Origin of the sequence: Pseudomonas sp. GW531-T4 (assembly GCF_017349615.1) — a bacterium.
Taxonomy (GTDB): domain Bacteria; phylum Pseudomonadota; class Gammaproteobacteria; order Pseudomonadales; family Pseudomonadaceae; genus Aquipseudomonas; species Aquipseudomonas chlororaphis_I.
Genome location: NZ_JACMZT010000049.1, coordinates 1 through 40,493 on the forward strand (window position 1 = coordinate 1; position 40,493 = coordinate 40,493).

33 protein-coding genes and 2 pseudogenes are annotated in these 40,493 nt (G+C 64.1%); 13 read left to right on the top strand and 22 right to left on the bottom strand.

Translation table 11 applies throughout. From position 1 onward, the window contains the following. Positions 1-31: 31 nt before the first annotated feature. The gene (locus J4D28_RS26655; protein ID WP_041984152.1) at positions 32-646 is read right to left on the bottom strand and encodes a flavin reductase family protein; all 615 of its coding nucleotides are present in this window, start codon (positions 644-646) and stop codon (positions 32-34) included. 168 nt (positions 647-814) lie between these two features. On the opposite strand from J4D28_RS26655, the gene J4D28_RS26660 reads away from it, so the two are divergent. After that, on the top strand, positions 815-1,588 hold the full coding sequence (locus J4D28_RS26660; protein WP_041984150.1) for an SDR family oxidoreductase: 774 nt from the start codon (positions 815-817) through the stop codon (positions 1,586-1,588). A gap of 214 nt (positions 1,589-1,802) precedes the next feature. Continuing rightward, complete coding sequence (locus J4D28_RS26665) at positions 1,803-2,720, top strand: LysR family transcriptional regulator (protein ID WP_016703628.1); 918 nt, start codon at positions 1,803-1,805, stop codon at positions 2,718-2,720. Positions 2,721-2,771: 51 nt separating this feature from the next. On the opposite strand, the gene J4D28_RS30765 is transcribed toward J4D28_RS26665, so the two are convergent. The 4 genes and pseudogenes from J4D28_RS30765 to J4D28_RS30780 form a co-directional block, all read right to left on the bottom strand. Next, positions 2,772-3,332: a methyl-accepting chemotaxis protein gene (locus J4D28_RS30765; protein WP_258258180.1), complete on the bottom strand. Its 561-nt coding sequence runs from the start codon at positions 3,330-3,332 to the stop codon at positions 2,772-2,774. After that, positions 3,315-4,088 (bottom strand): annotated as a pseudogene (locus J4D28_RS30770) (PAS domain-containing protein); the annotation flags it as partial. The pseudogene J4D28_RS30770 and the gene J4D28_RS30765, both read right to left, overlap by 18 nt. Before the next feature lie 240 nt (positions 4,089-4,328). Next, positions 4,329-4,760, bottom strand: coding sequence for a methyl-accepting chemotaxis protein (locus tag J4D28_RS30775; RefSeq protein WP_232788636.1), 432 nt, complete (start codon positions 4,758-4,760; stop codon positions 4,329-4,331). Positions 4,761-4,868: 108 nt separating this feature from the next. Then, positions 4,869-5,693 (bottom strand): annotated as a pseudogene (locus J4D28_RS30780) (PAS domain-containing protein); the annotation flags it as partial. Positions 5,694-5,859: 166 nt separating this feature from the next. Here J4D28_RS30780 and J4D28_RS26680 point away from each other — a divergent pair. Beyond that, positions 5,860-6,369, top strand: coding sequence for a RidA family protein (locus J4D28_RS26680; RefSeq protein ID WP_016703631.1), 510 nt, complete (start codon positions 5,860-5,862; stop codon positions 6,367-6,369). On the opposite strand, the gene J4D28_RS26685 is transcribed toward J4D28_RS26680, so the two are convergent. Continuing rightward, the gene (locus tag J4D28_RS26685) at positions 6,366-6,698 is read right to left on the bottom strand and encodes a DUF2790 domain-containing protein (RefSeq protein ID WP_007928829.1); all 333 of its coding nucleotides are present in this window, start codon (positions 6,696-6,698) and stop codon (positions 6,366-6,368) included. The genes J4D28_RS26680 and J4D28_RS26685 overlap by 4 nt on opposite strands. A gap of 333 nt (positions 6,699-7,031) precedes the next feature. On the opposite strand from J4D28_RS26685, the gene J4D28_RS26690 reads away from it, so the two are divergent. After that, positions 7,032-8,360 carry an OprD family porin gene (locus tag J4D28_RS26690; protein ID WP_016703633.1) on the top strand — a complete coding sequence of 443 codons (1,329 nt, stop codon included), beginning with the start codon at positions 7,032-7,034 and terminating at the stop codon, positions 8,358-8,360. 931 nt (positions 8,361-9,291) lie between these two features. Here the strand turns inward: J4D28_RS26690 and J4D28_RS26695 are convergent. From J4D28_RS26695 to J4D28_RS26710, 4 genes are all read right to left on the bottom strand, one after another. Beyond that, positions 9,292-9,750: an REP-associated tyrosine transposase gene (locus J4D28_RS26695; protein WP_103331738.1), complete on the bottom strand. Its 459-nt coding sequence runs from the start codon at positions 9,748-9,750 to the stop codon at positions 9,292-9,294. Between the two features lie 697 nt (positions 9,751-10,447). Then, positions 10,448-13,612 (bottom strand): efflux RND transporter permease subunit, encoded by a 3,165-nt coding sequence (locus J4D28_RS26700; protein ID WP_101283555.1) that lies wholly within the window; start codon positions 13,610-13,612, stop codon positions 10,448-10,450. A 38-nt stretch (positions 13,613-13,650) separates the two neighbouring features. Next, the gene (locus tag J4D28_RS26705; protein ID WP_009050853.1) at positions 13,651-14,883 is read right to left on the bottom strand and encodes an efflux RND transporter periplasmic adaptor subunit; all 1,233 of its coding nucleotides are present in this window, start codon (positions 14,881-14,883) and stop codon (positions 13,651-13,653) included. A gap of 205 nt (positions 14,884-15,088) precedes the next feature. Continuing rightward, a complete protein-coding gene (locus tag J4D28_RS26710; protein ID WP_009050854.1) occupies positions 15,089-16,354 on the bottom strand; it encodes a TolC family protein in 1,266 nt (421 codons plus the stop codon). A 402-nt stretch (positions 16,355-16,756) separates the two neighbouring features. On the opposite strand from J4D28_RS26710, the gene J4D28_RS26715 reads away from it, so the two are divergent. After that, positions 16,757-17,431 carry a heavy metal response regulator transcription factor gene (locus tag J4D28_RS26715; RefSeq protein WP_009050855.1) on the top strand — a complete coding sequence of 225 codons (675 nt, stop codon included), beginning with the start codon at positions 16,757-16,759 and terminating at the stop codon, positions 17,429-17,431. A gap of 467 nt (positions 17,432-17,898) precedes the next feature. Here J4D28_RS26715 and J4D28_RS26720 read toward each other — a convergent pair whose 3' ends face one another. From J4D28_RS26720 to J4D28_RS26735, 4 genes are all read right to left on the bottom strand, one after another. After that, entirely contained in the window at positions 17,899-18,804 is a 906-nt protein-coding gene (locus tag J4D28_RS26720) for a cation diffusion facilitator family transporter (RefSeq protein WP_028684166.1), read from the bottom strand. Between the two features lie 117 nt (positions 18,805-18,921). Then, positions 18,922-19,470 carry a UDP-4-amino-4,6-dideoxy-N-acetyl-beta-L-altrosamine N-acetyltransferase gene (gene pseH / locus J4D28_RS26725; RefSeq protein ID WP_009050857.1) on the bottom strand — a complete coding sequence of 183 codons (549 nt, stop codon included), beginning with the start codon at positions 19,468-19,470 and terminating at the stop codon, positions 18,922-18,924. Positions 19,471-19,532: 62 nt separating this feature from the next. Then, positions 19,533-19,985 carry a hypothetical protein gene (locus J4D28_RS26730; protein WP_103331737.1) on the bottom strand — a complete coding sequence of 151 codons (453 nt, stop codon included), beginning with the start codon at positions 19,983-19,985 and terminating at the stop codon, positions 19,533-19,535. Positions 19,986-20,269: 284 nt separating this feature from the next. Then, on the bottom strand, positions 20,270-21,592 hold the full coding sequence (locus J4D28_RS26735) for an MFS transporter (protein WP_009050859.1): 1,323 nt from the start codon (positions 21,590-21,592) through the stop codon (positions 20,270-20,272). Between the two features lie 170 nt (positions 21,593-21,762). Here J4D28_RS26735 and panB point away from each other — a divergent pair, with 170 nt between their 5' ends. Continuing rightward, the gene (panB, locus tag J4D28_RS26740; RefSeq protein WP_103331736.1) at positions 21,763-22,578 is read left to right on the top strand and encodes a 3-methyl-2-oxobutanoate hydroxymethyltransferase; all 816 of its coding nucleotides are present in this window, start codon (positions 21,763-21,765) and stop codon (positions 22,576-22,578) included. Here the strand turns inward: panB and J4D28_RS26745 are convergent. Together J4D28_RS26745 and J4D28_RS26750 are read right to left on the bottom strand one after the other, a co-directional pair. After that, positions 22,566-23,948 (bottom strand): PLP-dependent aminotransferase family protein, encoded by a 1,383-nt coding sequence (locus tag J4D28_RS26745; RefSeq protein WP_103331735.1) that lies wholly within the window; start codon positions 23,946-23,948, stop codon positions 22,566-22,568. The two genes, panB and J4D28_RS26745, sit on opposite strands and share 13 nt — an antisense overlap. A gap of 4 nt (positions 23,949-23,952) precedes the next feature. Further along, the gene (locus J4D28_RS26750; protein WP_009050862.1) at positions 23,953-24,186 is read right to left on the bottom strand and encodes a hypothetical protein; all 234 of its coding nucleotides are present in this window, start codon (positions 24,184-24,186) and stop codon (positions 23,953-23,955) included. A 114-nt stretch (positions 24,187-24,300) separates the two neighbouring features. Here J4D28_RS26750 and J4D28_RS26755 point away from each other — a divergent pair, with 114 nt between their 5' ends. The 3 genes from J4D28_RS26755 to J4D28_RS26765 all read left to right on the top strand — a co-directional run bounded on the left by J4D28_RS26755 (position 24,301) and on the right by J4D28_RS26765 (position 29,058). Beyond that, positions 24,301-25,719, top strand: coding sequence for a short-chain fatty acid transporter (locus tag J4D28_RS26755; protein ID WP_053269933.1), 1,419 nt, complete (start codon positions 24,301-24,303; stop codon positions 25,717-25,719). A 294-nt stretch (positions 25,720-26,013) separates the two neighbouring features. Beyond that, entirely contained in the window at positions 26,014-27,714 is a 1,701-nt protein-coding gene (locus J4D28_RS26760) for an acid phosphatase (RefSeq protein ID WP_028684163.1), read from the top strand. Between the two features lie 141 nt (positions 27,715-27,855). Beyond that, positions 27,856-29,058: a hypothetical protein gene (locus tag J4D28_RS26765; protein ID WP_103331734.1), complete on the top strand. Its 1,203-nt coding sequence runs from the start codon at positions 27,856-27,858 to the stop codon at positions 29,056-29,058. A 104-nt stretch (positions 29,059-29,162) separates the two neighbouring features. Here J4D28_RS26765 and can read toward each other — a convergent pair whose 3' ends face one another. Further along, entirely contained in the window at positions 29,163-29,807 is a 645-nt protein-coding gene (can, locus tag J4D28_RS26770) for a carbonate dehydratase (RefSeq protein ID WP_009050866.1), read from the bottom strand. A gap of 150 nt (positions 29,808-29,957) precedes the next feature. On the opposite strand from can, the gene J4D28_RS26775 reads away from it, so the two are divergent. Further along, positions 29,958-30,353 (top strand): hypothetical protein, encoded by a 396-nt coding sequence (locus tag J4D28_RS26775; protein WP_016703647.1) that lies wholly within the window; start codon positions 29,958-29,960, stop codon positions 30,351-30,353. A 33-nt stretch (positions 30,354-30,386) separates the two neighbouring features. On the opposite strand, the gene rimI is transcribed toward J4D28_RS26775, so the two are convergent. Both rimI and J4D28_RS26785 read right to left on the bottom strand, forming a co-directional pair. Next, on the bottom strand, positions 30,387-30,839 hold the full coding sequence (rimI, locus tag J4D28_RS26780; RefSeq protein ID WP_007930137.1) for a ribosomal protein S18-alanine N-acetyltransferase: 453 nt from the start codon (positions 30,837-30,839) through the stop codon (positions 30,387-30,389). Beyond that, complete coding sequence (locus J4D28_RS26785; protein ID WP_028684162.1) at positions 30,832-31,617, bottom strand: hypothetical protein; 786 nt, start codon at positions 31,615-31,617, stop codon at positions 30,832-30,834. The genes rimI and J4D28_RS26785 overlap by 8 nt, the downstream gene beginning before the upstream one ends. 181 nt (positions 31,618-31,798) lie before the next feature. Between J4D28_RS26785 and mksB the strand changes: the two genes are divergently transcribed. From mksB to mksF, 3 genes are read left to right on the top strand one after another with little or no spacing between them, the layout of a single operon-like run. Continuing rightward, positions 31,799-33,079 (top strand): Mks condensin complex protein MksB, encoded by a 1,281-nt coding sequence (gene mksB / locus J4D28_RS26790; protein ID WP_036985445.1) that lies wholly within the window; start codon positions 31,799-31,801, stop codon positions 33,077-33,079. Next, positions 33,069-33,776, top strand: coding sequence for an Mks condensin complex protein MksE (mksE, locus tag J4D28_RS26795; protein WP_016703649.1), 708 nt, complete (start codon positions 33,069-33,071; stop codon positions 33,774-33,776). Before mksB ends, mksE begins: the two co-directional genes overlap by 11 nt. Then, positions 33,773-36,616 carry an Mks condensin complex protein MksF gene (gene mksF / locus J4D28_RS26800; RefSeq protein WP_038575767.1) on the top strand — a complete coding sequence of 948 codons (2,844 nt, stop codon included), beginning with the start codon at positions 33,773-33,775 and terminating at the stop codon, positions 36,614-36,616. The genes mksE and mksF overlap by 4 nt, the downstream gene beginning before the upstream one ends. Before the next feature lie 150 nt (positions 36,617-36,766). Here the strand turns inward: mksF and J4D28_RS26805 are convergent, their stop codons facing one another. Genes J4D28_RS26805 through J4D28_RS26815 form a run of 3 tightly spaced genes read right to left on the bottom strand, consistent with a single transcriptional unit; the run spans position 36,767 to position 40,332 of the window. Further along, positions 36,767-39,070: a PqiB family protein gene (locus tag J4D28_RS26805; protein WP_103331733.1), complete on the bottom strand. Its 2,304-nt coding sequence runs from the start codon at positions 39,068-39,070 to the stop codon at positions 36,767-36,769. Further along, positions 39,063-39,686 carry a paraquat-inducible protein A gene (locus J4D28_RS26810; protein WP_007930128.1) on the bottom strand — a complete coding sequence of 208 codons (624 nt, stop codon included), beginning with the start codon at positions 39,684-39,686 and terminating at the stop codon, positions 39,063-39,065. The genes J4D28_RS26805 and J4D28_RS26810 overlap by 8 nt, the downstream gene beginning before the upstream one ends. Continuing rightward, positions 39,673-40,332, bottom strand: a complete 660-nt coding sequence (locus J4D28_RS26815) for a paraquat-inducible protein A (protein ID WP_038635160.1) — start codon at positions 40,330-40,332, stop codon at positions 39,673-39,675. The genes J4D28_RS26810 and J4D28_RS26815 overlap by 14 nt, the downstream gene beginning before the upstream one ends. Positions 40,333-40,493: the final 161 nt, after the last annotated feature.

The window sequence follows — 40,493 nt, forward strand, 5'->3', positions numbered from 1 at the left end:
CCTGTCGCAGCCTGCGGCAGCGGCTACAGGGTTACGACATTCCTTGAGGGGATGGCAGGGTCTTGCCATCCAGCGAGTCGCCAATCGTCAGGAAATGCCCGCCCGCCACATGGTGCAAGGTGCGCAAGGCATCGTGCCCGGTGAAATGCCAGCGGCCCTCGCTGAACACCCGGTCATCGGCCTGGGCGGCGATGACTTCGGCGAGGAACAGGTCGTAGCGTTCATGGTTGTCCGGCTCCGGCAGCAGCCGGCATTCGAGCCAGGCCACGCAGCCATCGAGCAACGGCGCGTCGACCCGCTCGCCGGCGAAGGTCGGCAGGCCATACAGCGCGAACTTGTCGCGGCCCTGGTCGCGGGTCAGCTCCAGGCCCGAGGTGGAACCCACGGTCTGCACGATATCGACCTGGTCGGCGCACGGCACGTTGAGCACAAAGGTGCCGGCGGCCTCCAGCAGCTGGCGGGTCCAGGTGGACTTGTCGAGCACCACCGCGACTTTCGGCGGATCGAAATCCAGCGGCATGGCCCAGGCCGCGGCCATGATGTTGCGCTGGCCGCCGTGGGTGGCGCTGACCAGCACGGTCGGCCCGTGGTTGAGCAGGCGATAGGCCTTGGCCAGGGAAACCGGGCGACGATGGGATGCGCTCATGGGTAAGGCTCCGGGAGAAAAAGAGCCGATTGTAGCGACATCCCGGTGCTGGGCAGCAGCCGGGATTGGGCATTTTTCCTGGACAATCCATCCAGATTGACCGGGCTTATCCCTGACTCGCGGCTGCTTAGACTGGGCCTTCACCTCACAGGCTGAAGGAGCTTTCCCATGGCAGACCACTCTCTGAAAAACAAGGTCGCATTGATCGCCGGTGGCGCGAAGAACCTGGGCGGCCTGATCGCCCGGGACCTGGCCGCCCACGGCGTGCAGGCCATCGCCGTGCATTACAACAGCAGCGCCAGCAAGGCCGACGCCGAGCAGACCGTGGCGGCGATCAAGAACCTGGGCGTCGACGCCCATGCCTGGCAGGCCGACCTGACCACCGCCGCGGCCGTGGAGCAACTCTTCAGCGACGCCAAGGCCCGTTTCGGCAAGATCGACATCGCCATCAACACCGTGGGCAAGGTCCTGAAAAAACCCATAGTCGAGATCAGCGAGGCCGAGTACGACGACATGTTCGCGGTCAACGCCAAGAGCGCGTTCTTCTTTATCAAGGAAGCCGGCAAACACCTGGAGGACCACGGCAAGCTGGTGACACTGGTGACCTCGCTGCTCGGCGCCTACACGCCGTTCTATGCCGCCTACGGCGGGGCCAAGGCCCCGGTGGAACACTTCACCCGCGCCGCCTCCAAGGAGTTCGGCGCCCGCGGTATCTCGGTGACCGCCGTGGGCCCGGGACCGATGGACACACCGTTCTTCTACCCGGCCGAAGGCGCGGACGCCGTGGCTTACCACAAGACCGCCGCGGCGCTGTCCGGCTTCAGCAAGACCGGCCTGACCGACATCGGGGACGTGGTGCCCTTCATCCGTCATCTGGTCACCGACGGCTGGTGGATCACCGGCCAGACCCTGCTGATCAACGGCGGCTACACCACCAAGTGAGGCCCGGCCTTCTGATCGACGGTTGTCATCGACCCGAGTAATCCGCCAAGGGGCGAGGTAGATTGGCGTCTGGAAAAGATCGCCATCAGGTGCGAGATGATTCCGTAGGAGCGAGGCTTGCCCGCGATCAAGGTCTGTCTGATACAACGCTATCGCGGGCAAGCCTCGCTCCTACGAAAAACACGCACCGCACGCTTCGGACCCCGCCCCATCCATGGATAAGCTCGAGCAATACCGTGTGTTCATCCAGGTCGCCGACATGGGCAGTTTCATCAAGGCCGCGCATGCCCTGGAACTGCCCCGCGCCACCGTCTCGGCAGCGGTGCAGCAACTGGAAACCGCCCTCGCCACGCGCCTGTTGCACCGCACCACGCGCCAGGTGCAACTGACCGCCGACGGCGCGGTCCTGCTGGAGCGCGCGCGCCTGTTGCTGAGCGATGCGGTGGAACTCGAGCAGCTGTTTCACACCCGTCAGCTGGACGTTTATGGCCGCCTCAATGTCGACGTACCCAGCCGGATCGCCCGGCGCCTGATCGCCCCCGCCCTGCCCGAGCTTTTCGCCAGCTACCCCAGCCTGAAACTGGCGCTGGGCTCCACCGACCGTTCCATCGACCTGGTGCAGGAGGGTGTGGATTGCGCGATCCGCGTCGGTACCCTGCGCGACAGCAGCCTGATCGTCCGGCGCCTGGGCCACCTGGCCCTGATCAATTGCGCCAGCCCCGCCTACCTGGCGGAGCACGGCCAGCCGCGAACCCCGGGCGACCTGGCCGATGGTCACTGGATGGTCGGCTACGGCTCCCCCAGCACGGGCCGCGAACAGCCCTGGGAATACCTGGCCGACGGGCACGAGCTGGAACTGAACCTGCCCAGCCGGGTGATCGTCAACAACGCCGAAAACTACATCGCCTGCTGCCGGGCCGGGCTGGGGCTGATCCAGATCCCGCGCTTCGACGTGCAGTACCTGCTCGACAGCGGCGAGCTGGTGGAAGTCCTGCCCGGTTTTCGCCCTGCGTCCATGGCAATCTCCGCGCTCTACCCCAATCGCAACCATCGCTCGCGCCGGCTGAACGCCTTTATCGAATGGTTCGAAACCCTGGTCGCCCCCCACCTCGAAAACGACCGGCAGGGCTGACAACCGCCCCGCCCGGTCATGACGCCCACGCCGGCCGAGGCAGCCTGGACATCAGCTGGACAATTGGTTGGCGAACTGGCCGACGGCGCTCACCACTTTCTGCGCGCCGTCCTGGATCTCGACGATCACCGTACCGGCTTCGGCGGCCAGGGCCAGGCCCTGCTCGGCCTGGGTCTTGCCGTCGGCCATCAGCACCACCGCGTTGCGGGCCATGTCCTGGTTGCGCCGGACCACGCCGACGATTTCGTCGGTGGCCTTGCTGGTCCGCGAGGCCAGTTGCCGGACCTCGTCCGCCACCACCGCGAAGCCGCGCCCCTGGTCACCGGCGCGGGCCGCTTCGATGGCCGCGTTGAGCGCCAGCAGGTTGGTCTGCTCGGCAATGTCGCTGATGGTCTTGACGATGCTGCCGATCACCCGCGACTGCTCGTTCAGCGCCTCGATGCCGTCACTGGCCTGCTGCATGTGCGTGGCCAGGTCGCGCATCACCTCCACCGCCTCGGTCACCACCGAGGAACCGCGCTGGGCGCTGCTGTCGGTCTGCTGCGAGATGGTGTAGGCGATTTCCGCGGCCTCGGCGACGGACTGCTCCTGCTTGACCTGCTCGGTGATCACCGTGGCGAATTTCACCACTTTGTAGAGCTTGCCGTTGGCATCGACCACCGGGTTGTACGAGGCATCGAGCCAGACCACGCGGCCGTGGCTGTCGATGCGTTTGAAGCGGTCGGCGACGTATTCGCCGGCGTTCAGCCGCGCCCAGAATGTCTGATAACCCGGACTGTTGTACTCCTGCGACTCGCAGAACAGGCTGTGGTTCTGGCCCAGGATCTGTTCGAGGCTGTAGCCCATGCAGCTGAGGAACCGCTCGTTGGCGGTCAGTACCCGGCCCTTGAGGTCGAACTCGATCACCGCGGTCGAACGCAGCAGCGCCGCGATCAGGTTGCCGTGCTCGCAGGTGGTTTCCACGGTCTCGGTCAGGTCATTGGCGATCAGGGAAAAGGACCTGAGTTGCCGCTCGGTGTTGAAGATCGGCTGCAGGATCACCCTCAGCCAGGCGTCATGGCCGTCGCCGCGACGCAGGCGCAGGGTGTCGTCGAAAGGCTCGCTGCAAGCGAGCGCGGTCATGAAACGCCTGTGTGCTTCTTCGGGCCGGGCATCGTCCGGCAACAGCTTGTCGATGGGCGAGCCCAGCAGCGCCTCGGAGGAATACTGCATGCACTGGGTGAAGTTGCGGTTCACCACCAGGACCCGGCGCTGCGCATCGAGTTCGATGCTGAGCAGGGTGCGCTCGAAACCTTCCTTGACCTGCTCAAGTGCACGAAACTCTTCGCCCAACGCGAGGAGCTTCTGATTCAAACGTTTATTGAACATGGATACACCGATAGCCCGTGATTGGAGACTGCTGGAGCCTCACCATCGGCGTTGGGGAAGTATTCTTGACGCGCTCAAGGCTCTTTAGGATTTGTCTCCCATAGAGACAGGAAACTTCCTAACGGCACACCGGCGCAAAGCGCACAGGCATCGGGGCAGATCGTGGCCACCGACCTGGCGGCCACTTGATCCCCGACGTCACGGCCTGGAACAGGCCTGACGCCGGATCAGGGACAAGACTCAGTTCGACAGCTGGCTAGCGAACTGGCCGACGGCATTCACCACCTTCTGCGCGCCGTCCTGGATCTCGACGATCACCGTGCCGGCTTCGGCGGCCAGGGCCAGGCCCTGCTCGGCCTGGGCCTTGCCATCGGTCATCAGCGCCACGGCCTCGCGCGCCATGTCCTGGTTCTGGCGCACCACGCCGACGATTTCGTCGGTGGCCTTGCTGGTGCGCGAGGCCAGTTGCCGGACCTCGTCGGCCACCACGGCAAAGCCGCGCCCCTGTTCACCGGCGCGCGCTGCTTCGATGGCCGCGTTGAGCGCCAGCAGGTTGGTCTGCTCGGCGATGCCGCTGATGGTCTTGACGATGCTGCCGATCACCAGCGACTGCTCGTTCAGCGCCTCGATGCCTTCGCCGGCCTGCTGCATGTGCTTGGCCAGGTCGCGCATCACGTTCACCGCCTCGGTCACCACGGTGGTGCCGCGCTGGGCGCTGTTGTCGGTTTGCAGCGAGGTGCTGTAGGCGATGTTCGCCGCCTCGGCGACGGCCTGCTCCTGGTTCACCTGGTCGGTGATCACGGTGGCGAACTTCACCACCTTGTAGAGCCGGTTGTTGGCATCGACCACCGGGTTGTAGGAGGCCTCGAGCCAGACCACGCGACCGTAGCTGTCGATGCGCTTGAACCGCCCGGCGACGAACTCGCCGGCGTTCAGGCGCTTCCAGAACGCCAGGTACTCGGCGCTGTTGTATTCCTCGGGTTCGCAGAAGGTGCGGTGATGCTTGCCCTGGATTTGCGCCAGGTTGTAGCCCATGGCGTTGAGGAAACGCTCGTTGGCCGTCAGCACGTTGCCGTTGAGGTCGAACTCGATCACCGCCGTGGAACGGACCAGCGCGCCGATCAGGTTCTCGTGCTCGCGCGACGCTTCGATGGTGCGGGTCAGGTCGCTGGAGTAAATCGAAAAATGCTTGATCCGCCCCTGGGAATCGCGGACCGGCTGGGAGATCGAGCGCAGCCAGGCTTCCTGGCCGTTGCCGCGCAGCAGGCGCACTGCGCCAGCAAAGTGTTCGCCACGGGTCAGCGTCGCCTTGAAACGGTGGTGGAACTCATCGGCCTTGACGTGGGCCGGCACGATGTCCTCGATGTGGCGGCCGACCAGTTCGCTGCCCCTGTAAAGCATTTCCTGGTTGAAGTTGTCGTTGGCCGACAGAATGCGTCCATCGGGATCGAGAATCAGCACCAGCATCTCGCTGTCGAGGCTGTCCTTCACTTGCTGGAGGCTCGAGAGTTCTTCGCGTAGAGCCGACAGCTCTTGCTTCAAGCTTTTGTTGAACATGGGATGCACCGATGGGCAGTAATAGTGGGCAGCATTGTCTCTAGCCATCGGCGCTCGGGTATTTTTCTGAAGACCCTATAAGACATATCCGACCAAAAAACTTTGAAACGCCTCAGGCCCCGGCCCTGCTGGGCTTTAACCCATGCTCAAAGGTTCGGAAGAGGGGCTATAGTCGTGCTCTGGAAAATCAACGGCAATCGACGGAGTGCAATCCATGGAGGCTTCACGCAAGGCCCTGTTCGACCAGGTGGCGGCCCGTCTGGGACACGCTTTCGACGGTGAAATGCGCATCGGCGGCAACTACGTGCCCGCGGTGCAGAACGGCGACGAGGTATACGTCAGCGGGCAGATCCCGCGCATCGACAACAGCGTAAGGGTGACCGGGAGGGTCGGTGGCGATGTGTCGCTGGAGGACGGCCGATATGCCGCACGTATTTGCACCATGCGCGCCCTGGCGATCCTCGCTCAGTTGCTGGGTGATCTGCAGCGGGTGAAAAAAGTCCTGCGGCTCAACGTCTATGTGCAAAGCGCCGCCGACTTCACCCAGCAGAGTGAAGTCGCCGACGCGGCCTCCGAAGTGCTCTATTCGATCTTTGCCGAGGCCGGGGTGCACACCCGCACGTCCCTCGGGGTCTATCAACTGCCGAAGAATGCCGCGGTGGAAATCGACATGATCGTCGCCCTCGAACCGCTTCCCGCGCCCCATGAGGACGTTGAGGATTAACTACCATTGGTGCGGCACTGGCCCATCACCTGATACTCAACGGTCTTGAGCTGCCCCGCCGAATCCTCATAAGTCATGCGTGACGGCACCGGATTGCAGGCCTTGGCCGGCGGCGTCACGTTGACCACCTTCTGGATGTCCAGGGGCATGCCGTAGCGATAGTTTTCCACCACCGGCGCCTCCTTGCCCTGCTTCGCCGCGTAGGCCGCCATGGCCTTCTCGTTCGCCTGCATGGCGCGGTCGAAGGTGCGGTCGCCGCCGCCCTCGGCCATGGCCAGGGACGAAATGGAAAGTACCAACGCGGCGATACTCAATTTAAATAACTTCATGACTGCTTCCTCGTTTTGGTTAGTTGCAACGAGGATAACCAGACGACCCTGTCAGGAAGATCACGCGTACATTACTTATATGTAATAAAACCCAGACCACTTCTTACCCTTGAGCAAACCCCATATAAAACAAGGCCTCCAGCCAAAACAAAGAACAACTTACAACTTTTATCCTTGCAGAATTGTAATAAGCGGGTCACCTCCGCGTTATCTGTTGTTTGCAACTATCGATGTTGACTCCAGCCGTTAACCAGACGGTTCGCGAGTACAACTAACAAGAACGCCCCAGGCGACATAACAGCTGATAGCTGCCCATATCCAGGAGCAAACAACATGCGCATTCAAACCCGCTGGTCCCTGTCCGTGTTTTCCGCGGTACTGGGGCTCGGCCCCTTGGCCGTGAACGCGGCAGACGACCAGCCCGAAGGTTTTATCGAAGGCAGCAGCCTCAACGTGCTGGCCCGCAACTACTACTTCAATCGCGACGATCGCAAGGGCCAGTCCAGCCCCACCGGCAACGGTTATTCCGAAGCCTGGGCCCAGGGGCTGATCGGCAAGTTCGAATCCGGCTTCACCCAGGGCAGCGTCGGTTTCGGCCTCGATGCCTTTGCCATGTATGGCCTCAAGCTCGACTCCGGCACCGGCCGCAGCGGCGGACGCGGATCCTTCAACATGCTGCCGGTGGACAGCGACAACCACCCGGCCGACAACTACAGCAAGGTCGGCGGCGCGGCGAAAATGCGCCTGCTCGACACGGTGATCAAGGTCGGCGACGTCTTCCCGAAAACCCCGGTGGTGCACTACGGTGATTCGCGCCTGCTGCCGGAGAGCTTTCGCGGGGCTACCTTCGAGAACACCAGCATCGACGGCCTGAGTGTCCAGGGCGGACGGCTGCACAGCATGAGCCAGCCCGACAGCAGCAGCCTGCGCGACGGTTTCGCCACTTTCTATGCCGGCAAGGTCGACTCGCCCTGGGTCGCCTACTTCGGCGGCGACTACAGCCTGAACAAGCACCTCAGCGTCAGCCTCTACAGCAGCCGCCTGAAGGATGCCTGGGACCAGTACTACTTCGGCACCGCGGCCACCTGGCCGATCTCCGACGAGCTTTCGCTGTTTGCCGGGTTCAACTATTACAAGGCGGTGGACGAGGGCAAGAAGCTGCTCGGCGAGTTCAATAACAACATCTGGAGCGCCAAGGTCGGCGCCACCTATGGCGCCCACACCCTGTCGCTGTCGCACCAGCGCAACAACGGCGACGACGACTTCGATTACCTGCGTCAGTCGGACTCGATCTTCCTCGACAACTCGATCCAGTACAGCGACTTCAACTCGCCGAAGGAACGCTCGTGGATGGTCCGCTACGACCTCGACATGCAGCCCCTGGGCATTCCCGGCCTGTCGTTCATGACCCGCTACGGCAAAGGCAGCGACGCCGACTACAGCAATGCCAACGCGGTCTACATGCGCCGCGATGCGGACGGCAATCCGCTGACCGACCAGCGTCGCTGGGAACGCGATATCGAAGCCAAGTACGTGGTGCAGGGCGGCACCCTCAAGGACCTGTCGCTGCGTATCCGCCAGGCCACCGTACGCTCCAGCAGCTTCGAGTCCGACCTGGAGGAATTCCGCCTGATCGTCGAGTATCCGCTGGCCATTCTTTAAACCTTTGCGCCGGGCGGGTTCGAGGCCCGCCCGACGTTAAAACTTCTTCACAGACGCCCATCTTTCAGAACTGTAATATCGCCCTCACCTTCTCGTCAGGTTGGCCTTCGTATACTTGCCCCCATGCCCGAGCCGACAGCGCTTCGCTAGCGGCCAGCCACTTGCGGGAGATCATGTCTTGAAGCCTGCCCACCTGACTCCGCCTGGCCAGCCCAGCGCGCTCCCCAGCGATAACGGCAGCGAACGCGCCAGGCATGCCCTGGAACAATTCTGGCTCGGCCAGCAACAGTACAACGGCGAAAAGAACCACAACGACGCAACCAACACCGCCCCCCACAGAACCCCAGGGTCCCAGGCATGCACAGCCTCCCGCTGACGCCGGCCCACCCCGAGCACATTCATCTCTGAAGCGTTTTTTCGAATGCTCCTTTGGAAAGAGATGAATTTTTAGCGTCCCGCATGGGGCGCTTTTTTTTGCCCCGACTCCCCCTCCTCTGTAGCCGCTGCCGAAGGCTGCGATAGGTCCGAAGGACCTCCTGCGCGCCCAAGAGCAGCGCCCGCTTCGCGGTCGATCGCAGCCTCGCAGGCTCGGCAGCGGCTACAGGGGGGGTAACCCGATAATTCGGTACACGCGATCGGTGTAGCCGCTGCCGCAGGCTGCGATAGGTCCGCAGGACCTCCGGCGCACCCAAGAGCAGCGCCCGCTTCGCGGTCGATCGCAGCCTCGCGGTGCTCGGCAGCAGCTACAGGGGGGTAACCCGATAGTTCGGTGCACGCAATCGGTGTAGCCGCTGCCGCAGGCTGCGATAGGTCCGCAGGACCTCCTGCGAGTTCAAGAGCAGCGCCCGCTGCGCGGTCGATCGCAGCCTCGCAGGCTCGGCAGCGGCTACAGGGGAATAGCCCCAATCGGCCCGGTCATGCAGCGGCGACATCAAAGCCAGATGGCATCCCAGAGGGGATAGTCGCCGGGACGTTGAACAAGCCCTGCTCGTACTGGGTTGAGAATGATGTAGCGGGCGATGGCCTTCAGGTCTTCTTCCTTGCGCAGAGCGCGATCGTGATACCCCTTCTGCCAAAGACGGCCCTGACTGCCGAGGTGTGAATTGATCCGCGTGCTGCTTCTGGATTTGAAACGGCACATCACCTCTCCCAGGGATCTGTCTCGCAGTTCAAATAACCAGTGAATGTGGTCAGGCATGACAACCCAGGCCAATGCACGTACATGATCGGCTTCGTGGACTTGCTTGAGCTGATCAACCACCAGGCGGCCAACGCGGAAGTCGCGAAACAAGGGGCGCCGTTGGTGAGTCACGACGGTAATCGAGTAGACACGGCCAGCTTCCGATACCCGTCCTTTGAGTAGACGGTAGCCATTGGAGTGGACCAGCATTCCTTTGCTCTCCATACAGGTCATCTACCTCAACCTAGCTGCTCATGCTTTTGCTTGCGGGAGCACTCTTTCAGCAGATGTTTCCAGATCCCTGTAGCCGCTGCCGAAGGCTGCGATAGGTCCGAAGGACCTCCTGCGCGCCCAAGAGCAGCGCCCGCTTCGCGGTCGATCGCAGCCTCGCGGTGCTCGGCAGCGGCTACAGGGGTGCAACCCGATAGTTCGATACACGCGATCGGTGTAGCCGCTGCCGAAGGCTGCGATAGGTCCGCAGGACCTCCTGCGCGCCCAAGAGCGGCGCCCGCTTCGCAGGCGATCGCAGCCTCGCGGTGCTCGGCAGCGGCTACAGGGAACGACCCTATAGTTCGGTACACGCAGTCGATGTAGCCGCTGCCGAAGGCTGCGATAGGTCCGCAGGACCTCCGGCGCACCCAAGAGCGGCGCCCGCTGCGCGGTCGATCGCAGCCTCGCAGGCTCGGCAGCGGCTACAGGGGTGCAACCCGATAGTTCGGTGCACGCGATCGGTGTAGCCGCTGCCGCAGGCTGCGATAGGTCCGCAGGACCTTCTGCGAGTTCAAGAGCGGCGCCCGTTTCGCGGTCGATCGCAGCCTCGCGGTGCTCGGCAGCGGCTACGGGGGCCACATGAACAAAACCCCGCTTGCGTATGACGCAGGCGGGGTTGGGTGAGGCCTATCGCGGGTCAGTCGTTCAGCAGGTCTTGCAGCTCCTGTTCTTCCTCCTTGCGGTGCGCCCAGTGGTACAACGCCGGCAGCACCAGCAGGGTCAGGGCGGTGGAGGAGATGATGCCGCCGATGACCACGGTGGCCAGCGGCCGTTGCACTTCGGCGCCGGTGCCGGTGGCCAGGGCCATGGGGATGAACCCCAGCGATGCCACCAGGGCCGTCATCAGCACCGGGCGCAGGCGGGTCAGCGCGCCTTCGTTGACCGCCGCCGCGAGCATCCGCCCTTCTTCGCGCAGGTTGCGGATAAAGGCGATCATCACCAGGCCGTTGAGCACCGCCACCCCCGACAACGCGATGAAGCCCACCCCCGCCGAGATCGACAGCGGGATGTCGCGCAGCCACAGGGCCATGATCCCGCCGGTCAGGGCGAAGGGAATCCCGGTGAACACCAGCAGCCCGTCCTTGAGGTTGTTGAACATCATGAACAACAGGCCGAACACCAGCAGCAACGCCACCGGCACCACGATTTCCAGGCGCTTGGAGGCTTCCTGCAACTGTTCGAACTGGCCGCCCCAGGTGATCCAGTAGCCGGTCGGGATCTGCACCTGGTCGCCGATGGCCCGGGTCGCTTCTTCGACGAAGGAGCCCATGTCGCGTCCGCGCACGTTGGCGCTGACGATCACCAGGCGCTTGCCGTTCTCGCGGCTGACCTGCGCCGGACCGAGCACCAGGTCGACGCTGGCCACCTCCGAGAGGGCGATGAAACCCAGTTGCCCGTTGACGCTGCCCGCGGCCGCCGCCACCGGAATCAGCAGGCGCGACAGCCCGTCGATATCGGTGCGCTGGGCATCGGACATGCGCACCAGCATATCGAAGCGCCGGTCGCCCTCGTACAGGATGCCCGCCTTGCGCCCGCCCACGGCAATCGCCACGGCGTCCTGCACATCGCCGACGTTGAGGCCGAAACGCGCCGCCTTGTCGCGGTCGACATTCACCGTCAGCACCGGCAGGCCGGTGGTCTGCTGCACCTTCACTTCGGCGGCGCCGTCGATCTTCTGCAAGGTCTGCGAAATCTCTTCGGCGGTCTTGTTCAGCACCTCCATGTCATCGCCGAAGACCTTCACCGCGACATCGCTGCGCACCCCGGAAATCAGTTCGTTGAAGCGCAGCTGGATCGGTTGCGACAGCTCGTAGACGTTACCCGGCAGGCTGTTGCTGACCCGTTCGATGTCGGCAATGATCGCCTCGCGCGACTTGCCCGGGTCTGGCCATTGCTCCTTGGGCTTGAGCATCAGGTAGGCATCGGAGATGTTCGGCGGCATCACGTCCGAGGCGATCTCGGCAGTACCGGTGCGGGCGAACACCCGCTCGATTTCCGGGATCTGCGCCAGCAGGGTTTTCTCCAGGGTCTTCTGCATTTCCACCGACTGAGTGAGGCTGGCGTCGGGCACGCGCATCGCCTGCTGGGCGAAGTCGCCTTCGCTGAGGCTGGGGATGAATTCACTGCCCATGCGGCTGGCCACCAGGCCCGAAACCAGCACGCTGAGAAACGCCAGGGCAAAGGCCAGGGACCGATGGCTCATCACCCAGCGCAGCACCGGCTCGTAGCCACGGCGGGCACCGCGCATGACGAAGTTTTCCTCTTCCTTGACCTTGCCGGTGACGAACAGCGCGATCGCCGCGGGCACGAAAGTCACCGAGAGGATCATCGCCCCCAGCAGAGCAATCACCACGGTGAAGGCCATCGGGTGGAACATCTTCCCGGCCACCCCGGACAGGGCAAAGATCGGCAGGTACACCACCATGATGATCAGTTGCCCGTAGATCAGCGCCCGTCGTGCTTCCTTGGCCGCGGCGAAGACTTCGTGCAGGCGTTCGGAACGGGTGAGCATGCGCCCGTGATGCTGCTGGGCATGGGCCAGGCGGCGGATGGCGTTCTCGACGATGACCACTGCGCCGTCGACGATGATCCCGAAGTCCAGCGCGCCAAGGCTCATCAGGTTGGCGCTGACCTTGTTGGTGAACATGCCGGTGAAGGTGAACAGCATGGCCAGCGGAATCACCATGGCAGTGATCAGCGCGGCGCGGATATTGCCCAGGAACAAAAACAGAATGGCGATGACCAGCAACGCGCCTTCGATAAGGTTTTTCTTCACCGTGGCCACGGCCTTGTCCACCAGGTTGGTGCGGTCGTACACGGTGACTGCGGTCACGCCCTTGGGCAGCGAGCGATTGATCTCGGCGAGTTTTTCCGCCACCACCCGGGACACCGTGCGGCTGTTTTCCCCCACCAGCATGAACACCGTGCCGAGCACCACTTCGCGACCGTTCTCGGTGGCCGCGCCGGTGCGCAGTTCACGGCCGATGTCCACGGTGGCCACGTTGCTGATGCGGATCGGCGTGCCGTCCACAGTGTTGATCACGATGTTGGCGATGTCCTCGATGGACTTGACCTGCCCCGGCGCGCGGATCAACAGCTGCTGGCCGTTGCGCTCGATGTAGCCGGCGCCGACGTTGGCGTTGTTGCGCTCCAGGGCGGTCATCAGGTCGCTCAGGGTCAGGTTGTAGGCCGCCAGGCGCCTGGGGTCCGGGGCGATCTGATAGAGCTTGGCGAAACCGCCGATGGTGTTGATCTCGGCCACCCCCGGCACGTTGCGCAATTGCGGGGCGATGACCCAGTCCTGGATCACCCGCAGGTCGGTCGGGGTGTAGGCCGTGCCATCTTCCTTGAGCGCGCCCGGCTCGGCTTCCACCGTCCAGAAGAAGATCTCGCCGAGGCCGGTGGAGATCGGCCCCATGCTCGCCTCCACGCCTTCGGGCAGCTGTTCGCGGGCCACTTGCAGGCGTTCGTTGACCAGTTGCCGGGCGAAGTACAGGTCGGTGCCTTCCTTGAAGATCACCGTCACCTGGGACAGGCCCGAGCGCGAGGTCGAGCGGGTCTGCTCCAGGCCCGGCAAGCCGGCCATGGCCACTTCCACCGGATAGGTGATGCGCTGCTCGGTCTCCAGCGGCGAGTAGCCGGGCATGCTGGCGTTGACCTGGACCTGCACGTTAGTGATGTCCGGCACCGCGTCGATCGGCAGTTTCTGGTAGCTGCCGATGCCCACCGCGGCCATCAGCAGCACCGCCAGCAGCACGATGATGCGCTGCTCGATGGCGAATTGAATGATGCGTTCAAACATGGGAAGTCACTCTCCAGGGAAACACTCAATGAGGCGGATCAATGGCCGTGCTCGGCCGAGCCTTTGCCCAGTTCGGACTTGAGGATGAAGCTGCCGGAGGTCGCCACCTGGGCCCCGGCCGGCAAACCTTCGCGGATCTCGACGAAGCCGCCTTCGCTGCCGCCCAGCACCACGGGCGTGGCCTGGAAGCCGTCGGCGACGCGCACGAATACCGAAGGCTTGTCCTCCACGGTCTGGATCGCCTCTTGCGGCACGGTGACACCGGCCTGGTAGGTGTCGGTCGCCACCTGCACCGAAACGAACAGCCCCGGTCGCCAGACATCGTCCGGGTTGGGCACCGTGACCCGCACCGTGGCGGTCCGGGTCTGCTCGCCCAGCAGGCTGCCGACATAGGCCACCGTGCCCTGCACCTGGGTGCCCAGTTCCGTGGATTGCACCCGGACCGGCTTGCCCACCCGGACCTTGTTCAGGTCCTTGGGAAACACGCCGAAGGTGACCCAGACCCGGGACAGGTCGGACAGGGTGAAGGCGGCGCTGGTCTCACCGACCACCTCGCCGACGCTCAGGTGTTTTTCCACCACCACGCCGTCGAACGGCGCGCGCATCTCATAACGGTTGCCGCCCGCCAGCACCGCGCTGCCACTCAGGGCATTCATCTTTTGCCGGGCGTTGTTCAGGGCGATTTCGGCTTCCTGCAGGGTCTGGCGCGCCAGCAGGTAATCCTGCTCGGCGGAGATCTGGTCGACCCACAACTGGCGCTCGCGCTGGAAGGTGGTGCGCGCCAGCTCGACCCGGCGCTCGGCGGCGGCCAGTTCGCTGCGCTGGTCGGAGATCTGCTGGCTGGCGATCACCGCCAGCAGCTCGCCCCTCTTCACCGTCTGGCCGAGATTGACCGCCACCGACTCCACCACCCCGGCCGCGCGCGGCACAATGTGCGAGGTGCGGTCCTCGTCGAAGCGGATCTCCCCCGGCAGCGTCAGCAAGCTGCTGAGATTGCGCGGGGCGGCCTCGGCCAGTTGAATGTCGGCGGCCTTGATCTGCTCGGCGCTGAGCTCGACCTTGCCCTCTTCCTCGGCATGCCCCTCGCCTTCCGATTGCCCTTCCTCGCCTTCCTGATGCGCCTCGCCGTCCTGGTGCGTGTCCGCCTTGGCCGCGGGTTTCGCCTGCGCGGCCACCGGCGCCCCCTGGAACAGGTCCTGCCACATCAACCCGGCCACGCCGAGCGCGACCGCCACGGCCAATGCCAGGGCTGTGCTTCGTTTCTTGTCCATGAATGCTCCTGAAAAAATCGACCCGATACGCCATCCGGTAAACCGGCGCGTCATGAGGTCTGTGGAAAAAAGAAATCGCCGAGCGCCCGATGCAGCTCATGCAGGCACCAGTGGGACGAGCCCTCCTCGACCCGGCCCGGCACTGGCCCGCTGCAATCGGTGACCAGCAGTGCGCCCAGGCACAGCAGGACGAACAACGCGGTTCTCACAGCGTGCGATCGGGGCCGGCGAGATCGCCGTAGATGCGCTCGATGCGCACCCAGGCGTCGGTGGACTGGGCCACCGCGGCGATGTACTGGGTGCGGGCGCTGATCAGCGTGCGCTGGGCGTCGAGCACCTCGATAAAGTTGAACTTGCCCATCTCGAAGCCGCGGGTCGCGGTATCCACCGCGTTTTGCGCGGCCGGCAGGATCACCTGGTTGAACGACTGCACTTCGTTGCTGGCGGTGCTCCACTGATCGAGCGCCAACTTGGTTTCGCTGCGCAGGCGCAGCTCCGCGGCGTTGCGCAAATCCCGGGCCTGATCGGCACGGCGCGCCGCCGACAGCACATTGCCCTGGTTGCGGTTGAACAGCGGAATCGGCATCGACACCCCGACCAGGTTGACCCGCTCACGCACGCTGGCGTCGTACTGGCTGCCCACGCTGATATCGAGGTCGGGAATGCGCTGGGCCTTTTCCAGCCCCAGGGATGCTTCGCGCTGCACCACCTGCATTTCGGCCAGGCGCAGTTCGGTGGTCTGTTGCAGGCGCGCCAGCAATTGCGCCGAAGGCGGCAGCGAGGGCAGCCCGCTGGCCGGCTCCGCGACGGCGCTGAAGTCGGTGGTGGCCGCGCCGGTCACGGTCGCCAGTTGCCGATAGGCATTGGCCCGGTCCATCTCGGCGCGGCTCAGCTCCAGGCGCACTTCCGAGAGCTGGACCTGGGCGCGGGTGGCTTCCACTGGTGAGGCCTTGCCGGCGCTCACCCGCCCCTTGGCCACCGTCAGCCCGCGCTCGGCCAGGGCCAGGGAGCGGCCGGCCAGATCGCTGCGTTCCTGGGCACGCAAGGCGCCGTAGAAGGCCGCGATCACATCGGCGCGCAGTTGGTTGCGCTGGCGCTCCAGCTCCAGCGCCGCGGCGTCCTGGGCACGGCTGGCGACATCGATGCGCGCGCCGCGCTTGCCGCCCAGTTCCAGGGTCTGGCTGAGCTTGACAGTGGTGGTGCGCGAGCTGCGGCGAGTGTCCTCGGCGTCCCAGGACAACACCGGATTGGGGATCAATCCCGCCTGCTGCCGGCCACCCTGGGCGATGTCGATTTCCCAGCGCGCGGCCGCCAGTTCGGGGTTGTTGGCAAAGGCACTTGCCAGGGCGTTGTCGAGGCTCAGCACCCGGCTCTCGGCCGCCGCGGCTTCCGGCAGCGAGGCACTGGCCAACAACAGAACGCCAGACAATGCCCCGACTATCCAGGCAAGTTTTTTAATAGTGGTTGGCATAACGCTTTCTGGCCCCTTACCGGTACAGAGTGGCGGCGGAGGCTGGGCGGCGCGAGGAAGTTGAACCGGCACGACGCATCCACACTCCACCCATAAAACAACTAACAGGTGAGTATTTAGTGCCGGCCAAATGTAGCCGTCGGTACTTATCGACAGGGTGGCGCAAAGATTACAAATCCGTTAGCAAACGCTCTGGCACGGGCTTGTGTATTAACATCCGGGCCATCGACCCGAGGGCAAGTGCAATAAACCCACAACTTGAAATATAGAGAAACAACTTCTCCCCGCACGACACTTCGAAAGTTTTAAATCAAGAACTTTGAAAGTTGAATCATCCAGCCCGTTACTTCCAACGAAGTTATTGGACTTCCCCACTGCATTAAACACCGAGGCTAATTCAGCATGCGCATTCTGGTGATCGAGGATGAACCGAAAACCGCCGACTACTTGCATCAGGGATTGAGCGAAAGCGGCTACGTCGTCGATTGCGCCAGCAACGGCGCCGACGGCCTGCACCTGACCCGCCAGCACGCCTACGACCTGGTGATTCTCGACGTCAATCTGCCGGAGCTGGACGGTTGGGGGGTGCTGCAGCGCATTCGCCAGAACAGCAATACGCGGATCATGATGCTCACCGCCCAGGGGCGCCTGGTGGACCGGATCAAGGGCCTGGACCTGGGCGCCGACGATTACCTGGTCAAGCCGTTCGAATTCCCCGAGCTGCTGGCGCGGGTGCGCAGCCTGTTGCGGCGCAGCGAGCAGTCGCCGACGCCCGATGTGTTGCGGGTGGCCGACCTGGAACTGGACCAGGGCCGCCACCGGGCGTTTCGCGGCAAGCAGCGCATCGACCTGACCACCAAGGAGTTCGCCCTGCTGCACCTGCTGATGCGCCAGAGCGGCGTGGTGCTGTCGCGGACCCAGATCATCTCGTTCGTGTGGGACATGAACTTCGACTGCGACACCAATGTGGTGGAAGTCTCGATCCGCCGCCTGCGGGCCAAGATCGACGACCCGTTCGAAAGCAAACTGATCCACACCCTGCGCGGCGTCGGCTACGTGCTCGAAGAGCGCGACTGAAGCGCTGTAGCCGCTGCCGCAGGCTGCGATGGTCCGGGCCACGCTGGTCGCAGGACCTTCGGCGCCCCCAAGAGCGGCGCCCGCTACGCGGTCGATCGCAGCCTCGCGGGGCTCGGCAGCGGCTACAGGGAAACGACCCGATAGTTCGGTGCACACGATCGGTGTAGCCGCTGCCGCAGGCTGCGATGGTCCGGGCCACGCTGGTCGCAGGACCTCCGGCGCGCCCAAGAGCGGCGCCCGCTTCGCGGTCGATCGCAGCCTCGCGGTGCTCGGCAGCGGCTACAGGGGAAAAATCCAATAGTCCGGTCACACCAGTCGATGTAGCCGCTGCCGAAGGCTGCGATGGTCCGGGCCACGCTGGTCGCAGGACCTCCGGCGCACCCAAGAGCGGCGCCTGCTTCGCAGTCGATCGCAGCCTCGCAGGCTCGGCAGCGGCTACAGGGTATGGAGCTCGATACGCCGGGGAATCAATGAACGTGCTCTTCGTGCCCCTGTTCGTGGAAGCCGGCCTGTTCGACCTGGACCGTCACATGGGAGATATCGAAGCGCTCGTGCATCAGCTCGGTGACCTCGGCGAGGATCTGCTGTTCGCTGCGCCGCCCCAGGTCGGCCACCAGGTGTGTGCTCATCACGTTCTTGCCGCTGGTCAAGGCCCACAGGTGCAGGTCGTGCACCTCGGTCACCCCGTCGATGGCGCGGATGCCCTGCTCGACCTCATCGATATCGATGCCGTCCGGCACGCCTTGCAGCAGCACGTTCATGCTCTCCCTGAGCAGCATCCAGGTGCGCGGCAGCACCCAGAAACCGATGGCCGCGGCCACCAGCGAATCGACCCAGCCCCAGCCGGTGTACATGATCACCAAGGCTGCGACGATCACGCCGATGGAGCCGAGCATGTCGCTCCACACTTCCAGGTAGGCGCCCTTGACGTTAAGGCTTTCGGCGCTCGCCGAGGCCAGCAGGCGCATGGAGATCAGGTTGACGATCAACCCCAGCACCGCGATTACCAGCATGCCCGTGGACTGGATTTCCGCCGGCGCGGACAGGCGTTGCCAGGCCTCGAACAGGATGTAGAAAGCGACCACGAACAACAGGATGGCGTTGAACGCCGCGGCGAGAATCTCGAAACGTGCATAACCGAAGGTGCGCTTGCGATCGGCCGCGCGCTTGCCGACCTGGATCGCCACCAGGGAGATCGCCAGCGCCAGCGCGTCGGTCATCATGTGGGCGGCATCGGACAGCAGCGCCAGGCTGCCGGTGATAAAGGCGCCGATCACCTCGGCGATCATGAAACTGCCGGTCAGCCCCAGGGCCATCCATAACGTGCGTTCGTGTCCGGCCCGAACCTGTCCGTGACTGTGCCCTGCGCCCATGAAAGCCCCCGCCTGTGAAAATCGTCGTGGCTGATGATAGCCGGCCTGGGCAGCGCCCCCCGGCAAAATGACGCAATGGTCATGTCGCTGCCATCTGAGCGTTATGCGTAACGGCTTTCAGCGCCCCAGGCGCGCCATCACCGCGAGCATGCCTGGGCGCTGGGCGGCCCACTCTTCGCGGGTAATGCCGAGCAGCATCACATCGATACGCTGGCCGTCCTTCTCGACGTTCTGCCGGCGCACGCCCTCGAGGGTGAAACCGAACTTCTGGTGCAGGCGGATCACCGCCTGGTTCAGCGCCAGCACCTCGCAGTTGAGCTTTTCCAGGCCGGCCGCGCCAAAGGCATGGTCGAGCAACCAGAATTCCAGCTGGCTGCCCAGGCCCTTGCCCTGCAAGCCGCTGTCCAGGTAGAAGGCCCAGTCGGCGCTCTTGTGCAGGGCATTGATCGCGTTCAGCGACACCACGCCACAGGCGACTCCCTCCTGCAGCACCACGAACACCGACTGCCGCGGATTGCCCACCAGCGAGTCGAGCCAGGCACGGTGCTCGGCCTCGGAAATCTCGTGGGAGGTGTACATGTACTTGCGCACGTCCGGCTGGTTGCGCAGCTCACGCACACGCGCCTGCACCTGTGCGCAAGTTTCGAGTATCGGCACGACCTGCATGCGGGGCTCCTGGTCTGAAACGGATGCCGCACAGCCTAGGGGCAACGGTGCCCGGCGGCAATTCAAAAGATCCCGCTACCCGGCGCGGACTTGCGCCGGCGCAGCACATGCAGGCCCAGGCACATCAGGCTGGTGCCGAACGCCATGATCAATATGCCCTGCGGCGTCTCGCGCTCGCGGCGGCTGTCCAGGCATTCCATGGCGTTGGCGCATTGCGCGATGCACAGCTCCTCGCCATCGAGGGTGCAGCTCAGCACCGCATCGCGCAGGTGGGTGAAGCTCAGCGTGCGCCCCAGGATCTGGTCATGGCCGACGTTCAGATAGCTGATGCCACGAACCACCTTGAGCCGGGTGTATTCGCCACTGTCCGCGTCCTCTATCAGCAGCCCGCCACGGTCGGCATACAGCACCTTGCCGCTGAGGGATTCAACGTTGGCACCGTCCAGCCCATAGTCGACAAAATTGAAGATCCACAGATGAAGCAGGGTCATGACCAGGCCAATGGCAAAGGACAACCATGCCGCCTGCAGCAACGGGGGCAGCGTGGAGAAATCACGCAGGGAACAAAGGACGGACCGGATCAAGGCAGCTCCCGAAAACTGGCGCGTGGACCGCGCGCTTTTTTTCGAGAGATTAGCGGGTAAATGGGCCTTGGCTAAGCACAACATTCAACGGTATTGCCCGGGTTAAACCGCAGGCTGGCGGCGAAGGCTCTAGCCCGCGCGCGCCGGCGCCTGCAGGTATTTCCGGAGGTGAAATTTTTCCCCTGTGGGAGCGCTCGCCTGCTCGCGAAAGAGCCTCAGGACCCCGCACAAACCCCAGGCACCGCATTCCCCGTCAGCCTCGGCATACGCGCCCCGAAATACCCGGCGCTGATGACCCCGACCGCACCCATCACCGCGCAATACATCACACAGATCCACGGGCTCCAGGGCATCAGGCCGATCAGCAACAAGGGCGTGGTGCTCGCCCACAGCGCGTAGGCGATGTTGTAGGTAAAGGAGATGCCGGACACGCGGATCCGCGCCGGAAACAACCCGACCATCACCGACGGCACCGCGCCCACCACGCCGCAGCCGAGGCCGGCGATGGCGTAGGCCAGGCCGACCCAGTCGCCGCCGCCGATCAGGCAGCCGTAGAGCAGGCCGATGCCCAGCGGCAGCAGCAGGCTGTAGAGCATCACCGTGCGCCAGGCGCCGATGCGGTCGACGACCAGCCCGGCCAGCACGCAACCGAGATTCAGGAACACGATGCCCAGGCTGCTCAGGGCGAAGGTGTGGCTGGCGCTCATGCCGAAGGTTTTCTGCATCATGGTCGGGGTGATGACCACGAACACCACCACCGCGGAGGTCAGCACGCAGGTGAGAATCGCCGCCGGCAACAGCGCCAGGCGATGCTCGCGCAGCACGGTGCGCAATGGCAGCTCGACGGCGCTGTCGCGCTGCTCCTGCATGGCCATGAACACCGGGGTTTCGCTGAGCCAGCGGCGCAGCCAGACGCCGATCACGCCGAACACCCCACCGAGCAGGAACGGATAACGCCAGGCGTGATCGAGGATTTCCGCCGGGGTGAAGAGTTGCGCCAGCAGGGTCGCGGTCAGCGCGCCGATCAGGTAGCCGAAGGTCAGCCCGGCCTGCAGAAAGCCCAGGGCATAACCGCGATGGCCGGCCGGCGCATGCTCGGCGACGAACACCCAGGCGCTCGGCACCTCACCGCCCACCGCCGCGCCTTGCAGCACCCGCAGCGCCAGCAGCAACAACGGCGCGAAATAACCGATCTGCGCGTAGGTCGGCATGATGCCGATCAGCAGGCACGGCAGGGCCATCATCAGGATGCTCAGGCTGAACACCTTCTTGCGCCCCAGGCGGTCGGCGAAGTGCGCCATGAGAATGCCGCCCAGCGGCCGCGCCAGGTAACCGGTGACGAAGATCCCGAAGCTCTGCAACAGTCGCAGCCACTCGGGCATTTCCGGCGGGAAGAACAGCTGGCTCAGGGTCAGGGCGAAAAATACGAAGATGATGAAATCGTAGATTTCCAGGGCGCCGCCCAGTGCCGCCAGGCCCAGGGTCTTGTAGTCGGACCGGGAAAACGGCGCCGGCCGCGCGTCAGGGGAAAAGGACATAAAGCCACTCGATCTTGGGCAGAATTCAAGGCGCCCATGGTCTACGCAAACGCCGCGAGGGACAACTGCAACACCCTCCTGGGTCGGTTTTTAGGGTTTTCCTGTGCATTGAATCGGCGCCGCGGACGCCAATAATCGGCGACTTTCCCACCCGCAACAGGAAAGCCGCCATGAGCATCCATACCCGCAGCAAACGCCTGACCGTGCCGCAACTGGTGGCCATGAAAGGCCAGCAGAAGATCGTCTCCCTGACCGCCTACACCAGCCACATGGCGCGGCTGATGGACCCGTTCGTCGATTTCGTGCTGATCGGCGACTCCACGGCCATGGTCGGCTACGGCCGCACCTCCACCCTGGACATGAGCCTGGAAGAGATCATCGGCCACACCCGCGCCGTAGTCGCCAGTACCCGGCTGGCCTGCGTGATCGCCGACATGCCGTTCGGCAGTTACCAGGAATCGCCGCAACAGGCCTACCGCAACTGTGCCGAGGTGCTGGCGCGCACCGGCTGTGACGCGCTCAAGCTCGAAGGCGGGCAGGCCCTGGCGCCGACTGTGGAGTTCCTGGTGCAGCGCGGGATTCCGGTGATGGCCCATATCGGCCTGATGCCCCAGTACGTGAATGTCATGGGCGGCTTCAAGGCCCAGGGCCTGAACGACGCCACCGCCCAGGCCATCGAGGCCGACGCCCGCGCCCATCTCGAAGCCGGGGCGTTCAGCCTGCTGCTGGAAGGGGTGGCGGAAAACCTCGCGCGGCGCATCAGCGACTTCTCGCCGATGCCGACCATCGGCATCGGCGCCTCCCCCGCCTGTGACGGCCAGGTGCTGGTGACCGAAGACCTGCTGGGCCTGGGCGGGCCCCAGGTGCCGCGCTTCGTCAAACAGTACGCCGATGTCGGCGCGCTGATCAGCCAGGCCTGCGAGCAGTTCGCCGCCGAGGTGCGCGACGACCGCTTCCCCGAGGCGCGGCACTGCTACGGCGTTTGATCGATGGCCCGGGCCAGCCGTTGCACGGCGCCAGCGATGTCCTGGCGCCAGTCGAGGGTGAAGCTCAGGCGCAGGTGATGGCGCCAGAGCCCTTGCTGGCTGAACATCTGCCCCGGGGCGATGACGATGCCCTGGCCCAGCAGCTGTTCATAGACCTGGGCCATATCCACCGGGCGCGTGGCCTCGGCCCACAGGGTCGCGCCGCCGGCCGGGGTGACCACGCGCAGCTGCTCGGCGGCGTGTTCGGCCAGCAGCGCCTGCATCTGGCCCATGCGCTCGCGCAACAGACCGCGCAGCTGCGTCAGGTGCTGATCGACACGGCCGCTGCCCAGCAGCTTGGCCACGGCCTTCTGGCGGATCGGCGACAGGCGAAACGCGCGCTCGAGAAAATGCCGCTGCAAGCGCGCGCCCTGGCCGCGGCACAGCACGTAGCTGAAGGGCGCCTCGGAACCGATCAGCTTGTCGAAGGTGGAAAACACCAGCAGCCGCTCGGGATCGGCGTAATCGCGATACCGCGCCGGCTCCGGGGTGAAGCAGAACTCGCCATAGCTGTCATTTTCCAACAGCCAGATGCCGCGCTCCCCCAGCCAGCGGCACAGCTGCTGTTTATCCGCCGCGGGCATCAGGCTGCCGTGGGGTGTATTCAAGGTCGAGGACAGCAGCGCCAGGCGCACCGGCTCGCGTTGTAGCACCTCATGCAGCCGCTGGCGATCGAAACGCCCTTCGGCATCCAGCGGCAGCTCGATCACGCGGATCTTCGCCGCCTGCAATTGCCGCAGGATCGCCCAGGAACAGGGCGACTCCACCAGGGCGACGCTGCCATTCAGCTCCAGGGCATCGAGGGACAACGCCAGCACCGCGCGCAGGTCGGTGCCGAGGAACACCTGTTCGGCCTGCCAGTAATCCGTGGTCGAGCGGGTGTAACGCTCGGCCAGCACCGTGCGCAGCTCCGCCTCGCCAAACGGCTGGTACAGCGGCGCCTGGGAGCGCGGGTACTGGCGCACCAGCTCGCGCTCGGCCGTCAACAGGGGATTGTCCAGGGACAGCAACATCGCCGGCGCATCGCTGCACAGCGCCAGCATTCCGGGCTGGCGGGCGTAGGCATAGACCCTGTCCAGCAAGTGCGTATCCGGCGCCAGCCCTGGCGCCGGCACGGGGCGACTGAAGTAGCCCTGCTTGGGCCGGGCGTAGATCCGCCCTTCATCTTCGAGCAAAGCGTAGGCGTACTTGGTGGTGGAGACCGAGACCTTGAGGCGCTGGGCCAGGGCGCGCAATGACGGCAGGCGCTGCTCGGCCGCACTGGCGCCATCCAGCCACTCCACCAGGTAGCGGTAGACGGCCTGATAGGCGAAAGGCGTTTCGCGGCTCACCGCCTCAGGCGCCCTTGGCCAGGGCGATCGCCGCCTGGATCGCCGCGCGGGCCTGGGGGCTGTTTTTCCAGCAGCTGGAGCCGACCAGGGCCGAGGCCTGAGTGACGATATCCAGGGCATCGGCCCGGGCCAGCTGGGCGAGGGAATCGATGCCCAGTTGTTCGAGGCGGGCGACCACGGTTTCGCCGACACCCTTGACCTTGAGCAGCGCCTGGCGTTCTTCGAGCGGGAATGGCATGTACTTCAATCCTTTGCAGTGGGTACCAATTGCCGCATTCTTGCACAGTTTTCGGCCGCCCCAGCCTGAGGCGACCGACCTCCTGACAATCATAAAAAGACTTGAGGTATCGACGTGTCCACAGACATTGAAGACAGCCGCTCCGCCCGTTTTGCCCTGCGCTGCTCGAACTGGGCCGAGCGCTGGTTCCCCGACTCCTGGGTGTTCGCCGCGCTGGCGGTGGTCATAGTCGCCCTGGCCACCATGGCCATGGGCGCCAAGCCCACCGACACCGCCATGGCCTTCGGCGACGGCTTCTGGAGCCTGATCCCCTTCACCATGCAGATGGCCTTCGTGGTCATCGGCGGCTATGTAGTCGCCAGCTCGCCGCCGGCGGTGAAGCTGATCGACAAACTGGCGCGCATCCCGAAGAACGGCCGTTCCGCCGTGGCCTGGGTAGCGCTGATCTCCATGGTCGCCTCCTTGCTCAACTGGGGCCTGTCCCTGGTGTTCGGCGGCTTGCTGGTGCGCGCCCTGGCCCGGCGTACCGAGCTGCGCATGGACTACCGCGCCGCTGGCGCCGCGGCCTACCTGGGCCTGGGCGCGGTATGGGCCCTGGGCCTGTCGTCGTCCGCCGCGCAATTGCAGGCCAACCCCGGCAGCCTGCCGCCGTCGATCCTGTCGATCACCGGGGTGATTCCGTTCACCCAGACCATCTTTCTCTGGCAGTCCGGCGTGTTGCTGCTGGCCTTGATCGTGGTCTCGCTGGTCATCGCCTACGCCACCGCGCCCGGCCCGAACTCGGCGCGCGACGCCAAGGCCTGCGGCATCGATCCGAGTTTCAGCATGCCCAAGCCACAACCGCGCACCCGCCCCGGCGAGTGGCTGGAATACAGCCCGCTGTTGACCATCCTGCTGGCCTTGCTGGCGGCCGGCTGGCTCTACCACGAGTTCGCCACCAAGCCGGCGATCACCGCGATTTCCGGGCTCAACACCTATAACTTCCTGTTCCTGATGCTCGGCGCGCTGCTGCACTGGCGCCCGCGCAGCTTCCTCGAAGCGGTGGCCCGCGCCGTGCCGACCACCACCGGGGTGCTGATCCAGTTCCCGCTGTACGGCTCTATCGCGGCCTTGCTGACCGTGGTCAAGGGTGTCGACGGCCAAACCCTGGCCCACCACATCTCGACCTTCTTCGTGCAGATCGCCTCCCACGACACCTATGCGCTGCTGATGGGCATCTACTCGGCGGTACTGGGCTTCTTCATTCCCTCGGGCGGCGGCAAGTGGATCATCGAGGCGCCCTACGTGATGCAGGTGGCCAATGACCTGCAATACCACCTGGGCTGGGCGGTGCAGATCTACAACGCCGCCGAGGCGCTGCCGAACCTGATCAACCCCTTCTACATGCTGCCGCTGCTGGGGGTCCTGGGGCTCAAGGCGCGGGACCTGATCGGTTTTTCCTTCGTCCAGTTGCTGGTGCACGCGCCGCTGGTGCTGGTGCTGCTGTGGGCATTGGGCACCACGCTGAGCTATATGCCACCCGTGGCGCCGTAATCTTTTGCGGGCGGCTCGTTTCTCTGCGGGAGCGAGCTGGTTCGCGACAGACTGCGCAGTGGTCGCAAAAGCTGCCACCGCGCTTTACCTGGAGAAAATCATTGCCCGGATGGATGCCATCGCGGGCAAGCCTCGCTCCTACAGAAGCAGCCCTACACGCTTTCCAGCCTCCCCCTACTATCTTCTAAGCCCCGTCCCAGAGCCTTTTCTGTAGTCTTTCCGTCATATTCGGTTGCTACCGTGCAGCCGAAATACTTTGTTACGAATTGATCGAAAGGTAATCAGGGACCCGGCATGAGCGACGAACACTCGAAAGACCCAGAACATTCCCAGGCCACTGAGCCCCCCACCGACACCAGCCGCCGGCGTTTTCTCGGCGGCGTAGCGGTGCTGGGTGTCGGCGCGACGCTCAGCGCCTGCGGCCATAACGACCCGGCGCCGGGCAAACCGGTGGAACGCCCGCTGTCGCCCGCCGAGCTGGACCGGGCGCTGCGCGACAACGTGAAGAACGTGGTGGTGATCTATGCCGAGAACCGCAGCTTCAACAACCTGTTCGCCGACTTCCCGGGCCTGGAAAAACCGCTCTCGGCCCTCAAGCCCGCCGACTATCAGCAGCGCGACCGCGACGGCAGCCTGTTGCAGACCTTGCCGCCGGTCTGGGGCGGTGTCGCCCAGGTCGGGCCCCAGGCCCTGGATGGCGTGACCTACCCGGTCGGCACCCAATACCAGGAACACCTGCCCAACGCACCCTTCGCCCTCAAGGGCCCCGATGGCCAAGACCTGCCCCTGGGCCTGGTCACCCGCGACCTGTGGCACGTGTTCTACCAGAACCAGATGCAGATCAACGGCGGCAAGAACGATGGTTTCGTCGCCTGGGCCGACTCCGGCGGCCTGCCCATGGGTCATTACGCCCAGAGCCGCTATGAGCTGCGCCTGTGGGATGTGGCCCGGGAGTTCGTGCTGTGCGACAACTTCTTCCAGGGCACCTTCGGCGGCTCGTTTCTCAACCACCAGTACCTGATCAGCGCCGCCGTGCCGTTTTATCCGGATGCGGCCAATTCGGTGGCCAAGCCGCAGATCGCCACCCTGCAGAGCGACGACCCGCTCGACAGCCGTCTCAAGCCGCTGGAGCAATCCCCGGCCAGCGCCATGAGCGGCCCGCCGCAATTCGGCCCGAGCCTGCTGACCCCCGACGGCTACGCGGTCAATACCATGGCCCCGCCGTACTGGCCGACCTGGATCCGCGACCCGCAGCGCCCGGCCTATGCCAAGGCCGACCTGCCCAATGTGCTGGTGCCGCAACGCCACGACACCATCGGCGACAAGCTCTCGCGCAAGGACATCGACTGGGCCTGGTACGCCGGCGCCTGGCAGGTCACGCTGGACGCCTACAAGGATTCGGCGGGGATTCCGAAGATCCCCAACTTCCAGTACCACCACCAGCCGTTCAACTACTTCGCGCAGTTCGGTCCCGAGCAGCCGAACGAACGCAACCACCACCTGCGCGATGCGGGCCTGGGCGATGAGTCGGGCAGCAACCGCTTCCTCGCCGATGCCGAGGCCGGCAAGTTGCCGCCGGTGGCGTTCTACAAGCCCCAGGGCAACCTCAACATGCACGCCGGTTATGCCGATGTGGCCGCGGGCGACCGGCATATCGTGCGCGTCCTGAAGGTGCTGCGCGAAAGCCCGCAGTGGCAGAACATGGTGGTGATCGTCACGGTCGATGAAAACGGCGGCTGGTGGGACCACGTCGCCCCGCCCAAGGGCGACCGCTGGGGGCCGGGGACGCGCATCCCGGCGCTGGTGGTGTCGCCGTTCGCCCGCAAGGGCACGGTGGACCATACGGTGTACGACACCGCGTCGATCCTGCGGCTGATCACCCGGGTGTTCCAGCTCGAACCGCTCGACGGCCTCAAGCAACGGGACGCGGCGATGACCGCCCGGGGGCAGGCGCCCATGGGCGACCTGAGCAATGCCCTGCACTTCCCGGCCTGAACCGGCGGCAGCGGCCGCCCGGGCGGCCGTTTGCGGGTGCAGAAATGAAGATTTATTCCACCTTTTTCCTTGTCACCCGCTACTGTTTCAGGGTGGAACTTACCTCGCCCAGACGAGGCCTACGCTGACAAGGAGCCAAGCATGAAACTCACAGGATTGTCCCTTCCCCTCGCCGCCCTGACCCTGGGCGGCCTGACCCTAAGTAGCCTGACCCTGAGCACCGCAGCCCAGGCCAACGTCGATCTGAAGCTGGGCAACACCCAGCGTGTCACCCAGCTCTTCTCCTACCCCAACAACTGCAACGTGATCTGCTTCCGCAACTGGACGCTGGAACAGACCGTCGAACACTACCTGACCCAAAGCGTGAAGCGCGATGGCTACAGCACCGCCAAGGTCAAGGTGAAGACCGATAACAACCAGCTGTACGCCAACATCAGCGGTGTGCCGAAGGACTATGGCAAGCCGCTGACCGCCCTGCTGGATGCCGGCGACCTGGCCTACAAGGGCGCCAGCAAACTCAACAGCGACGGCAAGTGGACCTACAGCTGGTACCTGTTCCTGCCCCTGGGCATGGCCCTGGAAAACCGCAAGAGCGTCGAGCTGCTGCACTTCCCGCCGGACTACTCGCTGACTCAAGCCCAGGACTACCTGAGATCGGCCACCACCGACCGCTGGGCCACCCTGCTCACCACCAATGGCATTCCCACCGAGCAGACCCCGGGCTACCAGACCATCATCGACATCGCGCCGATCGCCGCCCCGGCCACTGCCGGCAAGGACCTGGAAGGCGTCTACGGCTACTTCCAGGACTACCAGACCACCATGGTCAAGCAGGTCAGCCAGAACGCCAGCGGCGGCGCCCTGCCGATGGTGGCCTTCGGCGCGCCGGTGCGTAACTGGATCAAGCAGCAGTACGGCGCCACCGTGAGTGTGCTGGGCCTGGCGCAGATCAGCCCGAGCGCGGGCCTGAAGGTGCCGGTGCTGGGTTCCAACCACCCGAGTTACATCTGGTACGCGGCGGACCCGGAGAACTACGACGGTGACGAGGCCAAGGCCGATGCGGCCGGCTTGAAAGTGATGGGGCAGGACCTGAGCGCCGCCTGCTGGCAGGCCGGGATGGGCAGCAAGCCGGGCAGCGATCCGGCGGCACAACTCAAAAGCTGCACACAGAACTGGCAGGTGGCCAACAAAGAGCAGACCTGCGCTCTGTTCTACACCTCGATCCGTAAGCTGACGCCGGAGCAGGCCCAGGCCAAGTGCGCCAGCGAGCCGGTACAGACCCAGCTGAAACAGTTGAAGGCGCCGGCACCGTCGATGAGTACCGAGGCACCGCCGCATATCTGACGGATAAGCGGTAACGGCTACATCCCCATCGCGAGCAAGCTCGCTCCTACAGAACGGCACATCGCCCGTAGGAGCGAGCTTGCTCGCGATGGGGTTTCAGCGCCTCAGAGCGCCCCGACCGGACGCAGGCGGTACTGCGGCGGCAGTTGCTCGAAGCCACTGATGGTGGCGTTCAGGCTCTTCCAGCGGCCGTCCTTGATGCCATAGATGCAACCGTGGATCGACAGGCTCTGCCCGCGATGCCAGGCGTTTTGCACGATGCTGGTGTGGCCGACGTTGGCCACTTGCTGGATCACGTTCAGCTCACAGAGGCGGTCGACCCGCTCTTCCTCGGTGGCCAGTTGCCCCAGCACTTCGCGATGTTCGTAGTACAGGTCGCGAATCGAGCGCAGCCAGCCATCGATCAGGCCCAGCTGGCGATCCTGCATCGAGGCGCGCACGCCGCCACAGCCGTAGTGGCCGGTGACCAGGATGTGTTTGACCTTGAGCACGTCCACCGCGTACTGGATCACCGACAGGCAATTGAGGTCGGTGTGCAGCACCACGTTGGCCACGTTGCGGTGTACGAACAGATCCCCGGGCAGCATGCCAACGATCTCGTTGGCCGGCACACGGGCGTCCGAACAGCCGATCCACAGGTATTCCGGCGTCTGCTGGCGAGCCAGCTTGGAGAAGAAGTCAGGATCTTCCTGCTTGATCGCTTCGGCCCAACGCTCGTTGTTATCAATCAGGTCTTGTAGTTCGTTCATGCTGTGAAACCTCAGGATTGATGCGTTGCTATGACAGACGACCGTCTATCGGGGTCACGCGCGTCTATGCAGATACCGCTTATCCACCCCTTTGAATCTTGCAGGGTCTGGTGGGTCCACTCTTTAAGCCCGAAAGTATGAGCAACCGTCATGACTGAATCACGACGTCCCTATGGTGCGCCTCAGCCCGAGCCCATCGACGACAACGAAGACCGCATGGGTTCCATGGAAGAGCTGGACTTCGATGAAGAAGAACCCGGTGCCAGGGTCGGCGACCCTGCTTCCAGCTCTGTGGAGCATCGTACTCCCCACCGGCACATCCATGGCTCCAGCCTGACCGGCAACGCCGACGAGGAGCCCAACGACGATGAGCTGACCCCGGAAAACCTGATCCGCGAAGACGGCGCCCGCTCCGCCCATGAAGCCGGTGAAGACCAGCCGGCCGACTGGGACCTGAGCATTGTCGATGAAGACGATATCGGCGGCGGCAATGGCCTGGACGAAGCAGAACTGGCCCATAGCGACCCGCTGGACGGCAAACCCTGACCCGTCTGCCCTACGTAACGGGTTGATACTTCGTCAATCGACCAGGGTGCAGGCCATCACCAGCGCATCTTCGCGCCCGCCTGTCGCCGGATAGTAATCCCGGCGACGGCCGACCTCGTTGAAACCGTAGCGCTCGTACAACCGATAGGCGGTCTGGTTGCTGGAGCGCACCTCGAGGAAGCACTCACGCGCGTCTTTCTGGTAAGCACGCTTCATCAGCTCTTCCAGCAGGCGCAGGCCCAGGCCGCGGCCCTGGTTTTCCGGCTTGACGGTGATATTGAGCAGGTGGGCTTCGTCGATGATCACCTGGATCACCCCGTGGCCGACCTGCTGGCTGCCTTCGAACATCAGCCAGACTTCATAGGACTTCAGGGCGTCGGTGAAAATGCCGCGGGTCCAGGGATGGCTGAACGCCGCGTATTCGATTTTCAGGATGGCATCCAGATCCGCCTCGGTGGCCTGGCGGAACGATAAAGCGTCACTCATTGCTACTTTTCCAACGCGCCATCAGCCGACGCATGGCTTGCCAGACATCAGCCTTACGCTGTGGCTCTTCCATTAATAATTCCAGCCCGGGCAGCGCCCAGGCCGAGCCCAGGCCTTCGACCTGGAGTTCACGGTTGTAGGCTTGCGCATCGGCCTCGCCCGCGAAACGTACCGCTGGCAGGCCGATCAGCCACAGGCAGACGCAAGGTTCTTCTTCGACCCGCGCCCCGACAAAGGCCTGGACGAAATCCCGCGCTGCGTCCGGCCCCTGGTCGAGGTTGCCGCGGGTCAGCATCGGCCAGCGCACCGGCTCGGCGAGGATCTGCGGGCTGTCCGGCAGGCCGGCGGCGCGCAGCATGTCCTTGAGCAGCAGGTAGGCCGGGTCGCGGCTCTGGAAGGCTTCGCCTGTGGGTAACTCCACCAGCAGCAGGCAACGGCCGGCGCGCAGCAATTGCAAGGCGAAACGCGGTGGCGGCACGGGCGGGGCCTTGACCGGTGCCGGGGCCTCCTCCGCCTCCTCCACGGGCTTGCTGACCGGACGAACGGCAGCGCTGCCGGGACGCGGCACTTCGATTTTCGGTCGTTCGGCAGGCTTGGCCACAGGCTCGGCAACCGTTTTGGCCACAGGTGCAGGGGCTGCCGGGGCCTCGACCACGGGCTCGGCAATCACCAGCAACTCGGGACGGGACGGCGCCGCAAAGGGCAATTCGGTGCGCGGCAGCCAGCTGACCACCTGCATGGCGGACAGATAAGCGCGACGGCGGGACTCGATAAGCAAAGGTCGGCCACTTGTGGATAACTGAAGTGGGGGGATTCTACCGTCCTTCGTCGAAGATCGCCCGCAGTTGATTCGCCACAAAAAACGCCCGTCCAGCCCATGACAAGACCGAGGGGTGAATCGTCAGCCTTCCGATGCAGTACAATCGCCGCTTTTCATTGCCAACCAGCCGGCCATTCCGATGATCGAACCCAAGCGCGTGTTGCGCGCCCTCGCCGAACACTGGGCACTTCTGGAGCCACTGTGCGAGCACTTCGACCAAGGCACCCTGAGCCTCGCCGAACTGCGTTCACAGCTGGCCGCACAGCAAATTGACAGTACGCCACAGGACATCACCAGCCTGCTGGATGTGTGGATCCGCCTGGATATCCTGGTTCCGGTGGCGAAAAGCCCGAACCGTTTCGAGCTCAACGCGCAGATCCACGACTTCCTCGCCTACCTGCGGCGCGAGCACCGCCTGGGCCTGTGCCTGGAAATCGAAGCCTACCTGCGCCACCTCGAGCGCCTGGCCGGTTATATCCAGGACGCCTTCGACATCCGCGACGGCCACGACCTGGCCCGCCAGCTGCGCCTGCTGGACATGCGCGTGCGCGATGTCCTGAAAAAGCTCGCCAACGACGAACAGGCCCTGGTGGCCGTCGCCGAGCGGGCCAAGACCAGCGACCGGCAGATTCCCCTGCGCCAGCGGTACGCCGAGGTACTGGCCACCTGGGACGAATACGTCGAACCGATGATCCAGCTGGTGAACGCCGACGGCGCCTTCGAGCAAGGCGTGCGCAAGGTCGAGAACGTGCTGCTGCGCATGCTCACCGAACAGCAGCGCCTGGGCCAGCTGGTGGACGACGACATGCTGCTGCGCACCCACGCGCGGATCCTGGAAATGCAGACCAGCGCCCAGCTGACCCTGCGTCACGCCCGGGAACTGCTGCTGCCGCTGCGTGAAGAAGCCCGCCGGCACAACGCCGTGACCCGCGGCGCGGCCCTGGCGCTGTCGGCCATCCGCCGCAAGGGCATCGACGCCGTGCCGCAAGCGGCCATGCCGCTGTTCACCCGCCCGCAGAGCACCTTCCTCGGCAGCTCCGGCCAGGTCGAGGCCTATGTCTACGCCCTGGCCAGCTTCGAGCCGAAGCCGACGCGCTTCCCCAAGGCACACAAGAGCCACAAGGGCGGCGATGCGCCACGGGCGCCGCGCACGGTGCGCGAGATGCTCGACCGCTGCGAAGACGCGCTGCCGATGCCGGACCTGATGACCTGGCTGCTGGAGCAGGAACCGGACGGCGCCACCGACGAGCTGCTGTACTGGTTCTCCCGCCTGTCGCGGGAAAAACGCTTCAAGCGCGAGCGTCTGGAACGCCGCGACTACCACACCCACGAGCACCAGGTCAGCCTGCGCTCCTTCGCCCTGCTCTCGGCCCGCGATGATGCTGCCGAGAATTCTGCGAGCACTCCCCATGCATCTTGATCTTTCCGAACTGTCCCAGCTGGCGCCGATCTTTCGCGAGCTGTTCAAGGGCTATCACATCAGCCGCCGTGACCCGGAGCTGTATTCCCAGCTGTCGAACTTCCAGGACCAGTACCGCACCCTGTTCAAGGCCCTGGGTTTCGAACTGGTGTGCGACACCCGCGGCTTCTACTACTTCGTGCCGGAGAACGCCGCCGCCCAGGTGAACAAGACCGCCCAGCGCCTGGCGCTGTTCACCTTCATCCTGGTGGAACACCTGGCCGACCAGGGCCGCGACCCGGTCGCCGTGCTCGACGGCGGCAGCCTCGCCCGCGACGAACTGCCGTCGTTGCTGGAGAAGTACCGCGACCTGTTCATCCAGGCCGAAGTACAGACCCATGAAGAACTGGAAGAAAAAATCATGCGGCGCATGACCCAACTGGGTTTTGCCGGCGAGGAGCCGGGCATCTACCGCTTCCTGCCGCCGATGCACCGCTTCCTCGACGTCTGCCTGTCGGTGCAGCAGGACCGTGACCTGGCCGCCAGCCTGCACAGCGTGCTGCCGTTGCCGACGCCGGTACTGATCGACGAAGACAGCGACGAAAAACTGCTGCAGACCGACGACCCGCTGGACCTCAGCGAATTCGTCGAGTCCGAAGAAAGTGAAGAAGACGCACTGGCCCGCGCCATTGCCGAAGAACAGGAGCTCGACGCATGAGCAAGGAACGCTACGGCATCCGCCGCTTTGCCCTTTTGAACACCGCCGGCTACAGCCTGGGCCTGTTCCCGCTGGAAGAGCCGCTGTCGGTCTACGGCGCGAACAACCTGGGTAAGTCGGCTTCGATCAACGCCCTGCAATTCCCGATCCTGGCGCGCATGTCGGACATGAGCTTCGGCAAGTACAGCCTGGAACAATCGCGGCGCTTCTACTTCGCCACCGATACCAGCTACATCCTGGTGGAAGTGTCCCTGCCCCATGGCCCGCACGTGATCGGCGTGGCCGGACGCGGTCCGGGCGGCAGTTTCGGTCACCAGTTCTTCGCCTATGCCGGCTCGCTGGACCTGGCGCATTACCAGAAGGACGACACCTGCCTGCGACTGAAGGAGCTGTTCACCAACCTTGAGCGCCAGGGCCTGAAGGCCTATGAACTCAAGCCAGATGAACTGCGCCGCTTGCTGGTGGGCGGGCATACCTCGATTCCGCTGGACCTGACCCTGATCCCGCTGCGCTCCACCAGCGAACAGAGCCTGAAAACCTTCCGCGCGCTGTTCATCAACCTGCTGCACATGCGCGAAATCACCGCGGCCAAGCTCAAGCAACTGTTCCTCGACGCCTTCGAGCACAGCCTGCGCTCCGGCAGCGTCGACTACATCGCCGCCTGCGAAGAAGCCTTCCGCGACGTGCGCCGCATGGAGCAGGACTACAACTCGCTGGTGGCCGCGGGCCCCCTGGTGGAAGCCCTGGGCAACGGCGTAAAGCAGCGCGACATCCTGCGCGGCAAACTGCATCGCCTGTCACCACTGCTCGATTCGCTGCTGGGCACCTGGTCCGACTACGCCAGTGCACGCAAGGAAGAGCTGACCGTCCAGGCCGAGCACTACCGCAACGAACAGGACGCGCTGCAGAACGACCAGCGCAGCAGCACCCAGGAAATGATGCGCCTGGAACGGGAAATCACCGGCACCCAGCGCTGGCTCGGCGAACTCTCGGTGCTCAAGCATCGTTTCGCCCTGGTGGACGACGTCAAGGTCCTGGAGCAGCAACTGCTGGCGGCCAAGGATGCCCACGACGAACTGGCCGGCGCCCTGGCCCAGTCCCGGCAATTCTCCGCCGAGGACCTGGAAGAGCGTCTGCGCGACCTGGAAAAACGCCTGAAGTCGGTCAAGCAGCAGCTCGATAACGCCGACAACAATAGCTATGCGCGCCTGCGCGAGGAGTTCTCCCAGCAGGACGTCGAGCGCCTGATGCGCCTGTTCAACAGCCAATTGTTCAGCCTGCCGCTGGGCGAACACGGCATCGCCCTGGACGAGAACGGCGACTGGGTCAAATCCGTGGAGCTGATTCTCGACGGTTTCAAGGGCGAGCGCTTCGAAGTGCCGGGCCTGTCCATCGACATTTCCCACATCGAACCGCCGGCCTTGCAGGCCCTGGCGGACCGCGCAGCGCTGCGCGACCAGAAAGAGCGCCTGGACAAAGAACTCAAGCAGCTGAAAACCCAGGCCGCGGTGGCCGCCGACCGCGCCGCGAGCAAGACCCAGACCGAAGCGCTGTACCAGCAGGTGCTGGATGCGCAGAAAGCCCTGGAAGACTTCCGCCGCGCCCAGACCCTGAGCGCCGAGGAAGGCGAGAAGCTGGAACAGCTGGCACAGATGGAGGCCGCCCAGGACGAACTCAAGCGCTCCAGCGACGCCTTCACCGAACGCGTCCAGCAACTGTCGGCCAAGCTGCAACTGGTAGGCCGGCAGATCAGCGACATGGAAGCCAAGCAACGTACCCTCGACGACGCCCTGCGCCGTCGTCAGCTGTTGCCGGCGGACCTGCCGTTCGGCACACCGTTCATGGAGCCAGTGGACGACTCCATGGACAACCTGCTGCCCCTGCTCAACGACTACCAGGACAGCTGGCAGGGTCTGCAGCGGGTCGATGGCCAGATCGAGGCGCTGTACGCCCAGGTGCGCCTCAAGGGCGTGGCCAAGTTCGACAGCGAAGACGACATGGAGCGCCGCCTGCAACTGCTGATCAACGCCTATGCGCACCGCACCGACGAAGCCCTGACCCTGGGCAAGGCGCGTCGCGCGGCCGTCACCGACATCGCCCGGACCCTGCGCAACATCCGCAGCGACTACGACAGCCTCGAGCACCAGCTGGCGCTGTTCAACCGCGAAATCAACAAACGCCAGGTGTCCAACCTGCAGAGCTTCCGTATCGTCCTCGCGCCGAACAAGGAAGCCCTCAAGCACATCGACCAGATCATCCACAGCGCCGGCCAGTACGAGGAAGGCGAGACCCTGTCGGTGTTCGACCTGAGCCAGAGCGCCGAGCAAGACAACAAGAACGAAGAGGCCAAGGAATACCTGGCGCGCCTGGTAGCGGCCAACCACAACCAGTTGGGCCTCAAGGACCTGTTCGAGCTGGCGTTCGAGATCACCAAGGTCAATGGCCAGCCGGTGATCCACACCGATATCGATGGCGCGGCGTCCAACGGCACCACCATGACCATCAAGGCGCTGACCAACATGTACCTGTTGCTGCACTTGATGGATCGCGAGCAGGCCGGGCGTATTCGCCTGCCGTACTACCTCGACGAGGCCGCGGACATCGACGAGAAGAACCAGGCAGCGCTGCTGGAAACCAGCCTGCAACTGGGCTTCGTACCGATCCTGGCCAGTGTGAAGCCGCAGGTGTCGGCCCAGGTCGCCATCGACCTGGAAGGCGGCAGCGGTCCGAACGGTATCTACATCGACGAGGCGGACTGGAAGTACATCCGCCGTCACGATCAGGTCAAGGCCACCCTGAACGTCGAGCCGGAAGCCGAGGCGGAGCTGGACGAGGTGTAACCCGCCCGAAGCCGTAAAACAAAAAGGCCGTGATCTTTCGATCACGGCCTTTTTTGCTTCTGTAGGAACGAGCGGTGGCGATCCGACTTGCCTGCGATAGCGATACATCTGTCAGATCGCTATCGCGGGCAAGCCTCGCTCCTACAAAGGCTACTTAGCCAAAGGGATTTTCGGCGCCCAGGTCAGCCACTCGTCCTCGAATTTGTCGAACAACGGGAAGGTCTGCTCCGGCCGCGCCGGGCTGCCCATGCGCTCGCCATCCGGCGTGGCAAAGGCGATACCGCCCTGGATCAGGGTCTCCAGAGACTCGGTACGGACCGTCGCGCCCTTGAACAGGCCAATGTCGATACCGAACCCGCTGCTGTTCCAGAAGCGCGTGCCGCCACGCACCAGCGGCGCGTACTTGGGCTCGATCAGGATATGGATCAGGACCCGGTCGGCGGTCTGGCCCAGCTCGTAGCCCGTGACCTTGCCCACCGTCACTTCACGGTAGGTCACCGGTACGCCGATCTTCAGCGAGCCCCGACGCTCTGCGCTCAGCACCAGGCTCAGGCCGGCCTCGGCGACCGCGGCTTCCGGTGGCTGGGGCAAGGCGACAAAGCTGGTTTGCGCGCCGAGGTTCTTCGCCGCCGGCTGCACTTCGATGTACTGCCCGGTCACCAGGGTTTCCAGGTTGGCGGTCTTGATCAACCCAAGCTCCGGCTTGACCACCCAGAACTGGCTGCCAACCCGCGCGATACGCTCCGGCACTTCGGTGATCCGGGCCTTGAGCAGCACCGACTGCAGGTCGCCGCTCAGGTCAACGTCTTCGACCTTGCCGACATCCAGGCCCTTGAAGCGGATAGGCGTGCCCGAACGCAGGCCATCGGCGCGATCGACCTTGATGCTGATCAGCGTGCCTTTCTGCGTCGCCTGCTCCTTGTCGGCATACAGGCGGAAACGCGGGATACGCTTTTTCAGCGGCACATTGGGTTCCGGCGTGTCGAAGGCGATACCGCCGGCCATCAGGCTTTGCAGCGACTCGCTCTTGACCTGGATGCCGCCGGTCAGGCCACCGGTCAAGGTGACGCCGCTGGCGTTCCAGAAGCGCGTCGAACCGTTCACCAGCCCTTCGTATTCCTTCTCGATGTGCACGCCGATCACCAACTGCTTGCGGGTCCGCGAGAATTGGTAGCTCTGCACCGAGCCGACCTTGACCTGCTTGTACAGAATCGGGCTGCCCACCTCCAGCGAACCGAGGTTTTCAGTAAACAGCACCAGGTGCAGGCCAGGGGAGCGCAGGTCCAGCGGCGGCGCCTTGGGCCGCGCCTCGAATTCGCGTTGCGGGGCGCCGCCCTTGTCACCGGGACGCACCGCGATGTAGTTGCCTTTGACCAGGGCCTCCAGACCCGTGATACCGGCCAGGGAGATCGAAGGCTTGACCACCCAGAACTGGGTGCCTTGTACCAGGTAATCCTCGGCCAAGGGGTCCAGGGTCAGCTCCGCCGTGGCGCTGGACAGATCGGGGTCGACCTTGAGGGCCTTCAGGTTACCGACCTGGATTCCCTTGTACATGACTGGCGTGCGGCCTGCCTGGAGCCCTTCGAAATCGCTCAGTTTGACCTTGACCCGGATGCCCGCCTGCGCCGCGTCGAAGTCTTCGTAGAGACGGAACGGCAGGGTCGGGTCGGTGGGCGGGCTGTCCCGGCGATTCTCCGGGGTAGCGAAGGCGATACCCCCAGCGACGATGCTGGCCAGGGATTCGCTACGCACTTTCACACCGGAGAGGTTGGCGTCGATACTGATGCCGCTGGCGTTCCAGAAACGCGTATGTTTACGCACCAGGTTGGCGTAGGTCGGCTCGATAAAGACTTTGATCTCGACCGTGTTCTGGTCCTCGGAGAGCAGGTAGCTTTTCACCTGGCCCACCTGGATCTGCTTGTAGAACACCGGGCTGCCGCGGTTCAGTGAGCCCAGGCGATCCGCCTTGATGGTCAGGTGCAGACCCGGCTTGGCATCCGATAGCGGCGGCTCTTCGGCCAGCGCCTTGAACTTGCGCGCAGTCTCGCCCTCGCCCGGGCTGATGGCGATGTAGTTACCCGAAACCAGTGTTTCCAGGCCGGTGATCCCGGCCAGGGTCACGCTCGGCTTGACCAGCCAGAAACGGGTGCTGCTTTTCAGGTATTGCTGGACGTCCTTGTTCATCTCGACGGTGGCAATCACCCCTCTGGTGTTGCCTTCGTCATCCAGGGCCAGGGCCTTGACCTTGCCCACCGACATCCCTTTGTAGACCACTTCGGTCTTGTTGGCCTGGATGCCCTCGCCACTTTCAAAGCGCACCTGGATCTCGATACCCGTCTGGTTATAGGCACGCCAGCCCAACCATCCGCCGATCAGTAATGCGATCAGGGGCAGGACCCAGATGGCCGACCAGTTCGAAGCCGGACGGGTTTTAGCTTTAGGCAAATCACTCATTGTCGTCGTCCGACTCCGTGTTATCCCAGATCAGTCGGGGATCAAAAGTTACTGCGGCGAGCATCGTCAGAATCACCACGCTGGCAAAGGCCACTGCACCAAGATTGGCCTCGATACTGGCAAGCCTGCCGAAGTTCACCACCGCCACCAGGATGGCGATCACAAAGATATCCAGCATCGACCAGCGGCCGATGAACTCGATAAAGCGGTACATCCAAATGCGTTGCCGCGCCGATAACGGCTGGTGGCGCTGGACCGAAAACAGCAACAGGGCAATCCCCACCAGTTTGAAAGTGGGCACCAAAATACTGGCGATGAACACCACCGCCGCAATCGGGATCATGCCGTGCTGCACCAGTACGATCACCCCCGACATGATGGTGCTGGGATCACCCTGGCCGAGCGACGTGACCGTCATGATCGGCAGCACATTGGCCGGGATGTACAGGATTGCCGCGGTAATCAGCAGTGCCCAGGTACGCATGATGCTGTTGGGGCGACGAGCATGCACCAGGGCCCCGCAGCGGGTGCAGGTCTGCTCGTCGGTATCGGGTTCCTGCCTGTTCAGCTCATGGCATTCGTTACAGACCAGAATGCCCGCATCAATTGCTCTCATGCGCATCCTCCCCCGCCAAGGCATCCCATATCTGATGGGGCGACATGACCACCTCCAGCCATACCTGAACCAATAACAAGCTGACAAAACATACCAGCCCCAGGCCGACCGTCATGGCAGCCAGGTCCGCCAGCTTGACGATGGCGACCAATACGCCCATCAGGTAGACCTCGAGCATGCCCCAGTCCCGCAAGTGGTGGTAAATGCGGTACAGCAGCAGGCCGTAACTGCGACCTATGTCCAGGCGAATGCTCAGGAGCACGAACAACTGGCAGACCAGCTTGAGCAATGGAATGCCCATGCTGCAGAGAAACACCACCACCGCCACGCCCTGCATATCGGTATTAAACAAACCGACGACGCCGCTCCATACGGTGTCCTCAGAGGATTGTCCGAGTAGATTGAGCTGCATGATGGGTAAAAAGTTCGCGGGGACATAGAGCAGTAGCGCGGCAATAACCAATGCCAGGCTGCGGTCCACGACATTATGGCGGTGTGCGTATAGCTCGTAACCACAGCGGGGGCACTGGGCTTTTTCTCCGTGGGCCAGCTCTGGCTTGCGCATCAGCAAGTCGCATTCGTGGCAGGCCACCAGGTCATCCAGCGGCAACTCCGACAGCCCGGGGGCGTCAACCGTATCTGACATACAAGGCTCTGGCTCTGAAAAGGCGTGGAGCTATTCTAGAGGTCCGTCCCGAAAATAACTGTGCAAAATTGTTTGGAGATAAGAACCGTTTTTCTGCACGCAAAAGACAAAACCCCAATTGCTTTCGCAATTGGGGTTTCGGAATTTAATCTTGACGATGA

Excerpts from the sequence above, each read along its gene's own strand:
- J4D28_RS26655 (WP_041984152.1), bottom strand. The coding sequence starts at position 646 with ATGAGCGCATCCCATCGTCGCCCGGTTTCCCTGGCCAAGGCCTATCGC.
- J4D28_RS26660 (WP_041984150.1), top strand. The coding sequence starts at position 815 with ATGGCAGACCACTCTCTGAAAAACAAGGTCGCATTGATCGCCGGTGGC.
- J4D28_RS26665 (WP_016703628.1), top strand. The coding sequence starts at position 1,803 with ATGGATAAGCTCGAGCAATACCGTGTGTTCATCCAGGTCGCCGACATG.
- J4D28_RS30775 (WP_232788636.1), bottom strand. The coding sequence starts at position 4,760 with ATGCGCGACCTGGCCAAGCACATGCAGCAGGCCGGCGAAGGCATCGAG.
- J4D28_RS26680 (WP_016703631.1), top strand. The coding sequence starts at position 5,860 with ATGGAGGCTTCACGCAAGGCCCTGTTCGACCAGGTGGCGGCCCGTCTG.
- J4D28_RS26685 (WP_007928829.1), bottom strand. The coding sequence starts at position 6,698 with ATGAAGTTATTTAAATTGAGTATCGCCGCGTTGGTACTTTCCATTTCG.
- J4D28_RS26690 (WP_016703633.1), top strand. The coding sequence starts at position 7,032 with ATGCGCATTCAAACCCGCTGGTCCCTGTCCGTGTTTTCCGCGGTACTG.
- J4D28_RS26695 (WP_103331738.1), bottom strand. The coding sequence starts at position 9,750 with ATGCTGGTCCACTCCAATGGCTACCGTCTACTCAAAGGACGGGTATCG.
- J4D28_RS26700 (WP_101283555.1), bottom strand. The coding sequence starts at position 13,612 with ATGTTTGAACGCATCATTCAATTCGCCATCGAGCAGCGCATCATCGTG.
- J4D28_RS26705 (WP_009050853.1), bottom strand. The coding sequence starts at position 14,883 with ATGGACAAGAAACGAAGCACAGCCCTGGCATTGGCCGTGGCGGTCGCG.
- J4D28_RS26710 (WP_009050854.1), bottom strand. The coding sequence starts at position 16,354 with ATGCCAACCACTATTAAAAAACTTGCCTGGATAGTCGGGGCATTGTCT.
- J4D28_RS26715 (WP_009050855.1), top strand. The coding sequence starts at position 16,757 with ATGCGCATTCTGGTGATCGAGGATGAACCGAAAACCGCCGACTACTTG.
- J4D28_RS26720 (WP_028684166.1), bottom strand. The coding sequence starts at position 18,804 with ATGGGCGCAGGGCACAGTCACGGACAGGTTCGGGCCGGACACGAACGC.
- pseH (WP_009050857.1), bottom strand. The coding sequence starts at position 19,470 with ATGCAGGTCGTGCCGATACTCGAAACTTGCGCACAGGTGCAGGCGCGT.
- J4D28_RS26735 (WP_009050859.1), bottom strand. The coding sequence starts at position 21,592 with ATGTCCTTTTCCCCTGACGCGCGGCCGGCGCCGTTTTCCCGGTCCGAC.
- panB (WP_103331736.1), top strand. The coding sequence starts at position 21,763 with ATGAGCATCCATACCCGCAGCAAACGCCTGACCGTGCCGCAACTGGTG.
- J4D28_RS26750 (WP_009050862.1), bottom strand. The coding sequence starts at position 24,186 with ATGCCATTCCCGCTCGAAGAACGCCAGGCGCTGCTCAAGGTCAAGGGT.
- J4D28_RS26760 (WP_028684163.1), top strand. The coding sequence starts at position 26,014 with ATGAGCGACGAACACTCGAAAGACCCAGAACATTCCCAGGCCACTGAG.
- J4D28_RS26765 (WP_103331734.1), top strand. The coding sequence starts at position 27,856 with ATGAAACTCACAGGATTGTCCCTTCCCCTCGCCGCCCTGACCCTGGGC.
- can (WP_009050866.1), bottom strand. The coding sequence starts at position 29,807 with ATGAACGAACTACAAGACCTGATTGATAACAACGAGCGTTGGGCCGAA.
- J4D28_RS26775 (WP_016703647.1), top strand. The coding sequence starts at position 29,958 with ATGACTGAATCACGACGTCCCTATGGTGCGCCTCAGCCCGAGCCCATC.
- rimI (WP_007930137.1), bottom strand. The coding sequence starts at position 30,839 with ATGAGTGACGCTTTATCGTTCCGCCAGGCCACCGAGGCGGATCTGGAT.
- mksB (WP_036985445.1), top strand. The coding sequence starts at position 31,799 with ATGATCGAACCCAAGCGCGTGTTGCGCGCCCTCGCCGAACACTGGGCA.
- mksE (WP_016703649.1), top strand. The coding sequence starts at position 33,069 with ATGCATCTTGATCTTTCCGAACTGTCCCAGCTGGCGCCGATCTTTCGC.
- mksF (WP_038575767.1), top strand. The coding sequence starts at position 33,773 with ATGAGCAAGGAACGCTACGGCATCCGCCGCTTTGCCCTTTTGAACACC.
- J4D28_RS26805 (WP_103331733.1), bottom strand. The coding sequence starts at position 39,070 with ATGAGTGATTTGCCTAAAGCTAAAACCCGTCCGGCTTCGAACTGGTCG.
- J4D28_RS26810 (WP_007930128.1), bottom strand. The coding sequence starts at position 39,686 with ATGAGAGCAATTGATGCGGGCATTCTGGTCTGTAACGAATGCCATGAG.
- J4D28_RS26815 (WP_038635160.1), bottom strand. The coding sequence starts at position 40,332 with ATGTCAGATACGGTTGACGCCCCCGGGCTGTCGGAGTTGCCGCTGGAT.